The sequence below is a fragment of the Burkholderia sp. CpTa8-5 genome (assembly GCF_017815045.1).
GTDB lineage: Bacteria > Pseudomonadota > Gammaproteobacteria > Burkholderiales > Burkholderiaceae > Burkholderia > Burkholderia sola.
The window spans coordinates 1-57,671 of sequence record NZ_JAGIQD010000019.1 but is presented as its reverse complement, the minus strand read 5'-3'; the positions used below and the strand labels follow the sequence as shown (position 1 = coordinate 57,671).

Below are 57,671 nucleotides of genomic sequence, written 5' to 3'. Positions count from 1 at the left end.
ACGAAACGGCCGCGGCGCGAGGCGACGTTGCTTCGTCGCCTCGCGCCGCGTACGGGCACGTCAGTTGCCGGTCAGAATTTCCACAGGATGTTGCCGAGGATCGCGTTGTCGCGCACGCCGCTGCCGTATTGGCCGCTGTACGTGAGGCCGAGCGTCAGGCGCTTCGTGATGTTCGCGTCGATGCCGGCCTCGAGCACCGCGCTGTCGCGCGCAATCGGCACGCCCGACACCTGGAACGACGTGCCGCCGTTCGCGAACGTGAACGCCGACGACGGCCGCACGTTGCCGAACGCATGCCGCCAGCCGACCGTCCCGCGCGCGGTGAACGTGCCGCTCGCGATCGAGCCGAGCTGCGACGCCGCACGCACGCCGAGCGTCGAGAAGCCGACGTGGGTCGTCTCGCCGCCGGCGCGCAATGCGGCCGCGCCGCCGGTTTCCGTATAGCCGTCGGTATGCAGGTTCACATACGCGAGGCCCGCGAACGGTTCGATCGCGACCGGCCCGACCGGCAGCGCGTAGCCGACTTCGCCGAACACCTGCGCCGAATGCGCGTTGTAGCCGGCCGAATCGTGATCGGAGAAGCCCGCGAAGCCCGGATAGCGGTCGCTGTTGATGCGATACCACGTGTACGACGCGCCGCCGCGCACGCCGAGCGCGCCATACTGCGCGCCGCCGTACAGCGACACGTAGTAGCTGTTCACCGCCGCCGACGAACTCTGGTCGTTGTCGAGCGAGCTGTGCGTGACGCCCGCGGCCAGGCCCGCGCGCCACTTGTCGTTGAGCGCCATGTCGGCGCCGGCGATGAAGCCCGTCATGCTGCGGTTGATCGACGATGCGTTGCCGTCGCCTCCGAGCCGGCTGCGGCCGCCGAACGCCTGCCCCCAGACGACGGGCTGATAGGGCGTCCCGCCGTAGCACCCGGCGCGCGAACCGATCCGGCGTTCCGGCGGCAGCGTCGGATCGGCCACGCCGGCCGTGTTGTCGCCGCACAGCGCGGCGCCGCCCGACGACAGGGCCGCGAGCGGGCCCGATCCGGGCGCGAGGCCCTGACGGACGCGATCGGTCACCGCGTCGCGCACATAGCGGCTGTCGAGCAGCAGCATGCTCTTCAGGCTCGCCTGCAGTTCGCCGCCGAGCAGCCCGTACGCGCGGCGTGCGGTCGGCGCGTCGGTCGTCAGCACCGTGTCGTACAGCGGATTGCCGGCGCCGAGCGCGGCCACCGCGGTCGCGACCGAGCGCTGGTTCGGCGTCGTCGCGACGTCGGGCAGCGCGGTGCCGTTCTGAGCCAGTTGCAGATACACGTGACCCGGATCGTAGCTGAGGGTCGGCGTCAGGAACGCATAGTTCGCGCTCACCTGGGCGAACGCGCCCTGCACGCCCGACGACGCGCTGAGGATCGTGTACGTCGTGCCCGGCTGATAGGTGCTCTGGTTCGCGAGCACCTGCACGGTGCCGCCGTTCAGCGTCGCCGTGCCGCTCGCCGCGAGGCTGCCGCTTTGCTGCGGCGTGGCGGCGACCTGGAACGTCGAACCCGGCTGGAACGTGACGTTGCCGCCCACGTTCAGCGCCGCGCCCGGCTGCGTGGCGGCCGCCGTCGCGCCGCCCTGCACCACGAGGCCGCCGATCGTGCCGGTGCCCGTCACCGTCGCGCCGTTCTGCACGGTGACGGTCGACTGGCCGAGCGAACCGTTGACGGCAAGCGTGCCCGCGCTGACCGTGGTCGGGCCGCTCAGCGTGCTCGTGCCGGTCAGCGTCAGTTGCCCGCTGCCGGCCTGCGTCAGCGAGCCGGTGCCGGACAGCACGCTCGCGATCGTCACGTTGCCCGATTGATTGACGACCAGCGCACCGTTGTCGACGACGTCGCCGGCCACGCTGCCCGACGTGCCGCCGTTGCCGAGCTGCAGCGTGCCGCCGGCTGCGATCGTGGTGCCGCCCGTGTACGTGTTGCCGCCGGTCAGCACCTGCGTGCCGCTCGCCACCGTCACGCCGCCCGAGCCGCCGATCGTGCCGCCGAACGTGCTGCTGCCGCTGCCGTTCAGCGCCAGCGCGTTCGCACCGAGATTCACGTTCGTGCCGGCCGCGCCCGACAGCCCGCCGATCGTTTGCGCGCCGGTCGCACCGCTCACGTCGAACGTCGCGCCCGTGCCCGCGAGATTCACCGCGCCCGTCGACGCGAGGCTGCCGCCCGCGCCGAGTGCGAGCGTGCTGCCGCCGTTGATCGTCGTGCCGCCCGTGTACGTGTTCGCGCCCGTCAGCGTCTGCGTGCCCGTGCCAGCCAGCGTCACGCCGCCCGTCCCGCCGATCACGCCGCCGAACGTACCGTTGCCGCTGCCGTCCAGCGTCAGCGCATTCGCGCCGAGATTCACGTTCGTGCCGGCCGCGCCGATCAGTGCGCCGATCGTCTGCGCGCCCGATGCGCCGCTCACGTCGAACGTCGCCCCCGTGCCCGCGAGATTCACCGCGCCGGTCGATGCCAGGCTGCCGCCCGCGCCGAGCGCCAGCGTGCTGCCGCCGTTGACCGTCGTGCCGCCTGTGTACGTGTTCGCGCCCGTCAGCGTTTGCGTGCCGGTGCCAGCAAACGTCACGCCGCCCGTCCCGCCGATCGCGCCGCCGAACGTACCGTTGCCGCTGCCGTTCAGCGTCAGCGCATTCGCGCCGAGATTCACGTTCGTGCCGGCCGCGCCGCTCAGCGTCCCGAGCGTCTGCGCGGCCGTCGCGCCGCTCACGTCGAACGTCGCGCCCGCACCCGCGAGGTTCAGCGCGCTGCCCGACGCGAGGCTGCCGCCCGCGCCGAGTGCGAGCGTGCTACCACCGTTGATCGTCGTGCCGCCGGTATACGTGTTCGCGCCCGTCAGCGTCTGCGTGCCCGTGCCGGCGACGGTTACACCGCCCGTCCCGCCGATCGTGCCGCCGAACGTACCGTTGGTGCCGCCATTCAGCGTCAGCGCATTCGTGCCGAGGTCGACGTTCGTGCCGGCCGCACCGGTCAGCGTGCCGATCGTCTGCGCGCCGGTCGCGCCGCTCAGATTGAGCGTCGCACCGGCGCTGGCGAGGTCCACCGCGCCGGTCGATGCGAGGCTGCCGCCCGCGCCGACTGCGAGCGTGCCGCCGCCGCTGATCGTCGTGCCGCCCGTATACGTGTTGGCGCCCGTCAGCGTCTGCGTGCCGCTGCCGGCCAGCGTCAGGCCGCCGGTGCCGCCGATCGCGCCGCCGAACGTGCTGCTGCCGTTGCCGTTCAGCGTCAGCCCGTTGCCGCCGAGGTTCACGTTCGTGCCGGCCGCGCCGGTCAGCGTGCCGAGCGTCTGCACGGCCGTCGCGCCGCTCAAGTCGAACGTCGCCCCCGCGCCCGCGAGGTCCAGCGTGCTGCCGGACGCAAGGCTGCCGCCCGCGCCGAGCGCCAGCGTGCTGCCGGCGCCGATCGTCGTGCCGCCCGTATAGGTGTTCGCGCCGGTCAGCGTCTGCGTGCCGGTACCCGACAACGTGAGACTGCCGGTGCCGCCGATCACCCCGCCGAACGTGCCGCTGGCCGTGCCGCCGAGCGTCAGTGCGTTGCCGCCCAGGTTGACGTTGGTTCCCGCGACGCCCGACAGCGCGCCGAGCGTTTGACCGCCTGTCGCGCCGCTCAGGTCCAGTGCCGCGCCCGCGCCGGCAAGGTTCATCGTGCCGGTCGATGCCAGGCTGCCGCCCGCGCCGAGCGCCAGCGTCCCCGCGTTGATCGTCGTGCCGCCCGTATAGGTGTTCGCGCCGGTCAGCGTCGTGGTCGCCGCCCCGTCCTTCACGAGGCTGCCCGCGCCGGAAATCGCACCGCCCAGCGTGAGGCTGTTGCTGCCCCCCAGTGTCAGCGCGGCGCCCGTGCCGAGATTGACCGCATTGCCGACCGACAACGCGGCGTTCGTATCGAGCGTCGCCGCGCCGCCGACGGTCAGCGCACCGGAACCGAGCGCGCCGCCGTTGCCGAGCACGAGGCTGCCGCTATTGAGGTTCGTGCCGCCGGTGTAGACATTTGTGCCGGTCAGCGTCTGCGTGCCGGTGCCCGCCAGCGTCAAGCTGCCCGTACCGCCGATCACCCCGCCGAACGTGCCGCTGGCCGTGCCGCCGAGCGTCAATGCGTTGCCGCCCAGGTTGACGTTCGTTCCCGCGACGCCCGACAGCGCGCCGAGCGTTTGACCGCCTGTCGCGCCGCTCAGGTCCAGTGCCGCGCCCGTGCCGGCAAGGTTCATCGTGCCGGTCGATGCCAGGCTGCCGCCCGCGCCGATCGCCAGCGTCCCCGCGTTGATCGTCGTACCGCCCGTATAGGTGTTCGCGCCGGTCAGCGTCGTGGTCGCCGCCCCGTCCTTCACGAGACTCCCCGCGCCGGAAATCGCCCCGCCCAGCGTGAGGCTGTTGCTGCCCCCCAGCGTCAGCGCGGCGCCCGTGCCGAGATTGACCGCGTTGCCGACCGACAACGCGGCATTCGTATCGAGCGTCGCCGCGCCGCCGACGGTCAGCGCGCCGGAACCGAGCGCACCGCCGTTGCCGAGCACAAGGCTGCCGCTATTGAGGTTCGTGCCGCCCGAGTAGGTGCTCGCGCCATTCAGCGTCTGCGTGCCGGAGCCGGCCAGCGTCAGGCTGCCGGTGCCGCCGATCGCCCCGCTGAACGTGCCGCTCGCCGTCCCGCCCAGCGTGAGCGCGTTGCCGCCCAGCGTCACGTTCGTCCCGGCGACACCCGACAGCGCCCCGATCGACTGCGCGCCGGTCGCGCCGCTCACGTCGAGCACCGCACCCGCGCCTGCCAGGTTCACGCTGCCGGTTGCCGACAGGCTGCCGCCTCCGCCGATCGCCAGCGTGCCGGCATTGATCGTCGTGCCGCCCGTGTAGGTGTTTGCGGCGGTCAACGTCGTCGTCGCCGCGCCGTCCTTCACCAGACTGCCCGCGCCGGTGATGCCGCCGCTCAGCGTCAGCGCGTTGCTGCCGCCCAGTGTCAGCGCGGAGCCGGTAGCGAGGCCGATCGCGTTGTTGACCGACAGGCTCGCGCTCGTATCGAGCGTTGCCGCGCCGCCGACGGTCAACGCACCCGTGCCGAGCGCCGCATTGTTGCCGAGCACCAGCCCGCCTGCATTCAGCGTCGTGCCGCCGGCGTAGGTGTTCGCGCCGGACAGCGTCAAGGTCGCCGCGCCGTTCTTCACGAGACCGCCGCCACCCGCGACCACGCCACCCAGGCCGAGATCGGTGCTGCCGCCAAGCGTCAGCGTGGTGCCCGTCGCGATGTTGACGTCGTTGGCCAACGACACGTTGGCCGTCCCATCGAGCGTCGACGACCCGTTGACGTTCACCGCGCCGAGGCCGAGCGACGTATTGCTGCCGACGACGAGGTTGCCGCCGTTCAGGTTCGTGCCGCCCGTGTACGTGTTCGCGCCCGTCAGCGATTGCGTGCCGGTACCCGACAGCGTCAAGCTGCCGGACCCGCCGATCGTGCCGGCATAGGTCGCATTGACGCTGCCGCCGAGCGTCAGCGAATTGGCGCCGAGGTCCACGTTCGTGCCGGCCGCGCCGGCCAGCGCACCGATCGTCCGCCCGCCCGCCGCAGTGCTCAGGTCGAACGTTGCGCCCGCACCGGTCAGGTTGACCGTGCCGGTCGCCGACAGACTGCCGGCCCCGCTCAGCGCGAGCGTGCCGCTGTTGATGGTCGTGTCGCCCGTATACGTGTTCGCGCCGGTCAGCGTCGTGGTTGCCGCGCCATTCTTCGTGAGGCCGCCGCTTCCGCTGATCGTGCCGGTCAGCCCGAGATCGTTGCTGCCGCCGAGCGTCAGCGTCGAGCCGGTCGCGAGATTGACCGTGTTGGCGAGCGTCACGTTCGTGCTCGTGTCGAGCGACGCCGACGCGTTGACGTTCAGCACGCCGGTGCCGAGCGCCGAATTGTTGCCGACCACCAGGCCGCCGGCGTTCAGGTTCGTGCCGCCCGTGTAGCTGTTCGCGCCGGACAGCGTCAGCGTGCCGCCGTCGTTCTTCGTCAGCGCGCCGCCACCCGACACCGTGCCGGACAGCGTCAGCCCGGTCGCGCCCTGCACCGTCAGGCCGCCCACGCCGAGCGACACGTTGTTGGACACGTCGAGCCCCGCCGTGCCCGCCTGCAACGCACCGCCGCTGCCCGTGACGGTACCGGTGCCGAGCGACGCGTTGTCGTTGATGATCGCCACGCCGCCCGTCAGCGTCGCGTCCTGCGCGGTGGACGCGCCGTTGATCGTCCAGTTGCCGCTCGTGACGTCGAGGTGATTGAAGTTGATGTAGTTGTTGACCGCGATCGTGCCGTTCGCCGCGACGCCTTGCTGCAGGTTGAGCGTATTGTTGCCGCCCGCGCCGCCATCGACGACGCCGGTTGCCGCCACGCCGAGCGTGACCGGGCCGACCGTGATGTTGAACGCGCCGCCGGTGCCGCCGGCCGTATTGACCGACGAGCCCGTCACGGCATTGAACGTATTCGTGCTGTTCGCCCCCATCGACACGCCGCCGTTGATCGTGCCCGAGTTGGTGAACGTATTGCCCTGTCCCGGTGTGCCGCTCGAACCCAGCGACACGCGACCGGTGATCGTCCCGCTGTTCGTCATGTTGACCGTGCCGCCGCCGTACGCGGCGACCACCGGCGCATCGGCGCCGACGAGGGTCGCGCCGACCAGCGGGGAGGAGCCGATCGTACCCGTGTTCGTAATCGTCGACGTGCCGCCCGTACCGTTTTGAACCGACAGCGCCATGCCCGTCACGCCGCTGATCGCCACGCCGGTCGAGCCCATCATCGTGCCGTTGTTGGTCACGGTGGTGGTGCTCGCCGCCGCGTTGCCGATCACCGTACCGCTCGACAGCACGCCGAGCCCGGAGCCGAGCGCCGACGGGTCGATCGTGCCGTTGTTGGTCAGCGTGACGTTACTGCCGGTCAACGACATCGCCGTGCCGCCGACACCGAGCAACACGCCGACGCTTGCACCGGGATTGACCGTCGCGTTCACGTTGTTGGCGCTGTTCGAATAACTGGGCGCCAGCGGATTCGCGACGCCGGAACAGGTCACCGTGGTGCCCGCCGTGCTGCAGGTCGCATAGGCGGGGACAATGCCCGCGCCCGACAGCGCCAGAAACACGCCGGTGGGCAACAGCAGTCTCGGAAACGGCTCACTCGCTTTTTTCGGACGGACAGGGTTCATGCTTTCCCTCTTTATTGATTTCGGCTTTGGTATTGGTATTGCGGCCGCAACGGCGGGCACGCGGCAGAAAATCGCGGATAAAAGCGTCCTCCCCGGCAATCGCGATGCGCTGTCGGTTTATTCGTGATGATTTTTTTGATCGGCCCGGGAATGCAGCTGCGGAACTAGTCGAATGACATGATGGCGGCCCCTGGTTTCTGCAGCGACTTTCTGGTTGATTTGATTACTACGCGCTTTCGTCAGACTAGGCTATATCAAAGTCAAACCGTTTTCCAGTCGATATTTTCCCATCGGATCAATGGCCGACGATTATGTATTTTTTTTACTTTCTGACAGACGCGCAGCAATAACACGCGACACACTCTTCGCCGGCTTGCCTTGATTTTTCGCAAAGACAATAGCTGTGCCGCATCGGTGGAAACACCGATATATCGCCCTGACTCAACACACGGGGATTTTGCGGTGCAATATTTTCACCGCGATGAATGATCCATTTAGATAACCAACATCCGCCTAATAAATCGATCGGATCTGGATTATGGAACTGTCGGCGAAATTGTTTTGATTTTCAGCCTCGCAAGGCATCTGAAACGCGAATCGTTATTATTTATTCGGTGCCTGTGACACTCGCGCGGCCGGCGCGAGACGACAGGAAACCGGAGAAACAACGAAACCGCCCGCACCGGAAGCGCGCGCTTCCGGGCCGCCCCGTCACGAAAACAGGCTCATCAGATAAAGCATCGGTCGAAACGACACCGGCCGCGCATCGGGATTGATCCACAACCGCACCGCATACACCGCGTAGGCCGGCACCTCGCGCCAGCTCGAATAGACGTCGCGCCACTGGAAGCGGCGCGGATACGCGGCGGAGATGTTCGACCGCGCAATGCCGACGCGCTCGAACGCGAGGCGCGCCCGCGCGAGGTGGTAATACTGGCTGACGATCAGCACGCGCGACAGGCGATGTGCGCGCAGGTAGGCCAGCGTGTGCTGCGCGGTCGCGAGCGTGTTGTCGCCCTGGTCGTCGACGGCGATCCGGTCCGCCGGCACGCCGCGCGCGACGAGGTAGTCGCGCATGGCCGTCGCCTCGTTCAGCCCGGGCCCGTCGATCGCGCCGCTGACCAGAAACGCCGGGCAGTGCCCCGCGCGGTAACAACGCACGCCGACATCGAGCCGGGCCGCGAGCACGGGCTTCGGCGCGCCGGTTGCGTCGAGCGCGTTGCCGAAGATCACGGCGACGTCCGCCGGGTCGCTCGGCATCCGCATGCCATGGACGACGATCGCGGCGGCCGCCGCGACCCAGACGCACGCGACGACGGCCAGCACGCGGCCGGCCCGGGCCGCGAAGCCCCGTTTGGTTCGATATTTCAAGGTATTCGGTCTCTCAGGTGTCGTCGGGCGCGTCGGCCGGCCCGGCCCCGAACGGGCGCGTCACGCTAGCACGGCGCGCCCGTGCCTGTCCATGCGATGGACCGATGCCGGCCAAGCGGGCCGGCCATTGGGAGATCGAAAGAAGGTGAAGGCGTGCGCCGGGCCGTGGCCGGCAGCACCGCCCGGCTCAATCGGCCGGGCACATCGCGAGCCGCCCCATCGCCTCGCCGGCGCCGCGCACCGCGCAGGTGGCCGGCTCGTCGGCGATCCGCGCGACCAGCCCGGTCTCGTCGTACAGCAGGCGTTCGAGATCGGCGAGCAAAGCGCCGCCGCCGGTCAGCACCACGCCGCGATTCGCGATGTCGGTCACGAGTTCGGCCGGCGCGTTTTCCAGCACCGACTTCACCGCGCCGATCACCTGCTTGAGCGGTGCGGCCAGCGCGTCCGCGACGTCGTGATTGGACAGCTCGACCGAGCGCGGCAGGCCGTCGCCGATGCTGCGGCCGACGGCGCGGGTCGACGTGCGCGGCACCGCGCTGGTGGCCGAGCCGATCGTCTTCTTCACGTGCTCGGCCGTCTGTTCGCCGAGCAGCACGCCGTACAGGTTGCGGACGTGGTTGACGATCGCCGCGTCGAACTGGCTGCCGCCGACGCGGATCGCCTCGCGGTAGACGATGCCGCCGAGTGCGACGACCGCGACTTCGGTCGTGCCGCCGCCGATGTCGATGACCATCGAGCCGACCGGCTCGGTCACCGGCAAACCCGCGCCGAGCGCGGCCGCCAGCGATTCCTCGATCAGTTCGACCTCCGATACGCCGGCCGCGAACGCGGCCTCGCGGATCGCGCGGCGCTCGACGGCCGTCGCGTCGGACGGCACGCACAACGTGACCTCGACCCGGCGGCTGAAGCGCGAGCGGGTGCGCGACATGTCGATGAAGCTGCGGATCATCTGCTCGGCGGCGTGCGCGTCCGCGATCACGCCGTGCCGCATCGGCCGCACGGCTTCGAGATGCCCCGGTTCGCGGCCGAGCAGCGCCTTCGCGAGCTCGCCGACGGCCTCGAGCGTCGGCCGCGCGTCGCTCGCGCCGCCCTTGCGGAAGCAGACGACCGACGGCTGGTTCAGCACCACGCCGCGTTCGTGCGTATAGATCCGCGTACTCGCCGTTCCCGGGTCGATCGCAACGGGTTGCGCAAACAACTTTCCGAACAGCGGTGTCGACATATCAAACCTTTGTGAGGGAACGGGCCGGGACAGCCGCGCCGCACATTTTGCCGCGCGTCCATGCCGCCCCATCACGAGCTTAGCGGCAAATCGTTCCGATACTTTAGGCAATTCCGATGATTTTTTCGCGACGGAATGGCCGGATGGGGCGTTTCGGGCACGTCCGGCCACGCAACGGCCGCTCGCGTCGGGCCTGTAAAACACGGTAATCTCTCGGTCTTGCCTGCTCCCGGCAGGCCTCAGACGCACGATCACGCCAGGTATGTTCACCATGACAGCGACCGTTTCCTTCCGCTGGGCGCCGGTGCGCCCGCTCTGCACGACGCTCGTTGCCTTCTGGTGCTGCACGGTCTCCGCGCAACCGCTGCCGGCCGCCGGACCCGCCGCCGCCCAGACCGCTGCCGTCAACGCGCCGGCTGCGCCCGCGCCCGCCGCACCCGCTGCGGCGGCGCACACCTGCGCGGCCGACGGCGGCCCGGCCGGCCGGCCGTCGATCGGCCTCGTGCTGTCCGGCGGGGGCGCGCGCGGCTACGCACACCTCGGTGTCCTGAAAGTACTGGAGGACAACCGGATTCCGATCGACTGCATCGCGGGCACCAGCATGGGCGCCGTGGTCGGCGGCCTGTACGCGAGCGGGATGGCGGCCGACGAGATGCAGAAGCGGCTGTCGGAGGTCAACCTGGCGGATATCGCGTTCGACGTGACGGACCGCGCGGACCTGCCGCAAACCAGCCGCGAAGACGAACGCCTGTACATCAACGGGCTGACGCTCGGCTTCGGCAAGAAAGGCGTCAAGGCGCCGGTCGGCCTCGTACAGGGCAACCGGCTGCAGGCGCTGCTCGCGAACTGGACGGCCGCCGTGCCGACCAACCAGCCGTTCGACCAGCTGCCGATCCCGTACCGCGCGGTCGCGACCGACCTGCAGACGGGCCAGATGGTCGTGCTCGACCACGGCTCGCTGCCGCTCGCGATTCGCGCGAGCATGGCGATGCCGGGCCTGTTCGCGCCGGCCGAGATCAACGGGCGCGCGCTCGTGGACGGCGGGCTCGTCAGCAACCTGCCCGTCGACACCGCGCGGCAGATGGGCGCAAGCGTCGTGATCGCCGTCGACATCGGCTCGCAACTGCGCCCGCTCGACGCGCTCGCGTCGCCGGCCGACGTGATGCAGCAGATGGTCGGCATCCTGATCCGCCAGAACGTGACCGCGCAGCGCAAGCAGCTCGACGCGCAGGACGTGCTGCTCACGCCGGACCTCGGCGCGCTCGCGTTCACCGATTTCCAGAACGCGAAGCAGGCGATCGCCGCCGGCGAGATCGCCGCGACCGCGGCGCTGCCGAAGCTGCGGCGCTTCGCGCTCACGCCGGAACAGTACGCGGCCTACCGGTCCGCGCACGCGCAGCCGCTGCCGCCGCCGATCCGCATCACGCGCATCGACATCAAGACCAGCGGCGGCGTGCCGAAGCGCGTCGTCAGCAACGCGCTGCACGTGAAACCCGGCGACATCTACGATCCGAAGACCGTCAGCCAGGATCTGCTCGGACTCACGACGGGCGGCAACTTCGAGAGCGTCACGCAGCAGATCGTGAGCCGCGGCGACGACAACGTGCTCGAGATCGACGCGCGCGAGAAGTACTGGGGGCCCAACTTCCTGCTGTTCGGGCTCGGCATGTCGAGCAGTTCGACCGACGAGGGCGGCTTCCGCCTGCACGTCGGCTACCGGCGGCCGTGGCTCACGGAGTCGGGGCTGGAATTCCGCGCGGACACGACGATCGGCAGCGACCTGCAGTCGGCGCGCGTCGAATTGCGCCAGCCGCTGTCGACCGCGTACGGCGTGTACCTGTCGCCGTACGCGGAATACCAGCGTCGCTACGCGAACCTGTACGACGACTCCGGCGACGTGAAGATCACGCAGTACCTGATGCAGACGGCGCGCGCCGGGATCGACCTCGGCCTGCCGATCGCGCGGCTCGGCGATTTCCGCGTCGGCCTCGGTTACGTGACCGGGCACGGCTCGCCGACCTACAACCTGCCGTTCGACGACGGCAGCGGCCAGAGCCTGCTGTGGCCGAGCTTCACGTCCCAGGCGCTGGTCGCGCGGGCGCGGCTCGTCATCGATCAGCTCGACGATCCGATGTTCCCGCGCAAGGGTTATTTCGGCGAACTGCGGGTCGACCGCTCGCTGGTGTCGCGCAACGGCGGCTCGGCGCAGGAATTCGCCGACGGGATCAGCAACGCGCCTTATACCGAGATCTACGGCAAGGCGATGATCGCGCAGCAGTTCGGCCGGCACAGCGTCAGCGCGACGATCGAAGGCGGCAAGAGCATCGGCGGCACCAACCTGATCAACGCGTTCAACTTCACGCTCGGCGGCTTCCAGCATCTGTCCGCCTATGCGGCCGATCAGCTGAACGGCAACGAGCTCGCGTACGGACAGATCACGTACATGAACCAGTTGATGACGTTCAACGCGTCGCCGATCAAGGCGCTGTCGGTCGGCGCCAGCGCGGAAGTCGGCAACGTGTGGTCGAGCGGCCAGCAGATCGGCGGCGGCGCGCTCAAGCAGAGCTATACGTTCTTCACGAGCCTGTCGACCGCGTTCGGGCCCGTCTATATCGGCGTGGCGCTCGCGCCGGGCGGCCGACGCAACTTCTACCTGCAGCTCGGCCGCACCTACTGAGCCTGCGCGGATGCCGCTTCGGCGGCGTCCGTGGCGGCGTCGCGCCCTGCGCGCTCGCCGGCAGCCTGCGCCTTCACGATTACCGCGTGCCGAGCATCGCGCGACGTCGCGCTAGACCGGCCAGCTGATCTCGAACCGCGCGCCGCCGAGCTCGACCGGATCGACGACCGCGATCCGGCCGTTGTGCGCGTGGAGCACCTGCCGCGTGATCGACAGGCCGAGCCCGTAGCCGCCGGTGCGACGGTCGAGACGCACGAACGCGTCGAAGATCCGTTCGCGCTCGCTTTCGGGCACGCCCGGGCCGTCGTCCTCGACGAAGATCCCGATGTTGCCGTGCACGAGCGCGATCCCGACGACGATCCGCGCGTTCGCGTACTTGCTCGCGTTGCGCAGCAGGTTGCGCATCGCATACGACATCAGCCGCCGGTCCATCTTCACGCGCAGATCCGATCCGATCGCGACGCGGGCCTCGATCGTACGGTCCGGATACAGCAGTTGCGCGTCGTTCACCTGGTGCTCGAACCACGCGACCGGCGCGGTCATCTCGAGGTTCGACTGCAGCGAGCTGTATTCGAGCCGCGCGTACGTCAGGCTCATGTCGATCAGCTCCTCGAGCTCGGTCACGTCCTGCGCGATGCTCTCGAGCGCACCCTGGTATTCGGCCGCCGAACCGGGTTCGCGCAGCATTTCGAGTGCAAAGCGCACGCGCGCGAGCGGCGTGCGCAGTTCATGCGAGATCCCGTTCGTCAGATCGCGCTGCGCGGCGATCAGCCGCTCCATGCGCATCGCGAGCGCATTCAGCGTGCGCGCGAGCGGGCCGATGATCACGCTGTGCGATTCGCGGGCGCGCGTGTTGAAACGCCCGCCGGTGAAGTCGATCGCACGCTCGCGCACCATCACGAGATCCGACCAGACCGGCCGCATCCACCGGTACGCGGCGAGCGCGGGCGCGGTGAACACGAACGCCAGCACGATCCAGATGTCGCCCGGCAACGCGTCGAACGCGTGCCACACGACCTGCGGCGACAACACGACGCACAGCGCGAGCGCGGGCACCAGCGCGGTGAGCAATACGAGGCCGAGCAGATGCAGGTAGGTGCGCACGTACAGGCGCGACCAGCTCGGAATGCGGTCGGCGCGCGTGTCGGTCCACGCGCGGCGGAAATGCAGCCAGCGCCATTTGACGTAGCGCAGCGTCGGCAACGGCGGTGCATCGGGGTGCGAACGGGTTCGTCGAATCATCGCGGCTCCCGGCCGGCGGGCGGAATGCCCGCGCGGAACGTGACGGCGTCGCGCGAGCGCGGCGTCATTCCCACGCGTGCTTGCTGAATTGATAACCCTTGCTGCGGATCGTCTTGATCCGCTGCGGGTTGCTCGCGTCATCGCGCAGCTTGCGGCGCAGCTTCGAGATGCGCCCGTCGATCGTGCGGTCGAGGCCGTCGAATTCGACGCCGCGCAACTGCAGCATCAGATCGTCGCGGCTGACGACTTCGCCCGCATGACACACGAGCGCCCACAGCAGGTCGAATTCGGCCGACGTCAGATCGGGCGTGCTGCCGTCGGGCAGCACGACGGTGCGGTCGGTGCGGTCGATCGAGAACTTGCCGAACGCGTAGCGCTCCGGCTGCGGCGCGGTGCTCTCGGCCGCGCGCGCGGGCGCGCGGCGCAGTTGTGCCTTGATCCGCGCGAGCAGGATGCGCGGCTCGACCGGCTTGTGCACGTAGTCGTCCGCGCCGAATTCGAGGCCGAGCAGCTCGTCGAAGGGCTCGTCGCGCGCCGTCACCATGATGATCACGCCGTCGTACTGCTTGCGCGCCTCGCGGCAGATTTCGAAGCCGTCCTTGCCCGGCAGGTTCACGTCGAGGATGACGAGATCGGGACGAATGGACAGGATCGCCGGCACCGCGGCGTCACCATGCAGCACGGTGTCGACTTCATAGTCGTTCTTGCGCAGGTAGCCGGCGATCAGCGTGGACAAGCGGGTGTCGTCTTCGACGAGCAGGATGCGAAAAGACATGGGCGGCGGTCGGATCATCGAGGAAGCCGCGGGGGGCGCCGGCGGGTGCCGGACGCCGGCCCTCGGCCGAAACGTACCGCATGATACTGCGCCCGCCGCTCACCTGTTTGGCGGTCTTGAAAATAAGGGCGGGATTCCGGCCGCGCTTGACGAATCGACGCCGGGACGGTTCCATACGGGCTCGCCGGAATCCCGGCTCTGCTTCTACCCTGCCTGACGTGATGAATTACCAGACGATTCTTGAACGCATCCACACCGAACTCGCCCCCTGGATCGGCCAGGGCCGGGTCGCCGACTACATTCCCGAACTCGCGAAAGTGCCCGCCGACAAGTTCGGGATGGCCGTCGTGACGCTCGACGGAAACGTTTACACGGTCGGCGATGCGCAGGAGCGCTTCTCGATCCAGAGCATCTCGAAGCTGTTCGCGTGCACGCTCGCGTTTCAACTGCTGGGCGACGAGCTGTGGGAACGGGTCGGCCGCGAGCCGTCCGGCACCGCGTTCAATTCGCTGGTCCAGCTCGAAAGCGAGCGCGGCAAGCCGCGCAATCCGTTCATCAATGCGGGCGCGCTGGTCGTCACCGACGTGCTGTGCCGCCGCTTCGTGAAGGCCGAGACGGCGCTCGTCGAATTCGTGCGGCGGCTGATCGGCGCGAACGACATCGACTACGATTCGCGCGTCGCGACGTCGGAGTTGCAGCATGCGGAGCGCAACCGCGCGATGGCGCATTTCATGGCGAGCTTCGGCAACATGCAGATGCCGCCTGATACGGTGATCGACGCGTATTGCCGGCAGTGTGCGATCGAGATGAATTGCGTCGAGCTGGCCAGCGCCGCGCTGTTTCTTGCGAACGGCGGTGTCGCGCCGGCGACAGGCGAGCGGATCGTCGATTCGAGTTCCGCGAAGCGGCTGTCGGCGCTGATGCTGACCTGCGGGACCTATGATGCGGCCGGTGATTTCGTGTATCGGGTGGGGCTGCCGGCGAAGAGCGGCGTCGGCGGCGGGATCGTCGCGGTGCTGCCGGGGGAGATGGCCGTGTGCGTGTGGGCGCCGGGGTTGGATGCGAACGGGAACTCGTTGGCGGGGACACTGGCGCTGGAGTGGTTGACGACTTATTCGGGAAGGTCGATTTTTTGAGGCGTCTCAGTGGCGCACCCGGTCGTCCGGACACCTCGAATGAACATCTTTGCTTGGCGCTACGACCACCCGCTACAAGGATCCAGCGTGATGCAGGTCAAGAACGGAAATCACGTCGCTTCGACCGGCCGTACCCGGCGCGGATTCTTTCGCCCCGTGACGGTCATGGCGGCATTGAGTTTGTGCCTCCCGTTTGGCGGCGCACATGGGCAGCCGGCAGACGCCCCGCCCAACAGCACGGGGGCGTCGCAGGTCGAATCTCGAACCGAGGCAAGCCTGACCGTCACGCAAGCGCTGCAAGGCATGCTGGCGCTGATACGGGTCAGCAATCAGGTTACCGACATGACGCCCGACGCGATGCACCGCAGCTTTGGTGTGCAGACCAAAGCGACCGCCAAAGACAGCTTCGGCTACGGCCAGCGCTTGCCTGGCAACTGGGCGTTCGGTATCGAAAGGTTCGTGGTCCCGGGAAGGGGGACACAGGTGGAACTGGGCTTCGATCCGATTCCCGGAATGCAGGCTGCGCCGCTGACGGCATGCGAGCCGAACTTCGCGCAATTCACGGCAGCACTGGAATCCTTGGGGTTCAATCATCGTACTCGGTACGGCGAACACGGCCGCCGGATCTCCGAGATCTTCTGGCGTCAGGAGATCTCTGTGGAGGTAGCCCCCTATAGAGCATTCAGCGATAACGGTGAGCCATTGGGTCCGGCTTGCGTAAGAACGGTACGGGTGCGATAGATCGCCGTCACCGCGCGATGCAATTACGGCAAGCGTATGGACGAAACGCCGTGATCCTCTGCTGTCAAACACGCAGGAAATCGCTCGACTCGTGGATACCCCGAACCCAATCCGGCGAAGATTTCGCGACGCGTGGGCACGCCGGCGCCGACGTGATTGACGACGTATCGAACGACCAATTTTCCGACATTTCGCAGCGGTGACTGGAGAACGCAACGCATGAATCGGGACAACGCATCAGAAGTCACAACGTCAGCCCCCGCGCGCGCGGGCAGCAATTCCTCCTCGCCGATCCCGCCCATCGCGCCATCCAAAACCGCGCTGCTCGTCATGCACTACCAGACCGACATCCTCGGCCTCTTCCCGTCGGTCGCGCCTGAATTGCTCTCGAATACGCGCCGTCTCTGCGCTGCGGCACGCGCTGCCGGCGTCGGCGTCTGGTTCGCGAATCTGAGGTTCAGCCCCGGCTATCCGGAGGTCAGCCCGCTCAACAAGAACGGCCAGGGCATCAAGCAACTCGGCCTGTTCATCGACGATGCCCCGTGCCCTGAACTCGCCAGGCGGCCCGACGAACCGCTGATCCTGGCCCACCGCGCGAGCGTATTCTTCGGCACCGATCTGCAGGCGCGGCTCATCGCACAAGGTGTCGATACGCTGATCATGGTCGGCATCGCGTCGACCGGCGTGATGCTGTCGTCGATAGCCCACGCGAGCGACGCCGATTTCCGCCTCTACACGGTCAAGGATTGTTGCTACGACCCGGACCCGATCGTCCACGAGCATCTGTTCGCCACCGCGTTCGAATCGCGCACGACGGTGCTGTCGCTGGCGGATGCGCTGCGGCTGCTGGCGTGACAACGGACTCGTCGCACCGCCGTTCGAAACCATGCATCCGACGGCGGGCCTACCGGGTCGCCGCCCCAATCCCCGCCAAAATCAGATCGATGCCGGCCAGGAACTGCGCACGCTCGTCGTGCGCGGCCAGTTGCCCGGCCACCTTGCGCACGAACGGATACTGCGCCGGTTCGAGCTGCGCCCACCGCTCGGCCACGACCGCGACGACCTCCGACTGCCCCGTCTCGCGCGGATGCAGCCGCGCACCCGCGGCGTACTGGCCGGCCAGCCCGAAGATGTAATGCATCAGCGCCGACGCCGCGTTGAATTGCGCGGGCTCGGGCACGCCCAGCGCCTGAAGCTGCCCGCCGACGCGCTCCAGGATCCGCAGCACCGCCTGCTGCCACGGCGCCCGGAACAACTGCGCACCGACCCACGGATGCGCGCTGAACGCGTCGAACAGGCGCAGCGCGATGCGCCGGAGCGCTTGCGCCGCATCGCCGTCACGCTGCGTCGGCACGTCCGTCAGCGCAGCCGCGATCACGTGATCCGCGGCCGCCGCGAGCAGATCGTGCTTGTCGGCGACGTGCCAGTAGATCGCGCCGCTTCCGGTCGCCAGATGTGCGGCGAGCGCGCGAAACGTCAGCGCGCCCTCGCCGGCATGGTCGAGGATTCCGATCGCGGCCTCGACGATCCGCTCTTTCGACAGCGCGTCCGCGCGCCGCTCGGTCCGTTTGCTGGTTTTCATGCGCGCTAGCTTGACACATCTGGAACAGCGTTCCAATATCGCGCCGATGGAACAACGTTCCACCAGTTTCCTGACGCATGCGCAATGCCGGCGCGTACCGCCCTCTCGATCACACCGGGCTGCCTTGGCCCGAAACCGAGCCACCGATGAATCTGCCCGTTACCCATGATGTCGTGATTGCCGGAGCCGGCCCTGTCGGCCTGTTTCTCGCCTGCGAGCTGCGCCTCGCCGGTGCATCCGTGCTGGTGGTCGAGCAGGCGGACGATCCGGAATCCCCGCTGAAGCATCTCCCGTTCGGCATGCGCGGCCTGTCCGCGCCGACGATCGACGCGCTCTACCGCCGCGACCTGCTCGACGGCATCGCGCTGCCGGGCCGCGCCACGGACACCGCGCACTGGATGCAGCAAGCGCGTCGTCCGGCCGGTCATTTCGCCGGCATCCAGTTCTTCCACGACGACATCGACGCGTCACAGTGGCCGTACCATCTGCCCGGCCCGGCCGGCACGCACATGGCGACCGACATCGCGCGGATCGAATCCATGCTGACCGCCCGTGCGCACGCAACGGGCGTCGAGATTCGGCGCGGTCTGGCCGTCGAGGGCTTCGATCAGTCGGACGAGGGCGTCACGCTGCACGGAGGCGGCGAGACATTCCACGCACGCTGGCTCGTCGGCTGCGACGGCGGCCGCAGCGCGGTCCGCAAGGCCGGCGGCTTCGCGTTCGCCGGCACCGACGCCGAATTCACCGGCTACTCGATCGAAGCCGAGTTCGCCGATCCGGGCGCGCTGCTGCCGGGCCGTCACTACACGCCGGCCGGCATGTACACGTACACGCCACCCGGGACCGTCGCGCTCGTCGAGTTCGACGGCGGCACGTTCCACCGGAGCGGCCCGGTGACGCTCGAGCACGCGCAGGCCGTGCTGCGCCGCGTGTCCGGCGTCGGCGTCACGGTGACCGCGCTCCGGCTCGCCGCCACGTGGACCGATCGCGCGTACCAGGCATCGACGTACCGCGACGGCCGCGTGCTGCTCGCGGGCGATGCCGCGCACATCCACTCGCCGCTCGGCGGCCAGGGGCTCAATCTCGGGCTCGGCGATGCGATGAATCTCGGCTGGAAGCTGGCCGCGACGATCCGCGGCGACGCACCGGCCGGGCTGCTCGACAGCTACACGGACGAACGGCATCCGGTGGGCGCGCGCGTGCTCGACTGGTCGCGTGCGCAGGTCGCGCTGATGCGGCCCTCGCCGGGTTCGCGCGCGCTCGCGGCGATCATGCGCGATCTCGTCGACACGCGCGACGGCGCGACGTACTTCGCCGAACGCCTGTGGGGCGTATCGCTCGCGTACGATCCCGGCAGCGGCCATCCGCTGGTGGGCCGTAGCGTTCCGGACTTCGAACTGGCCGACGGCACGCGGCTCGGCGAACACGTCAGGCACGGCAAGGGCGTGCTGCTGGACTTCGATGCGGATCGGCCGCTTCAGGCCGTGGCAGGCCGCTGGCGCGACCGCCTCGCCTATATCGCGAGCGACGCGAAGGACCGGCTCGGATTGCGTGCGATGCTCGTGCGTCCGGACGGTTTCGTCGCGTGGGCCTGCGATGACGATGCGGACGTGGACATCGACGCCGCCACGCAGGCGGTCACGCGATGGTTCGGCGCGCCTTGCGCGGCACATTGAGCGCAGCCGCCCAACGCAGGAAGCGGATGTGTGTCGCCGAGCGCCAAACGTGCATGGGCGCCAGCAACGGCGCGCCCGACATCCTCGAATGCCCACCGCCCGCGACGTGCGCGATATCGCGCACGCCGGCCGCGCCCCTCACTTCGCGATCAACACCCCCGACGTCGGGCACGTACCCTGCGTATTGCCGTCCGTCACGAGCGACGCGGCGCTCGGAAACTGCGCGGTCGCATTCGTCTTCACCGCGATCCATGCTTCGGTGAAGTAGCTCACGCCGTTCGTCTTCGTGCATTTCAGCGACACCGCGCTGCGCGTGTTGCTGCCGAATGCGCCCTCGAACGCCGACAGCAACTGGTTACGCGTGACCGTCTTGCCCGCGTTCGCCTGCAGGAATGCGTTGAACGACGTGTTGCCCAACCGGCTGATCATGCCCGACGCCTGGTTCCAGTACGCATCGGGCGTCGCCGAATTCGAACAGGTGCCGTGCTTGAACCACTCGTGCTTGTCGAGACACGATGCGACGCCAGGCATGTATGTCGACAGCGTATTGCGCGTTGCGCTGCTGATCGGGTACGCGTCCATGCTGCACCACTGGTGCGCGTTGTCGAGGTCGATGTCGTTCTGCGGCACGCCGCAGTAGAACGGCTGGTTGCCGTCGTAGCGGTTCGGCCACAGCCCGTGCAGCGACAGGCTCGTCGCCGCATACGAGCCGGCGAGGTTCGTGCATTCCGGTGTGTCGTGCGACGCGCAGAAGCCGGGCTCCCACGACGCGGCGAGCAACAGGTAGTCGTAGCTGGTCTGCGCGGCGGCGTGCAGTGAAACGGAAGCGACGGCGAGTGCGGCAGCGGCGCGGGCGAGCGTCTCGAGCATGGCGTGTTTCCTCGGAAAAGGCTTGCGGTCGCGGGATGCGCCGCAAGATTGTCGAATGTCTGCCCGCGATTGTTGCTGCCGCAACATGGCACGAATGTGAAGGTGCACGAAAGAATGCGCGGTTCGCTCAGGTGCCGAGCTGCGTGCACGCGCGCGCCGACGCTTCGGGGCCCTCGAGCGAGAGAATCTGCCACACGCCGACGCTGACGCGCCGGCGCGCCGCCATCGACGGATCGGCCAGCAACGCCTCGACACGCTGCGCGGCGTCGGGCGCCTTCTGCTTCAGCGCCGCGTGGTGCCGCGCCCGCGCCGCCGGCTCCGGTTCGTACACGTCGCACAGACGCACCATGCCGGCGAGGCCGGCCAGCGTATCGTCCTTGTCGATCGCGGCCGGCTCGACGGGCGCGAGCCCGTCGCGCTCCGCCGGCGGCAGCTTGTTGCGCGCGCCTTCGTCGATCGCCGTGGCGGAAGCCGGCGGCAGGCCGCCGATCGCTGCGACGATCCGGCTGCCGGCGGCGATCATGTCGCCCTGGCACGCGATCTTTTCGGCGGCCGCGACGTTCGAGCAGAACGACACCGACATCCGGTACACGTCGTTGCTCATGCGCGGCACTTCGTCCGTGTCTGCCTGCGCGAGGCCGGCACTCGCCAGCGCCAGCCCTAGCACCAGCGTCAGCGCGGCGGGAGTCTGGATGCGCAACGCTCTCGTCTCGTTCATCGTTGTCGTCCGTGGGTTTTTATCGCGGGCAATCTCGCCGGGCCGCACGGTGGCGCCCCTTGTGATGCCGGGCCCTCATCCGGCGCCACGCGTTCACTTCATCGACGCCGCCTCCGATCCGCCGGGCGACAGCGCCGCACTGTCCTGCTCGCGCCACGCGCGGCGCGACGCCATGATCGCGCTCACCGCCGAGCGTGCGACCTTCCACCACGCGAACGGACGCGGATCGGCGAGCATGCTGAGCGCGCGCGCATAGTCGAGCGTGAGCCCCGGCGTCCACGCCATCGTCACCGCGCGCTTGCGGATCTGGGCGGCCACCCACAGCTCGGGCGTGAGCAGCAGCCGCACGAACGCGCCCCACCCGGCCCGCGCGCCCTTCAGCCGCCACACGGCGCCGTCGAGCGCGGCCTCGAGCGCATTCGACACGGTGCTCGAGCAGTTGCGGTGCGTGAGGTTGTACGTCGTGTTCTGCCGGTACGACGACCAGAACGCATCGAGCTTGGACGGATCGTAGTTGCGGATACGCACGCGCACGGTCGACGGGCACCACGCTTTCGACTCGGTCGCGTAGTCGGGCTGGAACAGGCCGGGCACGTCGTTCTCGCGCGTTGCGCGCAGGATGCGCGTGAATTCGTCCGGAGAGCGATCGATTTCGACGCCCGGATACAGGCTGATGTAGATGCCCTCCGGCGATTCCAGCGCCGCATGCCCGGTCGAGATCACGCCGTTGACGTCCACCGCCGCGATATAGCGGTCGATCAGCGGATAGCGCTGCGCCTCGGCCTTCGACGTGCCGGTCGGTGTCCATACGTGCACGGTGAGCGCCCGCTCGCCGTCGGCCGGCGGGCCGTCCCATTCGGATTGCGCGAACTGCGGCAGGCCCTGCGCATCGTCGAGATCCGGCGCGAGCGCCGGCGCGGGCGACGTCGCGAACGCCGGGTTGCGCGTCAGCCGCCGCACGCGTGCGGCGAGGCTCAGCAGGTGCATGCCGCCGAACATCAGCAGCAGGCCCAGGCAGTACGGCACGGTGCCCGCGTAGTGCGTCGGGTACGGCTGGAAGAAGAAGATCGCCAGCAGGATCTCGACGACGCCCCACGAAAACGCGACGTGCCAGCGGCGATAGCGCACCATCCATGCGGATGTGCACTGCAGCAGCCCGTCGACGAGAAACAGCGTGCCGAAGATCATCGACAGCAGGAAATGGCCGTGATGATGGCCGGCAAACACGAGCCCCGCGGCCACCACGACCGCGATGCCCTTCACGTAGCGCAGGATGCGCTGCCCGCCGACCCCGCTGCCGGCCACCGCGAGCGTCGCGAGCCCTTCGATCAGGAACAGCCACGCGAACAGCTCGATCGGGAAATGCAGCGCGCCGTCGAGCGCGTCGACGAAAATGCCGACGCCCGCGACGACCCACAGCCAGCCGAGCACGGTCAGCCCGCGCCAGCGGGTCCGCAGATATTCGATGCCCAGCAGCAGCAACACCAGTCGTACCATCGCGCCCTCGTATCTTTTTCGGGACACGCGCGGCCTCGCGCGCCCTGTCGTGTCGACCGCGCATCGGGCGACGCGCCGGCCGGAAGACGGTCATCGTTGCCGGCGCATCATGTCGTCGACATGATCGATGGCGGCCGGCACGCGCCGCTCTGGCCGAATAATAAGATATGGCGGGATAGGTTGAAAGCGTCGCGGAAACGTTGTCGATGGCGCGGATGCGCACGGCGGCCCGCTGCCACAGCGGATTTCCGGTTCGACAACGTGCGGTGGATACGCGAGAATCCGGCTTCCGAGGGCGAAAGCCACTGAACTGAACCGAACCGCCCAGACGGGACAACAAGAAATGAGCCTATCCATCACGCGCCGGCGCCTGCTGGCCGCCGGCGTCGCCGCGAGCAGCGTTGCGCTGTCGGGGTGTTTCACGCCGAAGCTGTACAAGAACGACGCGTACAGCGAACACGTATCCGCGTTCATGATGACCGAAGACGGCAAGAAACTGGTCGTCCTCGGCACGCGCTACCATTACATCTTCGATCTGCCGGCCCGCTTGCGGCCCGTCCTGCTGTCCGGCTACCGCAAATCGGTACGCACGACGTTCGCGGACTTTCATGCGAGCGGCGGCAGCGTCACCGGGCATTACCGGATCGTGCTGCCGAAAGACGCATCGGACGACGATCGACGGGCCGCCTCCGCCGACGGCTTCGTCAGCGAGCCGGCCGGCCTCGTGCTCGAAGGCGACATCGACGGCAAGCGCTACTCGACGGAAGGCTTCGTCCAGAAGGACAACGCGGCCGCGCAACCCTTCAACCGCCCGTACTCGGTCTACATCGTGGAATCGCCGTCCGTCGTCGGCATGGGTCTGCGGATTCTCGCGACGCCGATCACGGTGGCCGCCGACGGCGTACTCGTGCTGGGCGGCATCGTGCTCGTGCCGTTCGCGGCCATCGCGATCCAGGCAAGCGGCGGCATCCGGATCATGTAACGGTGCGGTAACCACGCGCCTGGCACGACCGCAACAGGAGCATTGCCATGACCGCCTCACCGCTTCATTCGTTCTCGCTCGGCCCGCCACTGAAGCGCTGGCGCGCGCTGCACCGCGTGAAGCAAAGTCACGCGGCCGAACTGTTCGGCGTCGCGCAATCGACGATTTCGCGCTGGGAGGCGGGCCTCCAGCAGATGTCGCCCGACGAGCGCGCGACGGCCGAACGGCTGCTCGCCGCGCGCATCGATTCGGCGGGCGACCGCGCGCTCGCGCGGCTGATCGCCGGCAGCACGGGCCGCATGCATCTCGTCTGCGATCTCACGCACCGGCTGCTGGCCAGTTCGCCGGCGCGCGCGGCCGAATTCTCGCAGCCGCTTTCGATGCTGCTCGGCACGTCGCTGTGGCGCTACGCGACGCCGGAAATCGTCCGCATGGAAGCCGCGCTCGACCCGCTCGGCTGGCACGATCGCGCGGGGCCGCCGAGCGTCGAGTTCGATACCGGCGCGAATGCGTCGCGCGTCGTGCCGATTCGCGGCAGCCGCTGCCGGTGGACGCGGATGACGCTGTCGGACGGCTCGGCCGTGCGGCTCGTGGAAACGCTCGACGCCGGCTGACGCGCCGCGCATATTTCATGCGTGGACGCAGCGTGGCCGGCCCGCTTACGCTTGGTGGCTCATCGCAAAGACGCCGACCATGAATCCCGACACGATCCACGCACGGCTCGATTTCGTGCGCGAAGCCGAACGCCTGAAGAACGTGCTGCGCAGTGGCTACACATCCGCCGGACGCGCGGAAAGCACGGCCGAGCACAGCTGGCGGCTGGGCCTGATGGCGTTCGTGTTCGCCGACGCGTTGCCCGGCGTCGACACGGTGAAGCTGCTGAAGCTGTGCGTCGTCCACGACCTCGGCGAGGCGCTGCACGGCGACATCCCCGCGATCGAGCAGGCCGCGCACCCCGACAAGAGCGCACACGAACGCGACGATCTGCTGACGCTGACCGCGTCGCTCGACCGCACGCTGCGCGACGAGATCGTCGCGCTGTGGGACGAATACGAGGCGGCCGCGTCGCCGGAAGCCCGCGCGGCGAAGGCGCTCGACAAGCTCGAAACGATCCTGCAGCACAACCAGGGCAGCAATCCGCCCGATTTCGACTACGCGTTCAACCTCGGCTACGGCCGGCGCTACACCGACGCCGCACCGCTGTTCAGCGCGATCCGCGAGATCGTCGACGCCGACACGCAGCGCAGGATCGACACGGGCGGACGCCGCGCGTAAGCGTGCGGCACGGCGCTAGCGCGAGGCATCCTGTTGTCGTACCCGTCGCCGACTGTTCGGTACATCCGTAGTCACTAGCGGCGCGCGAACCCCTCCACCCGGAAGCCATGTTCGACTGACACGACTGGCAAAGCCGCCGCGCGTCGCATTCGGCACCAGCACGGACGGGCTACATATCTGCCCGCCTTCCCTACCATACACCCCTACGCGAACGCCATCTGTTCGATGCCTTCGCCTCCTCCGGGCAGTCCGCCCGCTGCTTTTACCGGACCGGACACAACATCCACGCCATTCCCCAACGGCACTCCAATTTCCTGCCCCGGATAAGCGAAACCCCTTGGCCCTGCCGCTCGCGAGAATTCCGAGTCAACTCGGATTGCAATTGGCAAACGCCAGCCAGTCCGATTTGGCAAATTTAACAAAAATGACAATCGGCAACAATTTGATTATCTCAAAAAATAAATCCTTGAAAAACCACCGATCGAAAAATTAATCTATCAAACATAGGAATACTAAATTGAAATCGGCAAATAAATCTCAAAAACATACCCGTTGTATCAAGCAGTCATTGTCTTTCCTCAACCCGCCACAAAGGAGGTTTCGATGCATTCCAAGCAACGCTTCTTCACTCGAAAGGCCACCAGGTCGGCTGCAGTCACCTTTGGCATCGTCATTGCCTTGCTTCATCCTGGCAGTGCTGCAGCCGATGGGCTTGCGAGCAAAATCCTCGAGGGCCCGAACACTTCCAATCAACGAGCATTCACAAGTTGCTCTGTTTTCTACACAATGTGCATTCAGCGATACGGCAGCAGACCCGGTGGCACGGCTGGCATGACACGATGCGCAGATTGCTTGAATAACTGCAATCGCTCGAATGGATGGTGGCCGATGATCAGCGGTTGTGCCGTATAACGACAGTGATGTGCTTCGTCGCGAGTAGTTATGTCGATGGCGGTCAACCGAGCCAAAATCCACCGTTCGCTCGCGACGAGGTTGAAATTTCTACCCGAAATCAAGGCATACCAATGCTCCGAAACAACGATTACCAAAATTTGATCCACGCATCATTCTCGGACATCACGTCCAACGTCATCGCATCCGCAATTTCGGAAGGGCAGTTGATGGGGTCACATGTTCTTATTGGCGGAAACTGGCACCTCGGCCCTCTCAAAGAACGCAACATCTCGACACTGTCGGCGTGGTTTTCCGATATTTTTGGATATATCCCAAACGACTTGACTATCGACACCCCAATCATCCCCACCCACGAGTCGATCAAAATATGCGCATGGGTAAATCCCTTATCATCAATCGAATACGCGAATTTCATACACTGGATAAGTCATGATACTCCACACGATTTCCTGTTGATTTCGGTCTCGGAAAAGTGCATCCATTCGGCTGCGGAGAATTTCTTCGATCTCGCCGAGCTTCTCGGCAATGCAGTTGAAATAAAATCGAACGATGTCAGTCCCTATATCACAGAATGGGGTTCCCTTGTTGAGGAAAATGCCGATTTCAGAATGATCAACGAAATTGGAAAAATTCAATCATTCCGATCTACAGATTTCGATGAATACATCATCAATTCCATGACCAGGAAGTGGGAGCCCACGCCGATAGTAGTATTGCGCATAATAGAAACAATCCACTCGGAAGGACATGATTTTCCGGGAGACATTTTTCTCTATCATCGACTCGAGAAATTCTTCTTGAATGGCATCATCGAGAAACAAGCTGAAGTCAGCATCACGCAAACACAGATACGAATTGCAAGTTCCTGACATCGCCATTCCTCAGATGTGAAAATTTCATCTTCCACACGTCATGCCGAATAATCTAAAGCTCCTCCTGACATCACTATTTACAATTGCGCTCGCAACAGCGCACACCGAAGCAGCTGCCGCCGATGTAGAAGCGAACTTGCAACGAAAATTGCAAGCCAAGCTCCCCGAACTGAAGGTAGAGCACGTTGTCCCGTCAAAAATCGACGGACTGTATGAGGTCACTGCAAATTCCCAAATTTTCTACAGCAATTCATCGGCATCGCACATTATTATCGGCAGCCTGTTCGACACCAACAGCCAGGAAAACATAACAGAAACACAACTCAACAAGATTAACAGCATAAACATCAATGACCTTCCATTTCAATACGCCATCAAACATAAAAATGGAACCGGAGAGCGCGTGATTGCTACATTCTTCGATCCGAACTGCTCGTTTTGCAAGAAAATGAGTCCCGAGCTAGGCAAGGTTCCCAACGCAACCGTATACATTTTTCTGTATCCAATTCTTTCTACCGACTCCATCATCAAATCCGAAGTCATTCTGTGCGCCGACAACCGACTCCAAGCATGGAAGCAATGGGTCGAAAGAGGGAAAACCACCGTCCCCCGCAAGCGTTGCCAGTCCATCATCACGAAAGAACTCCTTTCACTGGGAAAGAAGCTCAACATCAAGGGAACACCCACCACGTTCCTGCCTTCCGGGGAAAGAGTCACGGGATTTATTTCCGGGAAAGACTTGGCTGACAAGATTGATCGCAATAACCACGTTGAGCCTAGAACCCCATCCCGCCCCTGAAGTTTGAAGGGTCATTCCGCGATCACGGTAGCGTGGATTGAGCCCGGATGACGATCCTCTCCGTACCCTTGTATTGACCTGCCATTCCATGAATTGAAACACCGACAGAGCTCGGCAGCCCCCGTAGAACTGCCGGCACAATTCAGCACAATTCCTACACGAATTCACGAAATTACCTCAATTATCATGGCCGCCTGACCCGAACCTGCACCGCCGCGCGGTATCCATCCGACTCCTGTATCGATCTGCACTGCATGCCACGATTGCAGGACCACCCTGATTGGCCGCCCACGCCGCCGACGCCCGACTCATCCATGCCGTATGTATTCTCATGAATAAGAAGATCCGCCGCCGGCTCACCGTGCTGGCCATCAGCGGTGCCGCCATTGCCACTGCTGTTGTAGCAATAACGATAGCCACACCAAACAAGCACCCGCAATACCTGTCCGCGCCCGTCACGCGCGGCGATCTCGAGAACGCGGTGCTCGCGACCGGCGCGCTGCAGGCGTTCAGGCAGGTCGACGTCGGCGCGCAGGTGTCGGGGCAGTTGAAGACGCTGAAGGTCAAGCTCGGCGACAAGGTCACGAAAGGCCAGTGGCTTGCCGAGATCGATCCCGTGATCTCGGAAAACGCGCTGCGCCAGGCGCGCGCCAGCGAAGAAAGCCTGCGCGCGCAGCAGCAATCGGCGGCCGCGCAGCTGACGCAGGCCGAACTCGCATTCCGCCGCCAGCAGGCGATGCTGCCCGACGACGCGACGTCGCGCGAATCGTTCGAGGCCGCGAAGGCGACGCTCGACGTGCAGCGAGCCACCGTTGCGTCGCTCGCCGCGCAGATCCGTTCGGCGCGCATCCAGATCGAGACCGCGCAGGCCAACCTCGGCTACACGCGCATCGTCGCGCCGATCGACGGCCAGGTCGTCGCGATCGTCACGCAGGAAGGCCAGACCGTGATCGCGCAGCAGCAGGCGCCGGTGATCCTGAAGCTCGCGAATCTCGACACGATGACCGTGAAGGCGCAGGTGTCGGAAGCCGACGTGATTCGCGTGAGCGCCGGCCAGACCGCGTATTTCACGAGCCTCGGCGAACCGGACAAGCGGCACTACGGCAAGCTGCGCGCGATCGAACCGGCGCCGCAGAACTACGCCGACGCGCAAAGCCCGCTCGGCGGCGGCGGCGCGAAGCCGAACGCCGCGGTGTTCTACAACGCGCTGTTCGACGTGCCGAATCCCGAGCACCGGCTGCGCATCGCGATGACCGCGCAGGTCAACATCGTGCTCGGCGACGCGCGCAACGCGCTGATCATTCCGGCCGCCGCGCTCGGCGAGAAGCGCAAGGACGGCACCGTCGCGGTACGCGTGCTGCGCGCCGACGGCAGCACGGAAACGCGCCATGTCCGCATCGGCATCAACAACAACGTGCGCGTCGAAGTGCTGGCCGGCCTGAAGGACGGCGAGCGCGTGGTGATCGGCGAAGCATCGGCGGACGAACGCGTACCGCTGTCGGACGTGGTGTAACGATGCGCCAGCCCCTGCTCAAACTCGCTGCCGTCACGCGTCGCTTTCCGGCTGGCGACAAGGACGTCGTCGTGCTGAACAACGTCAACCTGTCGATCGATGCGGGCGAGATCGTCGCGATCGTCGGCGCGTCGGGGTCCGGCAAGTCGACGCTGATGAACATCCTCGGCTGCCTCGATCATCCGAGCGAAGGCACGTACACGGTCGGCGGACGCGACACGCACATGCTCGACAGCGACGAGCTCGCGCAGCTGCGCCGCGAGCACTTCGGCTTCGTGTTCCAGCGCTATCACCTGCTGCCGCACGTCGACGCGGTCGCGAACCTCGAAATGCCGGCGATCTATGCGGGCACCCCGCGCGCCGAGCGGCACGCCCGCGCCCGCGCGCTGCTCGCGCGCCTCGGCCTCGCGGATCGCGCGCATCACCGGCCCGGGCAACTGTCCGGCGGCCAGCAGCAGCGCGTGAGCATCGCGCGCGCACTGATGAACGGCGGCCAGGTGATCCTCGCGGACGAACCGACCGGCGCGCTCGACACGAAAAGCGGCCAGGACGTGGTCCGCATCCTGCACGAGCTGAACGCGCTCGGCCATACGATCGTGATCGTCACGCACGACAAGGCCGTGGCGCGCCATGCGCGGCGCATCATCGAGATCAGCGACGGCGAGATCGTCGCCGACCGGCCGAACCGCCACTACGCGGAAGCGCTCGCGGAATCTAGCGTCGGCGCGGACGCAACGGCAGCGACGCCCGAAACGGTAACCGACACGCCGCCCGCCAGCGCTGACACCGACATCGCCCCGCGCACCCGCCGCTTCGCCGCCGGCACCGGCCGCTTCGCCGAAGCGTGCCGGATGGCGTGGATCGCGCTCGTATCGCACCGGCTGCGCACGCTGCTGACGATGCTCGGCATCATCATCGGCATTACGTCGGTCGTGTCGATCGTCGCGGTCGGCGAAGGCGCGAAGCGCTACATGCTCGAAGAGATCGGCAGCATCGGCACCAATACGATCAGCCTCTATCCGGGTACCGACTGGGGCGACAGCCGCGCGGACACGATCCAGACGCTCGTGCCCGCCGACGTCGCCGCGCTCGCCGAGCAGCCGTACGTCGACAGCGCGACGCCCGAAACGTCGCGCACGCTGCTGCTGCGCTACCGCAACGTCGACGTCCACGCGCTCGTGAGCGGCGTCGGCGACAGCTACTTCCAGACGCGCGGGATGCGTTTCGCGCTCGGCGTCCCGTTCGACGACGATGCGGTGCGCCGCCAGGCGCAGGTCGCGGTGATCGACCAGAACACGCGCCGCAAGCTGTTCGGCGCGACGCGCAATCCGGTCGGCGAGGCGATCCTGGTCGACAACGTGCCGTGCGTGGTGATCGGCGTGACCGCCGACAAGAAAAGCGCATTCGGCAGCGTGAAGAGCCTGAACGTATGGGTGCCGTACACGACCGCGAGCGGGCGCCTGTTCGGCCAGCGCCATCTCGACAGCATCACCGTGCGCGTGCGCGACGGGCAGCCGAGCGCCGCGGCCGAGAAAAGCCTCGAGAAGCTGATGATCCAGCGCCACGGCCGCAAGGATTTCTTCACGTACAACATGGACAGCGTGGTCAAGACCGTCGAGAAAACCGGCCAGTCGCTGACGTTGCTGCTGTCGCTGATCGCGGTGATCTCGCTCGTGGTCGGCGGGATCGGCGTGATGAACATCATGCTGGTGTCGGTCACCGAGCGCACGCGCGAGATCGGCATCCGGATGGCGGTCGGCGCGCGCCAGTCCGACATCCTGCAGCAGTTCCTCGTCGAGGCCGTGCTCGTATGCCTGCTCGGCGGCACGATCGGCATCGCGCTGTCGTTCGGGCTCGGCGCGCTGTTCTCGATGTTCGTCGCGCAGTGGAAGATGGTGTTCTCGGTCGGCGCGATCGTGACCGCGTTCGTGTGCTCGACGCTCACCGGTGTGATTTTCGGGTTCATGCCCGCGCGCAACGCGTCGCGGCTCGATCCGATCGATGCGCTCGCGCGCGACTGACGAAACATGGCCCTCACGCATTCCTCCCCGCTTCACCGTCTCGGCGCATTCGCGTGCGCGGCCGCGCTGCTCGCCGGCTGCGCGGGCGCGCGCCACGATCCGCTGCCGGCCGTCGCGATGCCGGCGAACTGGGCCGCGCCAGTCGCGTCCGACGCGCCGGCCGCCACGCGCGACTGGTGGCGCAGTTTCGGCGATCCGCAACTCGACGCGTTGATCGACGACGCGCTGCGCGCCAACAGCGACCTCGCGATCGCGGCGATCCGCGTGTATCGCGCGCAGTTGCAGGCCGGGCTCGCCGATACGAACCTGACGCCCAACGTGACGCTCGGCGCGAACGGCGCCGTGTCGCGTACGCTCGATACGCATCGGATGAGCCGCTCGAGCGGCGTCAATGGTTCGCTCAGCTACGAAATCGACCTGTGGGGCCGGCTGGCCGCGCTGCGCGATGCCGCGCACTGGGAAGCCGACGCGACGGCCGCCGATCTCGAGGCCGCGCGGCTGTCGCTGATCGGCACGACCGCGGCGCTGTACTGGCAGATCGGCTATCTGAACCGGCAGATCGCGCTCGGCGACGCGAACATCGCGTATGCGGAACGCACGCTCGCGCTGGTCCGGTCGCGGCACACGGCTGGCGCCGTGTCGGGGCTCGACCTCGCGCAGGCCGAACAGAGCCTCGCCGCGCAGCGCGCCGCGCAAACGCAGCTGATCCAGCAGCGCACCGAGAACCGCCACGCGCTCGCGATCCTGTTCGACCGGCCGCCGCAGCAGCGCGCGGCCGAACCGGCGGCGCTGCCCGACGCGGCACCGCCCGACGTGGCGGCCGGCTTGCCGGCCAGCCTGCTCGGCCGGCGCCCCGACCTGCGGGCGGCGGAATTCCGGTTGCGCGAGTCGCTCGCGCAGGTCGATGCGACGCGCACGAGCTTCTATCCGACCTTCACGCTGACCGGCAGCGCCGGCACGACGAGCACGAGCCTCGAGCGCGTGCTGACGAACCCGGTCGGCACGCTCGGGCTCGGCCTCGCGCTGCCGTTCATCCAGTGGAACACGATGCAGTTGCAGATCAGGGTGTCGAAGTCGCAGTACGAGGAGGCGGTGGTCGGGTTTCGCCAGCGGCTCTACACGGCGCTCGCGGAAGTGGAGAACGCGCTGTCGGCGCGCGTGCAGCTCGAACGCGAAGCCGAACAGCGCGCGCTGTCGCTCGCGCAGGCGCAGCGCGCCGAACGGCTGGCCGCCGCGCGCTTCGTGGCCGGCGCGACCGCCGTGCAGCCGTGGCTCGACCAGCAGCAGGTGCTGAGGAGTGCGCAAAGCGCCGACGAACTGACACGCCTGAACCGGCTCAACAACCAGATGAAGCTGTACCGCGCGCTCGGCGGCGGGACTTCCTGACCGGCCGTCACACACCACACGCCACACGTCACGCGCCAAGCGCCGGCCGCGTCACTCGCACACGGTCGCCCCGCGCCGCGCCGGCGCGAACGCCACCGCGCTCGCGGTCGCGAGCACGGCCACGCCCGCCGCGCCATACACCATCACCCAGCCGAAGCCATGCACGAGCGCCGCGTGCAGCGCCGCGCCGCTCGGGTCGGCCTGCGCGAGCGCCGGCGCAAGCGCCTGCAGCCCGTCGGTGCGGCCCGATGCGATCTGCTGCGCGAGCCGGCGCAGCGCCGCGTCGCCAATCGCGCCCGCCGGGCCGCCCTTCAGGCTCGCGACGATCCCCGCCACCAGCACGAAGCCCATTGTCGCGATGTTCAGCGCGAGCGAGATCATCCGCGCGCTCATGTCGATACCCGACGCCATCCCGGCCCGCGCACTCGGCACCGCGCCCGTCGTCGTGTTGGTAACCGGCGTGTTGGTCAAGCCGAGCCCGACGCCGGCGATCACGCAGCCCGGCAGCATCGTCAGCCAGCTCGCGTGATCGGCCGCGCTGCCGAGCCGCATCAGCACGAAGCCGGCCGCGATCGTGAACAGGCCGGCGGGAATCACGACGCCCGGCCCGTAGCGCAGCGCGAGCCGTTCCCCGACCGGCGGCACGATCAGCGTCGGCAGCGTGTACGCGAGCAACGCGAGGCCAGCCGTCACGCTGTCGTAGCCGAGCGCGACCTGGAACCAGATCGGCAAGTAGATCATGAACGGCCAGAAGCTGAAGTTCATCCCCATCGAGCCGAAGATCGCGCCGGTGAACGCGCGGATCCGAAACACCGAGAAGTCGAACATCGGCCGCGCGCTGGCGCGCTCCGCGATGACGAAACCGGCCAGCGCGAGCATGGTCGCACCGAGCACGCCGAGGCCGGCCGCGCTCGTGAGCCCGAGTTCGGCGCTTTGAGTGATGTAAAACGCAAGGCCGAGCACCGCGAGCGACAGCGTGACGATGCCCGCGACGTCGAGCGTGCCCGCATGCGGATCGCGCGATTCCCGCACCGCGCCGCCGATCAGCACGAGCGCGACGGCCGCGAGCGGCGCATGGACGAGGAACACCCACGGCCAGCTCGCGAGCGCGACGATCGCGCCGCCGACGATCGGCCCGAACCCGAGCCCGATGCCGAACACGATCCCCCAGATCCCGAACGCGCGGCCGCGCTCGCGCCCTTCGCGAAACTGGTGCGACAGCACGGCGATCTGGCAGATCAGCATCGCGCCGCCGCTCGCGCCCTGCAGCAGCCGGCCCGCGACGAGCACCGGCACGTTCGGCGCGAGCCCGCACAGCAGTGACGTCGCGCCGAACAGCACGGTGCCGATTACGTACACGCGCTTGCGGCCGAACCGGTCCGCGAGCGTGCCGGCCGCCATCAGCACGGTCGTACACGCGATCGTGTACGCGTTCATGATCCACTGCATGCCGTTGAAATCGCCATGCAGCACGTGTTCGAGCGTCGGCAGGATCACCGGCACGCTCGATATCTCGAGGCCGAACATCAGCGACGTGAGACAGACGGCCGCGAGCGCGACCGCATTCCTGCGGGAGTCGGATAGCGTCATGCGTATTGCGCGGCGGCCCGGCGACAGGCCGCGCGCCTCCAGGTCAGTAGGATTCGCCGCGTGCGGCCGGCAACGCACGCTGAGCGGGAATCGGTACTATAGTGAGAATTCATCTCCCCATTGACGCACGCATTTCCATGCACTGGGGAATATCAGGACCCAATCGACGCAACACCTCACCCACGATGACCGACAGACTCGACGGCGTCACGACCTTCGTCCAGGTCGTGGAATCGGGCAGCTTCGCGCTGGCCGCGGAGCGGCTCGACATGACGCGCTCGGCGGTCGGCAAGGCGATCGCGCGGCTCGAGAAGCGGCTCGGCGCACGGCTGCTGCAGCGCACGACGCGCAGCCAGAGCTTGACCGACGACGGCCAGGCGTACTACGACCGCTGCGTGCGCGCGCTGGCGGAGCTGGAAGCGGCGGAAGCCGATCTCGACTGCGGCCGCCACGAGGCGCGCGGCAAGCTACGATTGAGCGTGCCGCTCGCGTTCGGGCACCACTGCGTGACGCCGATCGTGCTCGACCTCGCGCGCCAATATCCGCATCTGCGGATCGACGTGTCGATCACCGACCGCTTCGTCGATCTCGTCGAGGAAGGAATCGATCTCGCGGTCCGGATCGGCACGCTCGCGGACAGCACGAGCCTCGCGGTGCGGCGGCTCGGCACGCAATACGGCAGCCTCGGCGCGGCGCCGTCGTATCTCGCGCGCTACGGGACACCGAAGACGCTCGACGACCTGAAGCACCACCGGACGATCGCGTATTCGCGTTCGGGCGTGGTGCAGCCGTGGGATTTGCGCGCGCCGGACGGCTCGACAGTGCGGATCGACATGCCGCATCAACTGAGTTTCGACGACGTGCAGGCGATCGCCGCGGCCGGTGCGTCGGGGTTCGGGATCGCGTGGGTGCCGAGCTGGCTGCTCGACCATTACGTGAAGCGCGGAGAGATGGTGGTCGTGCTCGATCGCTGCTTCGTCTGCGAAGGCGACATTCACGCGATCTGGCCGAAGACGCGCTACCTGCCGCGCAAGACGCGCTGCGTGATCGACGCGCTCGCGCAGGCGATTCCGCCGATGATCGAACGCCCGGACGACGCGCGCTGAGATGAGTGGAAGCCGACGCGCCGTGCGGCGCGTCGGGCCCTCACGCAGCGATCACGCCGCGCCGAGATCGGCGAGCGGATGCGCGAACAGCTTCCACGGCGACGTCAGGAAATGCCGCACGCGTTCGGCGCGCAGCTCGACGAGCGACGCGGGCGCCCAGCGCGGCTTGCGATCCTTGTCGACGAGATGCGCGCGCACGCCTTCGCAGAAATCGCCTTCCTCGATCGCCCGCGCGACGATGCCGAGCTCCATCCGGAACGATTCCGCGAGCGTCATCTGCCGGCCGCGCAGCAATGCCTCGCGCGTCACGGCGAGCATCGTCGGCGAATGGCTCGCGAGCGCATCGAGCGTCGCCTGCAGCCATTGGCGGTGCTCGCGCGCGAGTTCGTCGCGCGCCAGATCCTGCGTGAGCGTCGCGACGATCCGCTCGACGGTCGAACGCTTGTCGAAGTGGCGGACGATCCACGGCATCTGGCTGTCGAGCGCCGCATGCGGCACCACGTTGCACGGCGGCTCGAACACCTTGCGCAGCAACGGCAGCGCGTCGCCGTCCCACTTGACGCTTTCGATCCGCGTCTCGAACGTGTCGAGCCACGCGGACGGCACGCACAGGTCCGCGAGCTTCGCGCTCAGCGCGTCGGCGCCCGACAGCATCGCGCCGGTCAGCCCCACGTACAGTTCGAGTTCGACCGGCATGCGCGACAGGAAATGCGTCGCGCCCACGTCGGGCACGAGGCCGATGCGCGTTTCCGGCATCGCGATCTTGCTGCGCTCGGTCGCGACGCGCAGCGCCGCGCCCTGCGCGAGGCCCATGCCGCCGCCCATCGTCACGCCGTCCATCAGCGCGACCACCGGCTTCGGGAACGTGTGGATCGCGTAGTCGAGCCGGTATTCGTCGACGAAGAACGGCAGCCAGGTTTCGCGCTGCGCGACCATCCTGTACAACGCACGCACGTCGCCGCCCGCGCAGAAGCCCTTCTCGCCCGCGCCGCGCAGCACGACCGCGACGATCTGGTCGTCGTGGCGGCAGCGCTCGAACAGCGCCGCGAGTTCGCCGATCATCGCGTACGACAGCGCGTTGAGCGCGGCCGGCCGGTTCAGCGTGATCAGCGCCACGCGGTTCACCACGCGAAACAACACCTCGGGCGCTTGCTCCGCGAATGCGTCGTGATTCGTCACCGGCGTGCTCATCGTTGCGGCTCTCCATCGGTATGCCATTGCGGCGCGCGCTTGCCCAGGAACGCCGCCACGCCTTCGCGCGGATCGGCCGTGTCGAACAGGTCGACGAAGCGTTCGCGCTCGACCGCGAGCGCCGCGCTGCGCGGCACGCCGCGACGCGCGAGGCCGATCAGATCCTTGCTGTAGGCGACCGCATGCGGGCTTTGCCGCGCGACGTTGCGCGCCAGCGCGAGCGCCGCATCGCGCGCCGCGCCGCTTTCCACCACGTCCTCGACGAGGCCGATCCGCAGCGCGGTGGCCGCATCGACGCGCGCGCCGGTCAGGATGATCTTCTTCGCCCAGCCTTCGCCGACGAGCCAGGGCAGCGTCTGCGTGCCAAGCCCGCACGGCAGCAGGCCAACCGACGGCTCGGGCAGCGCCATCTGCGCATGCGTTTCGGCGATCCGCAGATCGCACGCGAGCGCGCATTCGAGGCCGCCGCCCATCGCATAGCCGTTGATCGCCGCGATCGTCACGACGCGCGCGTCGTGCAGCGCCTCGAACGCCGCGCCGAAGCGCGCCGCCATCGCGCGCGCGACCGCGCGATCGCCGTCGGCGAACGTGTTGAGGTCGGCGCCCGCGCTGAAGAACTTCGGGCCGTCGCCGGTGATCACCAGCGCGCGCACGTGCGGGTTCGCATTCAGTTCGGCAACGGTCTGCTGCAATTGCTGCAGCCCGTCGGCTGTAAAGGCGTTCGCGGGCGGACGCTTGAGCGTCGCGCACGCGATCGCGCCGTCGTCGACGAAGTCGAGTTCGATCATGAGGCGTCCTTCTTCGTGACCGGTTGGTACAGGCGGATCACCGCCGAGAAATCGAGCTGGCCGTCGCCGCGGCTGCTCATCGTCTGGTACAGCTGCTGCGCGAGCGCACCGAGATAGACGGGCTGGCGCGCCTGCTTCGCCGCATCGTTCGCGAGGCCGAGATCCTTCAGCATCAGGTCGGTGCCGAAGCCGCCCGTGTAGCCGCGCGACGACGGCGCGGTGTCGATCACGCCCGGATACGGGTTGTAGGTATCCGAACTCCAGCAGCGGCCCGTCGACGTGTTGACGATGCCGGCCAGCACCTTCGGGTCGATGCCGAGCGCGACGCCGAGCGACATCGCCTCCGACACCGCCGCCATCGAGATGCCGAGCACGAGGTTGTTGCAGACCTTCGCGACCTGCCCCATTCCCGTCGCGCCGCAGTGGACGATGTTCTTGCCCATCCCGGCGAGCACCGGCTTCACGCGCTCGAAGTCCGCGTCGCTGCCGCCGACCATGAAGGTCAAGGTGCCGGCCGCCGCGCCGCCGGTGCCGCCCGACACCGGCGCATCGACGAACGCGCCGCCGTGCTCGCGCACCAGCGCGCCGAACGCCTGCGCGCTCGCCGGATCGATCGTGCTCGAATCGATCACGGTCGCGCCCGCGCCGAGGCCGGCCAGCACGCCGTTCTCGCCGGCGAGCACCGAGCGCACGTGCGGCGCGGCCGGCAGCATCGTGATCACGAACGTCGCACCCGATGCCGCATCGCGCGGCGACGCGGCCACTTGCGCGCCGGCGTCCTGCAATGCGCGCAACGCGTCGGCGCTCAGGTCGAACGCATGCACGTCATGGCCGGCTTTCAGCAGGTTCAGCGCCATCGGCGCGCCCATGTGGCCGAGGCCGATAAATCCGATTTTCATGTTCGTTTCCTTTGCCGCTCAATGCAGCCGGATCGTCGTGTTCACCGGGCCGGCCGTCGTGTCGTCGTCGAACCAGCGCGCGGTGACCGTCTTCGTCTGCGTGTAGAACTGCACGACCTGCTTGCCGTACGGGCCCAGATCGCCGAGCTTCGAGCCGCGCGAACCGGTGAAGCTGAAGAACGGCACGGGCACCGGGATCGGGATGTTGATGCCGACCTGGCCGACGTCGATCTCGCTCTGGAACTTGCGTGCGGCCGCGCCGCTCTGCGTGAAGATGCCCACGCCGTTGCCCATCGGGTTCGCGTTGACCAGCGCGATCGCGTCGTCGAGCGTGTCGACCTCCATCACGACCAGCACCGGCCCGAAGATTTCATGCGTGTAGATCGACATGTCGGTTTTCACGCCGGAAAAGATCGTCGGGCCGATGAAGTTGCCGTCCTCGAAGCCCGCGACCTTCACGTCGCGGCCGTCGAGTTCGAGCGTCGCGCCTTCCTTGATACCCATGTCGATCAGCGACAGAATCCGCGCCTTCGCGCCGCGCGATACGACCGGCCCGACGTCGGTGCCCGCTTCCGAGCCCGCGTTGACCTTCAGCGTCCTCGCCTTCGCGACGAGATCGGGCAGCCATTCGCGCGCGCTGCCGACGAGCACCGCGACGGACGTCGCCATGCAGCGCTGGCCGGCCGCGCCGAAGCCCGCGCCGACCAGCGCGTTGATCGCCTGCTCGCGGTTCGCGTCGGGCAGCACGATCGCGTGGTTCTTCGCGCCCATCATCGACTGCACGCGCTTGCCGTGCTGGCTGCCGAGGTTGTACACGTGGGTGCCGACGGCCGTCGATCCGACGAACGAGATCGCCTTCACGAGCGGATGCGTGCAGATCGCGTCGACGACTTCCTTGCCGCCGTGCACGACGTTCAGCACACCCTTCGGTACGCCGGCCTCGAGCGCGAGCTCGACGAGTTCCATCGTCGACATCGGGTCCTGCTCGGACGGCTTCAGCACGAACGTGTTGCCGCACACGATCGCCATCGGGAACATCCACAGCGGAATCATCGCGGGGAAATTGAACGGCGTGATGCCGGCGCACACGCCGATGGGCTGGCGCAGCGTGTAGGTGTCGACGCCGCCCGCGACGTTCTCCGCGAATTCGCCGAGCTGCAGCGTGCCGATCGAACACGCGTGCTCGACCACCTCGAGGCCGCGGAAGATGTCGCCTTCGGCATCGGGAAGCGTCTTGCCCTGCTCGGCCGTCAGCGTCTTCGCGATGCGCTGCTGGTTCGCGCGCACCCGATCCTGGAACTTCAGCATGATGCGCATGCGTGCGGAAATCGGCGTGTTCTTCCACGTCGCATACGCGGCGTGCGCGGCCCGCACCGCCGCGTCGACTTCCGCGACGGTCGCGAACGGCACGCGCGCGAGTACCTGCTGCGTCGCCGGGTTGACGACGTCGCGCCACTCGTGGGTGGCGGACTCGACGAAAGCGCCGTCGATCAGCAGCTTGACCGTCGGCACGTCTTGCCCCGTACGGGGCGTCGGATTCGCGTTCATCAGTGCACTCTCCTTGCAGTGAGCCGCGTGGCGTCAGGCGACACGCGGCCGGTTCGGTTCAGTCAGGCTGCGGGCGGCGCGCCCTGAAATGCGACGCGCTCGGCCCGTTTCCGGTCATTTCAGTTCGTTGGCGAAATCTTCTTCCCAGTATTCGCCGGGCATGCGCGCGGTTGCATCGTCGCCGCGCTCGATCTCGCGGCGGCGCAGCTCGACGCGGCGGATCTTCCCCGAGATCGTCTTCGGCAGCTCCGCGAATTGCAGCCGGCGGATGCGCTTGTACGGCGCGAGCTTCTCGCGCGAGAAACGGAAAATCTCCAGCGCGAGCGCGGGGCTTTCTTCATAGCCCTGGCGCAGCGTGATGAACGTCTTCGGCACCGACAGCCGCACCGGGTCCGGGCTCGGCACGACGGCCGCCTCGGCGATCGCCGGGTGCTCGATCAGCACGCTTTCGAGTTCGAACGGGCTCAGCCGGTAGTCGGACGACTTGAACACGTCGTCCGCGCGGCCGATGTACACGTAATAGCCGTCGTCGCGACGCATCGCGATGTCCGACGTGCGGTAGTGGCCGTCGCGCATCGCGTGGGCCGTCGCGTCGGGATTGTTCGCATAGCCAGTCATCAGCCCGACCGGGCGCGTGACGCCGTCGCCGATCGGCAGCGCGACTTCGCCTTCGGTCACCGGCGCGCCGTCCGGGTCGAGCAGCGCGATCCGGTAGCCGGGCAGCGGCCGGCCCATCGAGCCCGCGACCACCGGCTGGCCCGGCGAGTTGCCGATCAGGCAGGTCGTCTCGGTCTGGCCGTAGCCGTCGCGAATCGAGATGTTCCATGCCTTCTTCACGCGCTCGATGATCTCGGGATTCAGCGGCTCGCCCGCACCGACGATCTCGCGCAGCTTCACGTCGAACGACGCGAGCGGCTGCTGCACCAGCATGCGCCACACGGTCGGCGGCGCGCATAGCGTCGTCACCCGGTATTTGACGAGCGCATCGAGCACGACCTTCGGCTCGAAGCGCGCATAGTTGAACGCGAACACGCACGCCTGCGCATTCCACGGCGCGAAGAAGCAGCTCCACGCGTGCTTCGCCCAGCCCGGCGAGCTGATGTTCCAGTGGATGTCGCCCGGCTGCAGGCCGACCCAGTACATCGTCGACAGATGGCCGACCGGGTAGGTGCGGTGCGTGTGCTCGACGAGCTTCGGCTTCGACGTCGTGCCCGACGTGAAGTACAGCAGCATCGGATCGTTCGCGTGCGTGACGGCGTCCGGCTTGAATTCGGCGCTCGCCGCATAGCCGTCGTTCATCGCGAGCCAGCCCGCGCGCGGCGCGCCGGCGACGATCTTCTGCTTCAGGCCGAGGCCGGCCTGCTCGAACTTCGCGGTTTCGTTTTCGTCGACGATCGCGTAGGTCGCGCCGCCGATCTGCACGCGATCGCGCACGTCGTCGGGCGACAGTTGCGTGGTGGCGGGCAGCACGATCGCGCCGAGCTTCATCGCGGCCAGCATCGCGTCCCACAGCTCGACCCGGTTCGGCAGCATCAGCAGAATGCGATCGCCGCGCACGACGCCGATCGAACGCAGCCAGTTCGCGATCCGCGACGAACGCTCGGACATTTGCGCGAACGAGTACGGATCGCCGGTGCCGGTCGCCGCGTCGACGATCCACAGCGCGGGCTGGTCGTTGCCGCGCGCCATCGGGTCGAAGTAGTCGAGCGCCCAGTTGAACGCATCGAGCACCGGCCATGCGAAATCGCGGTACGCGGTGTCGTAGTCGGTGCGATGGCGCAGCAGGAAGTCGCGTGCGTCCAGGAATGCCTGTACCGTCATGTGTCGTCTCCGTCCAGTCTCCATGCCCAGCGGTCAACCGGCGCAGGTGCCGCGGCACCTGAACCGTTCCGTGTTGCACGGCGCACGGTCACGTCGTTGCGTGCCGCGTTCGCCGCGCTGCCCTCGTGCCTGCGTCGTGCGCCTGCTCGTTCGATTGCGTGATGCCGGATCGGAGCGCCGCGGCTCAAAGCTGCCGCGCGATCACCATCCGCTGCACTTCGCTGGTGCCTTCGTAAATCTGCGTGATACGTGCGTCGCGATAGTGACGCTCGACTTCGTAATCGACCAGGTAGCCGTAGCCGCCATGAATCTGGATCGCATCCGAGCAGACGCGCTCGGCCATCTCGGACGCGAACAGCTTCGCCTGCGACGCTTCCGACAGGCACGGCAGCCCGGCCGTGCGCAGTTTCGCCGCGTGATGCACGAGCAGGCGCGCGGCGTTGATCTGCACGGCCATGTCGGCGAGCTTCTGCTGGATCGCCTGGTGCTCGGCGATCGGTTTGCCGAACTGCACGCGCTCGCCCGCATAGCGGCGCGCCTTGTCGAACGCGGCGCGCGCGATGCCGAGCGCCTGCGCGGCGATGCCGATGCGCCCGCCCTCGAGGTTCGACAGCGCGATCTTCAGCCCTTCGCCGCGATTGCCGAGCAGGTTTTCTTCCGGAATCGCGCAGTTTTCGAACGTGATCGGGCACGTGTCCGACGCGCGGATGCCCATCTTCTTCTCGGGCTTGCCGACGATGAAGCCCGGCGTGTCGGTCGGCACCAGGAACGCGGAAATGCCGCGCTTGCCGGCTTCCGGGTCCGTCATGGCAAAAACGATCGCGACACCCGCGCGCTGGCCGTTGGTCACGAACTGCTTCGCGCCGTTCAGCACCCACTTGCCGTCGCGCAGTTCGGCCCGCGTGCGCAGGTTGTTCGCCTCGGAACCGGCATGCGGCTCGGTCAGGCAGAATGCGCCGATCACGCGGCCGGCCGCCATGTCGGCCAGCCAGCGATCCTTCTGGGCAGGCGTGCCGAAGCCGAGGATCGGCCCGCAGCCGACCGAGTTGTGCACGCTCATCATCGTCGCGCACGCGGCGTCGCCGGCCGCGACTTCCTCCATCGCGAGCGCGTAGGCAACGTAGTCCGTATACGAGCCGCCCAGTTCCTGCGGCACGATCATCCCGAGCAGGCCGAGCTCGCCGAGCTGCGCGACAATCGCGTCGGGCAGGTGCGCGTCGTGGTCCCACTGCGCGGCGTTCGGCGCCAGCCTCTCGGTGGCGAAAGCACGCGCGGCGTCGCGGATCATCCGCTGGTCTTCGGTGTAAAGCTCGTCCATGGTGCTGCTGTCTCCCGCGGCCGCCGGGCGCGACCGTCCTTGCGTTTCGATGCAACAAGTGTAGGCAAGCGCGCGCGACTGTTCGATGCTCGCGTCGCTCATTTACACTGAGCGTTTTTGCCACACCGGCGACACCGATGAAGCAGGAAGACAAGGGAACCGTCGCGATCAGCCTCGTCGCGTACAGCGTCGCGCTGGCCACGCGGCGCGGCGTCGCGGCCGAGCCGCTGCTCGCGCAGGCCGGCATCGCGCCGGCGCTGCTCGCGCAGCCGCGCGCCCGCGTGTCCGCGCAGCAATACGGCGCACTGTGGAACGCGATCGCACGCACGCTCGACGACGAGTTTTTCGGGCAGGATCGCCACCCGATGCGCAGCGGCAGCTTCATCGCGATGAGCCAGGCCGCGCTGTCCGCGCGCGACGGGCTGCACGCGATGGCGCGCGCCGTGAACTTCATGCACTGCGTGCTCGACGACCTGCATGCGGAACTCGACGCGAATCCGCAGCGCGTGCGGCTGCGTTTCGTGCACCGCAACAACGGCGCGACGCCCGCGATGTTCACGTACGCGACCTATTTCATCATCGTGTACGGGCTCACCTGCTGGCTGATCGGCCGGCGCATTCCGCTGCTGCATGCGAGCTTCCGCTGCGACACGCCGCCCGCCGACCACGAATACCCGTCGATGTTCTGCGACGACATGCGGTTCAACGAGCCCGATTCGTATGTCGATTTCGATCCCGAATTCGCGACGCTGCCGGTCGTGCAGAACGCGAAGACGCTGAAAACGTTTCTGCGCAACGCGCCGGCCAGCTTCATCGTCAAGTACCGCAACCCGAACGCGCTCGCGCAGCGCGTGCGCGCGGTGCTGCGCGGGATGCCGCCCGCCGCGTGGCCCTGCGCGGGCGGGATGGCCGCGCGGCTGCACGTGGCCGAGGCCACGCTGCGCCGCAAGCTGCACCAGGAAGGCCACGCGTACCAGTCGATCAAGGACACGCTGCGGCGCGATCTCGCGTTCGAGGCGCTGGCCGACCCGGCCCGCACGATTGCCGACGTCGCGGCCGCGACCGGGTTCGCGGAGCCGAGCGCGTTCTACCGCGCGTTCCGTAAATGGAGCGGGCGCAGCCCGGCCGACTATCGCGACGAAGTGCTCGCGCGCGGCGGCGGCGCAAGCTGACGCCGGCCGGTGCGGCCGCACCTTCGCGCTTTCGGCCGAAACCGCCTAATCTTCAAGCATCGGGCCCACGCCCTTTTCGCGAGCCGGACGGCACGCGGCCGTGCACCGCCCGGACGCCCCGATGCGTTTTCACCGTCATGAGCCGCCGCCGGCGCCTGCCGCGCCGGCCGGCCGCTCCCGTCACCCGCTGTCCGCGCGGGTCGCGCGCGCCGCGCTGTTCGCGGCGCTGCTCGTCGTATGCGCCGCGGTCGCCGCGCCGCCATCGGCCGACGCGCCCGCCGCGCATCCGGTCGTCGTGATTCCCGTCAACGGCGCGATCGGCCCGGCCAGCGCCGATTTCATCGTGCGTTCGCTCGACCGCGCGGCCCGCGAGCGCGCGCCGCTCGCGATCCTCCAGCTCGACACGCCCGGCGGCCTCGATACGTCGATGCGGCAGATCATCAAGGCCATCCTCGGCTCGCCAGTGCCGGTCGCCGCGTTCGTCGCGCCGGGCGGTGCGCGGGCGGCGAGCGCGGGCACCTACATCGTCTATGCGAGCCACTTCGCGGCGATGGCGCCGGGCACCAACCTCGGCGCGGCGTCGCCCGTGCAGTTCGGCATCGGCGGCGCCGCGCCGCCGGGTGCGAATCCCGCCGCGCCGCGACCGACCGGTGCATCGGGCGCGTCCGGTGTGTCGGACGCGGCTGCCGTGCTGCCGACTGATACGCAATCGACCGAGATCCGCAAGGCGATCCAGGACGCTTCCGCATACATCCGCGGCCTCGCGCAATTGCGCGGACGCAATGCCGAATGGGCCGAGCGCGCGGTGCGCGAGGCCGTGAGCCTGTCGGCGAACGAAGCGCGCGCGCAGCACGTCGTCGACCTGATCGCGCAGGACCCGGCCGACCTCGCGCGCCAGCTCGACGGCCGCACGGTGACGACGACCGCCGGCACGCTGCATCTCGCGAGCGCGCACGCGCCGCTCGTCGTGCTCGCGCCCGACTGGCGCAGCCGCTTCCTGGCGATCATCGCCGATCCGAACGTCGCGCTGATCCTGCTGACGATCGGCATCTACGGGCTCTTCTTCGAATTCGCGAACCCGGGCTTCGTGCTGCCGGGCGTCGCCGGCACGATCTGCCTGCTGGTCGGCCTGTTCGCGATGCAGTTGCTGCCGGTCAGCTATGCGGGCCTCGGCCTCGTATTGCTCGGGCTCGGCTGCCTCGTCGCCGAGGCGTTCCTGCCGACCTTCGGCGTGCTCGGGTTCGGTGGAATCGTCGCGTTCACGATCGGCGCACTGATGCTGATCGATACCGACGTGCCCGGCTACGGGATTCCGTGGCCCGTGATCGCGAGCCTCGCGCTCGGCGGCGCGCTGCTCGTCGCGGGCGTGTCGAGCGTCGCGCTGCGCGCGCGGCGCCGCCCGGTCGTGACCGGCGCCGAGGCGATGCTCGGCAGCATCGGCGAAGTGCTCGACGACGGCCTGCAGCCGGACCAGCCGCAGGGCGCGGCCGGCACGCCACCGTCGGCCGCCGGCTGGGCGCGCGTGCACGGCGAGCGCTGGCGCGTGGCGAGCAGCACGCCGCTGGCAGCCGGCTGCCGCGTGCGCGTGACCGGCCGCCACGGGCTGACGCTGACGGTCGCGCCGCTCTACGACGTGCCCGGCCCCGCCCATCCCCAGGGAGAACCTTCATGATCGGTTACACGTTCGGCTTCAGCAGCGTCCTGGTCGTCTTCGTCGTGGTGCTCGTCGCGTCGTCGATCCGCATCTTTCGCGAGTACGAGCGCGGTGTCGTGTTCATGCTCGGCCGGTTCTGGAAGGTGAAGGGGCCGGGGCTCGTGCTGATCATCCCGATCGTCCAGCAGGTCGTGCGGATCGACCTGCGCACCGTCGTGTTCGACGTGCCGGCGCAGGACGTGATCACGCGCGACAACGTGTCGGTGAAGGTCAATGCGGTCGTGTATTTCCGCGTCGTCGATCCCGAAAAGGCCGTGATCCAGGTCGCGCGCTTCTTCGAGGCGACGAGCCAGCTCGCGCAGACGACGCTGCGCGCGGTGCTCGGCAAGCACGAACTCGACGCGCTGCTCGCCGAGCGCGAACAACTGAACGCCGACATCCAGAAGACGCTCGACGCGCAGACCGATGCGTGGGGGATCAAGGTGTCGACGGTCGAGATCAAGCACGTCGACCTGAACGAGACGATGATCCGCGCGATCGCGCGGCAGGCCGAAGCCGAGCGCGAGCGGCGCGCGAAGGTGATTCATGCGGAAGGCGAATTGCAGGCGTCGGAGAAGCTGCTGCAGGCCGCGCAACGGCTCGCGCTGCAGCCGCAGGCGATGCAGCTGCGCTATCTGCAGACGCTGACGACGATCGCGGCGGACAAGAATTCGACGATCGTGTTTCCGCTGCCGGTCGATCTGCTGGGCGCGTTGCTGGATCGGTTGGGGACGAAGCGCGAGCCTTGAGACGCGCGTGTGCCGGCCCGCACGACGCCGCGGGCCGATACCGATAAGCGCGGGCGCGTGGGCTGCGCCGCCCCGCCCGCGTCAGGCCAGCAGCTTGCGTTCGGCCTTGCCGTACTTGATCGACTTCTCGTCCGGGATCATCAGCCCCGTGTGCTCGTCGCGGCCCTGCAGCAGGAAGCGCGCGTCCGGGTTGCCGATCTGTTCGGCCGCGAGCTTGCTGTCCGCGCCGATCTCGCCCTTCTTCATCCGGTTGACGATCACGCCGGCCGCGGTGTCCTTGAAATCGCGCAGCATCCACGCGTCGCCGTCGCTGTCGCCGAACACCAGCAGCGGGCCGTAGCCCTTCTTCGACGCGAGCACGTTGCGAATGCCCACCGTCTTGCCCGGCCCCCAGTTGAAATGCCAGCCGGCCGGATAGGTGCTCGTGTACTTGCCGTCCTGCATGTCGAGACGCAGGCCGATCACGTTCTCGGGCGGCACGCCGTAGCCGTAGTTCGGATTGCCGGCGAATACGCGCACGACGTCGTCGAGCGACGCGGTGCTCACGTACACGTCGATGCCGTTCGCACGCAGCGTATGCATCACCGCGCGGATTTCCTCGTGAATGCGGATGCCGTGGAAATGCGTATCGGCCACCACGCCTGCCTTGCCCGGCAGCGCTTTCGGGCTTTCGTAGCGGACCTTGCGCAGCGCGTCGCCGATCCCGTAGTTGTTCGACGCTTCCGCCATCGCCTGCAATTCAGCGGTCGTCATGTTCTTGTAGAAGTAGATGATCCACTTGTAGCCGACTTCGAGCGGGTGCGTGTCGCAGATCGCGTCGTACATGAAGTACAGCTTCGCGCGGAAATCCTTGAACGGATCGGTCTCGCGAATCTCGTCGAGGCTCTTGTCGCCGCCGAGGCCCTTGTAATTCGCATGGAGCCAGCGGTAGTCGGACTCCACGTCGGCGGCGAGGTCCTCCATCGTCACCGGCTTGCCGTCGACGGTCGTGTAGTCCTTCATGAACGCGCCCTTCGGCACGTCCTTCCACATCACGGCGACGAACTCGTCCGGCGTCAGCTTGTACTGCAGATGGTTGATCTGGTACATCAGCAGCGCTTCTTCGCAGTCGTTCATGATGCACGTGTTGTCCCAGTCGAACACCGCATACGGGCGGCGCTTGGCGTCGTAGCGCGCGCTCTTGACGCCATGCCGGTCGAGCACCGCCTGCAGGCGCGCGGCGTTGAACGGCGACCAGCGGCCCGGGTCCAGCGCGTCCGGCGCGGTGGCGCTCTTCGCGCCGGCGATGCCGGCCTTGAGCATCAGCGGCGTCGCGGCGGTCGCCGCGGCAAGGGTGTTCATGAACCGGCGGCGTTGCATGGTCTCTCTCCGTGGAAATGTCGAATCGGCTCGGTCGCTGCCCCGCGCGACGCGCGGCACACCGGCCTCGCGAAGCCGAAAAGGCTTCGAATCGGGGCGGATGATGTGACGAAATTATTTCGGCAATTTGACAGCGTCGTGCCGCGACGCGACGGGGAGTTGATCCGGCGCGACATGCCGGGCGGGCGCCGGAGCCTCGCGGGGGGCTCCCGGCCGGCTCCCCCGCCTAGGACGCGTGAGCACGCACCAACCCTCCGGCCCCGACCGCCGCAAACCTAGAGCTTCCCCTCCATTTCGACCGTTCATTAGGAGAAGCCCTCATCCCCAAGGGCTGGCGTATGAGACCAAACCGGCTATGATTGTTACATCGAACAATGGCACATTAAGTGCTGACTGAATAATCCGCTCGGGATCATCGGCGGAGGCGTTCCGGATCAGCGCCCCAGCCTCGCACTGGACCCGCGTCGCGCCGAGACGCAAACGCGGGCCGACACATGGAGACGCATCATGACCGCCCACCATCCGCTGCCGGAAGTCCACCTCGACGAACTGCCGCAATTCCGCGCGGTTCAGCAGCTTGCCTACCGCTGCGTCGAGACCGTCGGCGCGATGCTCTATCCGGGCATCACCGAAAAGGAAGCCGCGCGCCTGCTGACCGAATGGCTGCAGGATCACGGCGTGCACGACTGGCTGCACAAGCCGTTCGCATGGTTCGGCGACCGCACCGCGTTCGACGGCTTCTCCGGCCTCAAGCACATGGGCGGCTTCAATCTCGCGTTCTTCCCGAGCAACCGCCAGCTCGAAACCGACATGCCGGTAATCCTCGACGTCGCGCCGGTGCTCGACGGCATCGTCGCCGACGTCGGCTACGCGCACTGTCTCGGCCGCAACCCGATCCTCGAGCAGTTGCAGGACGACCTGATGGACCATCGCGACCTGATCGTGCGGCTCGTGAAGGCGCGCCGGCCAATGGCGGAAGTCGCACAGGAAGTCGACGCGCTGTGCCGCCGCCAGGGCGTCGAGCCGCGCCACAAGGCCTATCCGTTCAAAGTGCTCGCGCATCGCGTCGCGAAGATCCACAAGCTGTCGAAGCCGCGCTTCGTCGCGCGCTTCGGGCTGAATGCGACGCGCAACCTGCTGCTCGACCAGGGCCGCGCGGCGAAACGGCAGGGCTGGTCGCCGCTGTGGTCGATCGACCGCCGCTCCGAGCATGCGCCGGTGCCGGGCCTGTGGGCCGTCGAGCCGCATCTCGGCTTCGCCGGCGCCGGCGCGAAATTCGAGGAACTGCTCGTGATCACCGACGACGACGCGTACTGGCTCGACGACGACCTGCCGCACGTGCGCCGCTGGCAGCGCCGCCAGGCTGAACGCACGCAGGCCGCGGCGAACGTTCCGGCCGCCGCCTGACGCGCCCGCACCTCTCCCTCGACTCCCTGAACGACGGACTCACGATGCAGCCTCTTTCCGACGAAGCGCCGCTGGCCCTGTTCGAATCGGTTCACGGCGAAACGGCGGTCGCCTCCGGCGACCTGACGCTCGCGGTCCGGACCTGGGGCGACCCGGCCCGCTCGCCGGTCGTGCTCGTGCACGGCTATCCCGACGACAGCAGCGTCTGGCAGCACGTCGCGCCGCTGCTCGCGCGCCGACACTACGTGATCGCGTACGACGTGCGCGGCGCGGGCCTGTCCGGCGTGCCGACGCGCACGGCCGACTACCATCTCGCGAAGCTGACCGACGATTTCGTCGCGGTGATCGATGCGCTCTGCCCCGGGCGGGCCGTGCACCTGGTCGCACACGACTGGGGGTCGATCCAGGGCTGGGAATTCGTCACCGATCCGCGCCTGGCCGGCCGTATCGCGTCGTATACGTCGTGCTCGGGGCCGTGCCTCGACCACGTCGGCTTCTGGCTGCGCGAACGCGTGCTGCACCCGACGCCCGCATCGCTCGCCAGGCTCGGCGGCCAGCTCGTGCGCTCGTGGTACGTGTATCTGTTCCACCTGCCGTTTCTTCCCGAACTCGGCTGGCGGCTGTGGCTGGGCCGCGCGTGGCCGGGCCTGCTGCGCCGGCTCGAGAAAACGCCTGCCGCGCCGCGCCCGACCCAGGCCGACGACGGCGCGCGCGGCGTGCGCCTGTATCGCGCGAACTTCATCCGCTGCCTGTTCGCGCCGCGCGAACGCTATGCGCACGCACCGGTGCAGACGATCGTGCCGCTCGGCGACAAATACGTGAGCCCCGCGCTGTCCGAAAACCTGTCGCGCTGGGTGCCGCAGTACTACCGCCGCGAAGTCGCGGCCGGCCACTGGCTGCCGCTCGCCGATCCCGCGCGCTTCGCGGATCTCGCCGGGCAATTGATCGACGCGGTCGAATCCGGCAACGAACCGCCCGCGCTCGCGAACGCGCGCCGCCGCGCCACCAGCGGGCGCTTCGGCGGCAAGGTCGCGGTCGTCACCGGCGCGGGCAGCGGGATCGGCCGCTGCGCGGCGCTGGCCTTCGCCCGCGAAGGCGCGACGGTCGTCGCATGCGACATCGATTTCGCGAGCGCCGAACGCACCGCGCTGCTCATCGGGCTGACCGGCGCGCACGCGCATGCGAAGCGCGTCGACGTCGGGTCCGCCGACGAAATGGAAACGCTCGCGGCATGGGTCGGCAGCGAACTCGGCGGCGCGGACGTCGTGATCAACAACGCGGGCATCGGCATGGCCGGCGGCATCCTCGACACGAGCACGCGGCACTGGGAGCGCATCCTGCACGTGAATCTGTGGGGCGTGATCCACGGCTCGCGGTTGTTCGCGCAGCAGATGGCCGCGCGCGGCACCGGCGGGCACATCGTCAATACCGCATCGGCCGCCGCGTTCGGGCCGTCGCGCGACCTGCCCGCGTATGCGACGACGAAGGCCGCGGTGCTGATGCTCAGCGAATGCATGCGCGCGGAGCTCGCGGACAAAGGCATCGGCGTGACGGCCGTGTGCCCCGGTTTCGCGGAGACGGGAATCATGGCGTCGACGCACTACGCGGGCGCCGACGCGCAGGACGAAGCGCGGCTGCGCAAGCGCGCGACCAGGCTGTACCAGATGCGCGGCCTGAAACCCGAAACCGTCGCGCAGGCGATGGTCGACGGCGTGCTGCGCAACCGCCCCGTCGTCGCGGTCGGCGGCGAAGCGCACGCGCTGCGCTTCGTCGGCCGCTTCATGCCGTGGCTGGGCCGGATGATCGCGCGCATCAGCATGGCATCGCATTGACGGCGCACGACGCCGCACAAGGACAGGGGGACAACATGACCGATACCGCCGACTATCACAAGATCAAGGCCCGGCACGTGAAGTTCGACTTCAGCGACACGCCGGTCACCTGGGTGCCGAACGATCCGGGCAGCACGCACATCATCAACACGCTGAACCTGCTGTTCCCGGAAGGCGAGCTGTGGTTCTGCCGCGTGTACAACAAGGCGCTGCCGCTGATCGCCGATGCACGCCTGCGCGACGAAGCCGAAGGCTTCCTGCGGCAGGAAGCCGTGCATTCGCGCTCGCACGGCGGCGTACTGAAGCACTACTACGACCGCCACGGCATCGACACGAAGCCGTTCACGCAGAAGCTCAACCGGCTGTTCACGCGCGTGCTCGGCGAAGCCCCGCTCGGGCTGAAGATCGGCCATACGCGCTTCTGGCTGCGGCAACAACTCGCGGTGATCGCGTCGCTCGAGCATTTCTTCGGCTATCTCGGTAACTGGGTGCTGAACGCGCACGGGCTCGACGAAGGCCGTGCGGACCCGACGATGGTCGACCTGCTGCGCTGGCACGGTGCCGAGGAAGTCGAGCACCGCACCGTCGCGTTCGACATCTACCGGCACCTGAGCGGCACCTATCCGGAGCGCTGCGTGCACATGGCGTTCGTGATCCTGCTGCTGCTCTACTACATCACGACCGGGGCGAAATTCATGTACCGGCGCGACCCGGACGCCGGCCGCTACCCGGGCTTCGTGCTCGCGTGGTGGCAGGGTTCGCGGCGCGGGCACCTGCCGTCGTTCTGGAAGGTGATCGGCGCGGCGCTGCGCTATTTCAAGCCGGGCTATACGCCGCACCGCGAAGGCTCGACCGAGCAGGCGCTCGCGTACCTCGCGCGCTCGCCGGCCGCGCAGGCGGCCGCGCACGGCGGCAACTGGGGCACGACGAAAGGCGCATAAGCGGGCTTCCGGCCGGTTCGGGGGCGGCGCCCGCCGAAATGCGTACAATCGCGGCTTCAATTTCCCGGAGGTGCCGCGATGGCCATGAAGAAAACCGATCTCGAAAAGAACAAGGCGCTCAAGCTGACGCATGCGATGAAACAGTCGAGCTCCGCGCGTTTCGGCAAGGGCGCCGACGAAGCGGCCAAGCTGGACCGTCGCGCGCAGCGCAAGCTCGACCAGGAACAGGGCCTCGTGCCGTTCGCGTGCAAGCTCAACGCCGAGCTGGTCGAACAACTGAAGGCCCGCGCGGCCACGCACCCGGCAGGGATGACGGGCCTGCTGTCCGAGCTGCTCGTGAACGGCCTCGCGCAACGCGACGCGTAACCCGCGCCCGCATCGAAAACTGTCGTTGACGCCGCCGCTGCGCGGCGACACGCTCGCTCGCGTGCCGGTGTTCGCGCTCATCGCCATCGCGCTCCATCGCCGGGCACATGCATGAATCGGCGCGTCATCGGTGGCGCTGGTGCGTGAGCGCGCCGATCAGTACCGCCGCCCCTCGCACAAGGCCTCGCCGGAAACGGCCGAGGCTTTTTTTCGAGCTTGCGCGCCAGCGGGAACAAGGGACCGAAAGCACTCGCGTATTGAGATTCTTTTCAGGAAGTTGGTCGCATCGATGCCGCGTGGACACAATACGAATCCCGAACGCCTTGTGTCACCCCAAAAGGCGTTCCCACCCATCGAAACCGGAGATTATCTGATGAACGCATCCCGAGTGATACTTGCTCTCGCCGCAGCATTCGCCGTCAGCGGCAACGCCGTGGCCTGCGACGATCCTGACCACGACGCGCCCGCTGCCCAGCAACAGACCAGCGACCAGGCGAGCACGGAGGAAGCAGCCAGCCGCTGAGCGCCGCGCGCGTTGCCCGAGCAAGCCGGCACGATGCCCGGTCGCCCGGGCATCGCCGACTCGTTCACGGCATGCACTGAACCGGGCTCGCACTCGTTTGTCATCTGGTGTGCGGACCTTCCACATTATTCGCATACCGTATCAATATGACCAAACGAACACTGCTCCAGTTGACCGTGCTTGCGAGCCTGCTCGCAAGCCTCCCCTCCATCCTGAACGCGGCGCCCGCACCGGCAAGTCACGGCGCGCCTGCGGCGTCTTCCGGCGCGATCGCGCTGCCCTCCGGCACCCGCATTGCGGAGCGCGACACCGGCCGGGTTCTCGCGTCGATGGCGCGCGACCACGCGATCAAGACGGTTCGCGGCAACGGCAAGCGCACGCTCTATGTCTTCTCCGATCCGGATTGTTCCCATTGCAAAAGACTGGAGCGCACGCTTGAACGGATCGACAACGTCACCATTCAAACCTTCCTCTATCCGCTCGAGGGACTCCATCCGCAGGCCGCCGTGCATGCGCGTGGCGTCTGGTGCGCGAATGACCGGAATGCGGCGTGGAAAGCGTGGATGATCGACAACGCGCAACCTGCCGCCGGCACGTGTGCCGCACCGCTCGCGCAGATCCGCTCGCTCGGCCTTGCGTTGGGCCTGCGCGGCACGCCGACGCTGTTCAACGCGAACGGCCGCATGATGTCCGGTGCGGTTTCCGCACCCGCCATCGAAACGTTGCTGAACGACTGAACCTGCTCGAAGAAATGCGCGCATCAGGTGCTGACGGCGAGACGCGGGCCGGTGCTCCGAGGAGTGGAATCGAGGTCGGGGCGTTGCGCCGCCTGCGAGATCGCCCACGGGTCGATGCCTTGCTTTTGCACCTCCTCGAGAAATGACACCCGTGTGCGCCAGTAATCCGCCTGTAATTTCGCATCGATGACGGGCCTGCTGTCCGAGCTGCTCGTGAACGGCCTTGCACAACGCGACGCGTAACCGCCACGTATCTCGAAATTGCCGTTGACAGCGCCGCGCTGCCACGACACACTCGTTCGCATGCCTATGCTCAAGCCCAACGCCATCGCGCATAAAACACGAGTGAACGCCCATGCGTGGCGATCACCGGGGGCGCTTGTGCGTTAGCATCGAGATTCAGTTGCGCATGTCACGAGGCCTCGCCGGAAACGGATGAGGCCTTTTGTTTTGGTGCGCGTCATCCCGCCCGGCTCAACGGATGGAGATGACGATGGACCAAGCAAGCCGGCTGGTTGTTTGTCGCGATCGGTGCCGCACCGACGCAATCGCATTGCCGAGCGTCGAGCTGCATTTCACGGTCGCGCCGCGCAGGACGCTGGCGTGGCGTGCCCGGCACGACGCCGAGATCCGTGTGCACGATGCGACGCTGTGGATCACGCGGCTGGGCAGCGTCGACGATTACTGGATTCGAACCGGCGACGTGCTGCGCGTGCAGCGCGGCGATCGCATCTGGATCAGCACCGACGACGAGCGGCCCGCCGCAGCCTCGATCACGACCGTGTACGTGATGAAGCGCGACGCGTGGCTTGCGCGCGCGCTCGCGCAGTTGCGCATCATGCTGGGCGAACGATGTCGATGATGTCCCGAGCGACGCATCGTGCATCGCTGCGCGCTCGATCCGCGCGCGCAGCGACCTCGTGAAACGCAGCACGTGCGCGGCAACGTATCGCCCGCGCCTCTCCCGAAAATAGTCGTTGACAACACTGCGGCCCGACAACAAAATCGATCGCATGCCTACGTTCAAGCTCATCGCCGTCGCGATTCATTGCTCGATGAACATTCGAAAGAATGATTCACGGGAGGCGCTTGTGCGTTAGCAATCGAGCAGTACCGCATGTCACACAAGGCCTCGCCGGAAACGGATGAGGCCTTTTTGTTCTGGTGCGCGTCATCCGTCCGGCTCACTGAATGGAGAAGACGATGGACCAGGCAAGCCAGCTGTTTGATCGTCCCGATCGGCGCCGCACCGGCACGATCGCACTACCGACTGTCGTGATCCGTTTCGCGATCGCGCCGCGCACGACGATGACCTGGCGCGCGCCGCAGGATGCGGAGCTCCGCGCGCATGGCGCGGCGCTGTGGGTCACGCGCCCGCCGAGCGTCGACGACGACTGGGTGCGGCCCGGCGACGTGCTGCGCATCGCGCGCGGCGAGCGCATCTGGATCGGCACCGACGCCGACCGATCGGCCGAAGCGACGATCACGACCGCGTACGTGCGCCGCGGCGAGCGCTTCAGGCGCGCGCTCGCGCAAGTGCAACGTTTGCTCGTCGGGATAGGGAGAAGCAGCGGATGAGCGACGTGCCGTCAAGCACGCGAGACGCGGAACGGCCGCGACCGGAAACGGACGCACCCGCGGCGCAGCACGCCGCAGGTGCGCATCGAATGCCGCGGCACACCAGTGCGTGCCGCGAGCGATCGCACGCCGTGCGCAACGACCGGATGCAGTGTGCGCATCAGGTGCTGGCGGCGAGGCGCGGGCCCGTGCTCCGTGGAGTGGAATCGAGGTCGGGACGTTGCGCTGCCTGCGAGGTCACCCACGGATCGATGCCCTGCTTCTGCACCTCTTCGAGGAATGACACTCGTGTACGCCAGTAATCCGCTTGTAATTTCGCATCGATGACGCGCTGTTCGGCTGCGAACAGTTCCATGCGCGCCGTCACGAGCATCGATGCAGCGGTTTTTTCCGGCGTGGGGGCGTGTCGCATCGCCCAACGGCTGATCCAGTTCAACATGCTGACCTCCGTGATTTACGGACGAACCCGCATCGGGCAATCGCAATCTGCCGCGCCTGACCGGCCGTGCCTGCCCAAACGCGCAACGGCCTTGACCGCCATTCACCGCCTGGCCTGCACGGACTGCGACTCCCCCGCGTCGGCAATTACCGGCCGGCGTGTGCATGCGCGGTGTATCTATCCTAGAAAGACTTGCCGGTTTATGCGATGGGGTCTTGCAATCTTTTACACAGAAACCACAGTCGCGCCCGCATCGCGAAATGACAGTTGCGGACGGGACGGCTTCGGCGCAGGATAGCCCGATATCTGCAGCCGCCTGGGCTGATGAATGGCAGCTGCCGGGCATTCGTACCGGCCGCGCGCACGTGCGGGCGCGCGGTTTCAGCCGCAAGCCGTCGCACACTCGCCATGCGCGACGCGGCCGCCGTGCCGTTGCGCACGCATCGGCCGGTTTTCCGCATTCCTCCTGCTTCCGCTTCCTTCGTTTCGCCCGTTTCCGCCATTTCTGCCGGTCCGCGCCGCGCGAACCGGTAAAATGCGCGCCTTCGTCGCGCGGCCGGGCTGCCAGGCCGTTCGCGCGCAGGCAACCGATCGTGCCCTCCAACTATATCGTCCGAGCTATCCGCGCTATTACAATCCGCCGATAGCCGGGCAATAGTGGCTGGTTACATTAAGCCCGCCGCGCGCTGCCTGTAGAACAATTCGGCACAACAATCAACACGATCCGACCGGAGAAACGCCTTCATGGAATCCATCAAGCGGTATTTCGGCTTCGCTGAAGCCGGCACCGACTTCCGCACCGAGATACTCGCGGGCGTCACCACGTTCCTGACGATGGCCTACATCATCTTCGTCAATCCCGCGATCCTCGGCGATGCCGGCATGCCGAAGGAATCCGTGTTCGTCGCGACCTGCCTCGTCGCGGCGCTGGCGTCGATCATCATGGGGCTGTACGCGAACTACCCGATCGCATGCGCGCCCGGCATGGGCCTGAACGCGTATTTCGCGTACACGGTCGTCAAGGGGATGGGCTTCACGTGGCAGGCCGCGCTCGGCGCGGTGTTCATCTCCGGCTGCCTGTTCCTGCTCGTCACGCTGTTCCGCGTGCGCGAGGCGATCGTCAACGGCATTCCGAAATCGCTGCGGATCTCGATCACCGCCGGTATCGGCCTGTTCCTCGGCATCATCTCGCTGAAGACGTCGGGCGTGATCGTCGGCAACCCGGCCACGCTCGTCACGCTCGGCGATCTGCACAAGCCCACGACGATCCTCGCGATCGTCGGCTTCTTCACGATCGTCACGCTCGACCACCTGCGCGTGCGCGGCGCGATCCTGATCGGCATCATCGGCGTCACGGTGCTGTCGTTCTTCTTCGGCGACAACCAGTTCCACGGCGTGTTCTCCGCGCCGCCGTCGATCGATGCAACGCTGTTCAAGCTCGACATCGGCGCCGCGCTGTCGACCGGCATCATCAACGTGATCCTCGTGTTCTTCCTCGTCGAGCTGTTCGATGCGACGGGTACGCTGATGGGCGTCGCGAACCGCGCGGGCCTGCTCGTCGAGGGCAAGATGAACCGCCTGAACAAGGCGCTGCTCGCCGACAGCACGGCAATCGTCGCGGGCTCGGTGCTCGGCACGTCGTCGACCACCGCGTATATCGAAAGCGCGTCGGGCGTGCAGGCCGGCGGCCGCACGGGCGTGACGGCGATCACCGTCGCGGTGCTGTTCCTCGCGTGCCTGTTCATCGCCCCGCTCGCCGGCGTCGTGCCGGCCTACGCAACGGCGCCGGCGCTGCTGTACGTGTCGTGCCTGATGCTGCGCGAGATGGTCGAAGTACCGTGGGACGATGCGACGGAAGCCGTGCCGGCCGCGCTGACCGCGCTGCTGATGCCGTTCACGTACTCGATCGCGAACGGCGTCGCGTTCGGCTTCATCGCATACGGCGGCCTCAAGCTGCTGACGGGCCAGGCGCGCACGGTCAAGCCGATCGTGTGGATCATCGCGGCCGTGTTCCTGTTCCGCTTCTTCTATCTCGGCAGCGAGTAAGCGAAGCGCATCGCAGCGCGGCATGATGAAAAAACGCCACCTCCGGGTGTAATGCCGTTCAGTTAAGGTTCTTTCTGAGGAACCGGACAGCATAACGAGCAGGACGGGACTTGACGGCCCGATCGC

General features: G+C 67.5%; 46 protein-coding genes. 27 read left to right on the top strand and 19 right to left on the bottom strand.

The window, feature by feature from the left end:
• Positions 1–71: 71 nt before the first annotated feature.
• Entirely contained in the window at positions 72–7,172 is a 7,101-nt protein-coding gene (locus J8I35_RS24885) for an autotransporter-associated beta strand repeat-containing protein (RefSeq protein WP_245170409.1), read from the bottom strand.
• Here J8I35_RS24885 and J8I35_RS34870 point away from each other — a divergent pair.
• Positions 7,171–7,299 carry a hypothetical protein gene (locus J8I35_RS34870; RefSeq protein ID WP_260429568.1) on the top strand — a complete coding sequence of 43 codons (129 nt, stop codon included), beginning with the start codon at positions 7,171–7,173 and terminating at the stop codon, positions 7,297–7,299. The genes J8I35_RS24885 and J8I35_RS34870 overlap by 2 nt on opposite strands.
• Positions 7,300–7,883: 584 nt before the next feature.
• Here the strand turns inward: J8I35_RS34870 and J8I35_RS24880 are convergent.
• Both J8I35_RS24880 and J8I35_RS24875 read right to left on the bottom strand, forming a co-directional pair.
• Complete coding sequence (locus J8I35_RS24880; RefSeq protein ID WP_209927455.1) at positions 7,884–8,543, bottom strand: YdcF family protein; 660 nt, start codon at positions 8,541–8,543, stop codon at positions 7,884–7,886.
• A gap of 187 nt (positions 8,544–8,730) precedes the next feature.
• Positions 8,731–9,765 carry a rod shape-determining protein gene (locus J8I35_RS24875; RefSeq protein ID WP_050018222.1) on the bottom strand — a complete coding sequence of 345 codons (1,035 nt, stop codon included), beginning with the start codon at positions 9,763–9,765 and terminating at the stop codon, positions 8,731–8,733.
• A gap of 271 nt (positions 9,766–10,036) precedes the next feature.
• Here J8I35_RS24875 and J8I35_RS24870 point away from each other — a divergent pair, with 271 nt between their 5' ends.
• Positions 10,037–12,442, top strand: a complete 2,406-nt coding sequence (locus J8I35_RS24870) for a patatin-like phospholipase family protein (protein WP_209927453.1) — start codon at positions 10,037–10,039, stop codon at positions 12,440–12,442.
• Positions 12,443–12,553: 111 nt separating this feature from the next.
• On the opposite strand, the gene J8I35_RS24865 is transcribed toward J8I35_RS24870, so the two are convergent.
• Both J8I35_RS24865 and J8I35_RS24860 read right to left on the bottom strand, forming a co-directional pair.
• On the bottom strand, positions 12,554–13,684 hold the full coding sequence (locus J8I35_RS24865) for an ATP-binding protein (RefSeq protein WP_050018221.1): 1,131 nt from the start codon (positions 13,682–13,684) through the stop codon (positions 12,554–12,556).
• Positions 13,685–13,748: 64 nt separating this feature from the next.
• Positions 13,749–14,459, bottom strand: coding sequence for a response regulator (locus tag J8I35_RS24860; protein WP_006498855.1), 711 nt, complete (start codon positions 14,457–14,459; stop codon positions 13,749–13,751).
• A 221-nt stretch (positions 14,460–14,680) separates the two neighbouring features.
• Here J8I35_RS24860 and J8I35_RS24855 point away from each other — a divergent pair, with 221 nt between their 5' ends.
• From J8I35_RS24855 to J8I35_RS24845, 3 genes are all read left to right on the top strand, one after another.
• Positions 14,681–15,595, top strand: a complete 915-nt coding sequence (locus tag J8I35_RS24855; RefSeq protein ID WP_209927519.1) for a glutaminase — start codon at positions 14,681–14,683, stop codon at positions 15,593–15,595.
• 39 nt (positions 15,596–15,634) lie between these two features.
• Positions 15,635–16,336 (top strand): hypothetical protein, encoded by a 702-nt coding sequence (locus J8I35_RS24850; RefSeq protein ID WP_239468990.1) that lies wholly within the window; start codon positions 15,635–15,637, stop codon positions 16,334–16,336.
• 219 nt (positions 16,337–16,555) lie between these two features.
• The gene (locus J8I35_RS24845; protein ID WP_209927451.1) at positions 16,556–17,191 is read left to right on the top strand and encodes an isochorismatase family cysteine hydrolase; all 636 of its coding nucleotides are present in this window, start codon (positions 16,556–16,558) and stop codon (positions 17,189–17,191) included.
• Between the two features lie 49 nt (positions 17,192–17,240).
• Here the strand turns inward: J8I35_RS24845 and J8I35_RS24840 are convergent, their stop codons facing one another.
• A complete protein-coding gene (locus J8I35_RS24840) occupies positions 17,241–17,918 on the bottom strand; it encodes a TetR/AcrR family transcriptional regulator C-terminal domain-containing protein (RefSeq protein WP_209927449.1) in 678 nt (225 codons plus the stop codon).
• A gap of 146 nt (positions 17,919–18,064) precedes the next feature.
• Here J8I35_RS24840 and J8I35_RS24835 point away from each other — a divergent pair, with 146 nt between their 5' ends.
• Complete coding sequence (locus J8I35_RS24835; RefSeq protein WP_209927447.1) at positions 18,065–19,594, top strand: FAD-dependent monooxygenase; 1,530 nt, start codon at positions 18,065–18,067, stop codon at positions 19,592–19,594.
• A 138-nt stretch (positions 19,595–19,732) separates the two neighbouring features.
• On the opposite strand, the gene J8I35_RS24830 is transcribed toward J8I35_RS24835, so the two are convergent.
• The 3 genes from J8I35_RS24830 to J8I35_RS24820 all read right to left on the bottom strand — a co-directional run bounded on the left by J8I35_RS24830 (position 19,733) and on the right by J8I35_RS24820 (position 22,679).
• Positions 19,733–20,464, bottom strand: a complete 732-nt coding sequence (locus J8I35_RS24830; RefSeq protein WP_050012407.1) for a ribonuclease T2 — start codon at positions 20,462–20,464, stop codon at positions 19,733–19,735.
• A gap of 127 nt (positions 20,465–20,591) precedes the next feature.
• Positions 20,592–21,182, bottom strand: coding sequence for a hypothetical protein (locus J8I35_RS24825; RefSeq protein ID WP_209927445.1), 591 nt, complete (start codon positions 21,180–21,182; stop codon positions 20,592–20,594).
• Between the two features lie 93 nt (positions 21,183–21,275).
• Positions 21,276–22,679, bottom strand: a complete 1,404-nt coding sequence (locus J8I35_RS24820; protein ID WP_209927443.1) for a DUF308 domain-containing protein — start codon at positions 22,677–22,679, stop codon at positions 21,276–21,278.
• Between the two features lie 343 nt (positions 22,680–23,022).
• Here J8I35_RS24820 and J8I35_RS24815 point away from each other — a divergent pair, with 343 nt between their 5' ends.
• The 8 genes from J8I35_RS24815 to J8I35_RS24780 all read left to right on the top strand — a co-directional run bounded on the left by J8I35_RS24815 (position 23,023) and on the right by J8I35_RS24780 (position 32,442).
• A complete protein-coding gene (locus J8I35_RS24815) occupies positions 23,023–23,661 on the top strand; it encodes a hypothetical protein (protein ID WP_209927441.1) in 639 nt (212 codons plus the stop codon).
• A gap of 47 nt (positions 23,662–23,708) precedes the next feature.
• Positions 23,709–24,275, top strand: coding sequence for a helix-turn-helix transcriptional regulator (locus J8I35_RS24810; RefSeq protein WP_209927439.1), 567 nt, complete (start codon positions 23,709–23,711; stop codon positions 24,273–24,275).
• Positions 24,276–24,354: 79 nt separating this feature from the next.
• The gene (locus J8I35_RS24805) at positions 24,355–24,936 is read left to right on the top strand and encodes an HD domain-containing protein (protein ID WP_209927437.1); all 582 of its coding nucleotides are present in this window, start codon (positions 24,355–24,357) and stop codon (positions 24,934–24,936) included.
• An 881-nt stretch (positions 24,937–25,817) separates the two neighbouring features.
• Positions 25,818–26,720: a DUF3658 domain-containing protein gene (locus J8I35_RS24800; protein WP_260429479.1), complete on the top strand. Its 903-nt coding sequence runs from the start codon at positions 25,818–25,820 to the stop codon at positions 26,718–26,720.
• Positions 26,721–26,763: 43 nt separating this feature from the next.
• Positions 26,764–27,522: a DsbC family protein gene (locus J8I35_RS24795; RefSeq protein WP_209927436.1), complete on the top strand. Its 759-nt coding sequence runs from the start codon at positions 26,764–26,766 to the stop codon at positions 27,520–27,522.
• Between the two features lie 331 nt (positions 27,523–27,853).
• On the top strand, positions 27,854–29,035 hold the full coding sequence (gene macA, locus J8I35_RS24790) for a macrolide transporter subunit MacA (protein WP_050012400.1): 1,182 nt from the start codon (positions 27,854–27,856) through the stop codon (positions 29,033–29,035).
• A 2-nt stretch (positions 29,036–29,037) separates the two neighbouring features.
• A complete protein-coding gene (locus J8I35_RS24785; protein WP_209927435.1) occupies positions 29,038–31,056 on the top strand; it encodes a MacB family efflux pump subunit in 2,019 nt (672 codons plus the stop codon).
• 6 nt (positions 31,057–31,062) lie between these two features.
• Complete coding sequence (locus J8I35_RS24780; protein ID WP_124594991.1) at positions 31,063–32,442, top strand: efflux transporter outer membrane subunit; 1,380 nt, start codon at positions 31,063–31,065, stop codon at positions 32,440–32,442.
• 51 nt (positions 32,443–32,493) lie between these two features.
• On the opposite strand, the gene J8I35_RS24775 is transcribed toward J8I35_RS24780, so the two are convergent.
• The gene (locus J8I35_RS24775; RefSeq protein ID WP_209927434.1) at positions 32,494–34,032 is read right to left on the bottom strand and encodes an MFS transporter; all 1,539 of its coding nucleotides are present in this window, start codon (positions 34,030–34,032) and stop codon (positions 32,494–32,496) included.
• 185 nt (positions 34,033–34,217) lie between these two features.
• Between J8I35_RS24775 and J8I35_RS24770 the strand changes: the two genes are divergently transcribed.
• Complete coding sequence (locus tag J8I35_RS24770; RefSeq protein WP_089489592.1) at positions 34,218–35,138, top strand: LysR family transcriptional regulator; 921 nt, start codon at positions 34,218–34,220, stop codon at positions 35,136–35,138.
• A gap of 51 nt (positions 35,139–35,189) precedes the next feature.
• On the opposite strand, the gene J8I35_RS24765 is transcribed toward J8I35_RS24770, so the two are convergent.
• From J8I35_RS24765 to J8I35_RS24740, 6 genes are all read right to left on the bottom strand, one after another.
• Positions 35,190–36,329, bottom strand: coding sequence for an enoyl-CoA hydratase/isomerase family protein (locus J8I35_RS24765; protein WP_209927433.1), 1,140 nt, complete (start codon positions 36,327–36,329; stop codon positions 35,190–35,192).
• Positions 36,326–37,117 (bottom strand): enoyl-CoA hydratase, encoded by a 792-nt coding sequence (locus J8I35_RS24760; protein WP_209927432.1) that lies wholly within the window; start codon positions 37,115–37,117, stop codon positions 36,326–36,328. Before J8I35_RS24760 ends, J8I35_RS24765 begins: the two co-directional genes overlap by 4 nt.
• Positions 37,114–38,016 (bottom strand): 3-hydroxyisobutyrate dehydrogenase, encoded by a 903-nt coding sequence (mmsB, locus tag J8I35_RS24755; RefSeq protein ID WP_050012393.1) that lies wholly within the window; start codon positions 38,014–38,016, stop codon positions 37,114–37,116. Before mmsB ends, J8I35_RS24760 begins: the two co-directional genes overlap by 4 nt.
• 18 nt (positions 38,017–38,034) lie before the next feature.
• Entirely contained in the window at positions 38,035–39,564 is a 1,530-nt protein-coding gene (locus J8I35_RS24750; protein ID WP_124631604.1) for a CoA-acylating methylmalonate-semialdehyde dehydrogenase, read from the bottom strand.
• 114 nt (positions 39,565–39,678) lie between these two features.
• Positions 39,679–41,385: an AMP-binding protein gene (locus J8I35_RS24745; RefSeq protein WP_209927431.1), complete on the bottom strand. Its 1,707-nt coding sequence runs from the start codon at positions 41,383–41,385 to the stop codon at positions 39,679–39,681.
• A 184-nt stretch (positions 41,386–41,569) separates the two neighbouring features.
• Positions 41,570–42,703, bottom strand: coding sequence for an acyl-CoA dehydrogenase family protein (locus J8I35_RS24740; RefSeq protein WP_126368935.1), 1,134 nt, complete (start codon positions 42,701–42,703; stop codon positions 41,570–41,572).
• Positions 42,704–42,840: 137 nt separating this feature from the next.
• On the opposite strand from J8I35_RS24740, the gene J8I35_RS24735 reads away from it, so the two are divergent.
• From J8I35_RS24735 to J8I35_RS24725, 3 genes are all read left to right on the top strand, one after another.
• On the top strand, positions 42,841–43,875 hold the full coding sequence (locus J8I35_RS24735; protein WP_209927430.1) for an AraC family transcriptional regulator: 1,035 nt from the start codon (positions 42,841–42,843) through the stop codon (positions 43,873–43,875).
• Between the two features lie 121 nt (positions 43,876–43,996).
• Positions 43,997–45,547, top strand: coding sequence for a nodulation protein NfeD (locus tag J8I35_RS24730; protein WP_209927429.1), 1,551 nt, complete (start codon positions 43,997–43,999; stop codon positions 45,545–45,547).
• The gene (locus J8I35_RS24725; RefSeq protein WP_050012388.1) at positions 45,544–46,317 is read left to right on the top strand and encodes a slipin family protein; all 774 of its coding nucleotides are present in this window, start codon (positions 45,544–45,546) and stop codon (positions 46,315–46,317) included. Before J8I35_RS24730 ends, J8I35_RS24725 begins: the two co-directional genes overlap by 4 nt.
• 81 nt (positions 46,318–46,398) lie before the next feature.
• Here J8I35_RS24725 and J8I35_RS24720 read toward each other — a convergent pair whose 3' ends face one another.
• Positions 46,399–47,676 carry a haloacid dehalogenase-like hydrolase gene (locus tag J8I35_RS24720; protein ID WP_124594984.1) on the bottom strand — a complete coding sequence of 426 codons (1,278 nt, stop codon included), beginning with the start codon at positions 47,674–47,676 and terminating at the stop codon, positions 46,399–46,401.
• A gap of 507 nt (positions 47,677–48,183) precedes the next feature.
• On the opposite strand from J8I35_RS24720, the gene J8I35_RS24715 reads away from it, so the two are divergent.
• The 6 genes from J8I35_RS24715 to J8I35_RS24690 all read left to right on the top strand — a co-directional run bounded on the left by J8I35_RS24715 (position 48,184) and on the right by J8I35_RS24690 (position 53,482).
• The gene (locus tag J8I35_RS24715; protein ID WP_209927428.1) at positions 48,184–49,083 is read left to right on the top strand and encodes a M24 family metallopeptidase; all 900 of its coding nucleotides are present in this window, start codon (positions 48,184–48,186) and stop codon (positions 49,081–49,083) included.
• Positions 49,084–49,127: 44 nt separating this feature from the next.
• The gene (locus tag J8I35_RS24710) at positions 49,128–50,915 is read left to right on the top strand and encodes an SDR family oxidoreductase (RefSeq protein WP_124594983.1); all 1,788 of its coding nucleotides are present in this window, start codon (positions 49,128–49,130) and stop codon (positions 50,913–50,915) included.
• A gap of 35 nt (positions 50,916–50,950) precedes the next feature.
• Positions 50,951–51,856 carry a metal-dependent hydrolase gene (locus tag J8I35_RS24705; protein ID WP_209927427.1) on the top strand — a complete coding sequence of 302 codons (906 nt, stop codon included), beginning with the start codon at positions 50,951–50,953 and terminating at the stop codon, positions 51,854–51,856.
• Positions 51,857–51,934: 78 nt separating this feature from the next.
• Positions 51,935–52,222: a hypothetical protein gene (locus J8I35_RS24700; protein ID WP_050012383.1), complete on the top strand. Its 288-nt coding sequence runs from the start codon at positions 51,935–51,937 to the stop codon at positions 52,220–52,222.
• Between the two features lie 373 nt (positions 52,223–52,595).
• Positions 52,596–52,745 carry a hypothetical protein gene (locus tag J8I35_RS24695; RefSeq protein WP_160300503.1) on the top strand — a complete coding sequence of 50 codons (150 nt, stop codon included), beginning with the start codon at positions 52,596–52,598 and terminating at the stop codon, positions 52,743–52,745.
• 146 nt (positions 52,746–52,891) lie between these two features.
• The gene (locus J8I35_RS24690) at positions 52,892–53,482 is read left to right on the top strand and encodes a DsbC family protein (RefSeq protein WP_209927426.1); all 591 of its coding nucleotides are present in this window, start codon (positions 52,892–52,894) and stop codon (positions 53,480–53,482) included.
• A 23-nt stretch (positions 53,483–53,505) separates the two neighbouring features.
• Here the strand turns inward: J8I35_RS24690 and J8I35_RS24685 are convergent, their stop codons facing one another.
• Positions 53,506–53,787, bottom strand: coding sequence for a hypothetical protein (locus tag J8I35_RS24685; RefSeq protein ID WP_209927528.1), 282 nt, complete (start codon positions 53,785–53,787; stop codon positions 53,506–53,508).
• A gap of 188 nt (positions 53,788–53,975) precedes the next feature.
• Between J8I35_RS24685 and J8I35_RS24680 the strand changes: the two genes are divergently transcribed.
• Both J8I35_RS24680 and J8I35_RS24675 read left to right on the top strand, forming a co-directional pair.
• Complete coding sequence (locus J8I35_RS24680; protein WP_209927425.1) at positions 53,976–54,344, top strand: DUF2917 domain-containing protein; 369 nt, start codon at positions 53,976–53,978, stop codon at positions 54,342–54,344.
• A 341-nt stretch (positions 54,345–54,685) separates the two neighbouring features.
• Positions 54,686–55,060, top strand: a complete 375-nt coding sequence (locus J8I35_RS24675; RefSeq protein WP_050012379.1) for a DUF2917 domain-containing protein — start codon at positions 54,686–54,688, stop codon at positions 55,058–55,060.
• 160 nt (positions 55,061–55,220) lie between these two features.
• Here J8I35_RS24675 and J8I35_RS24670 read toward each other — a convergent pair whose 3' ends face one another.
• Entirely contained in the window at positions 55,221–55,499 is a 279-nt protein-coding gene (locus J8I35_RS24670) for a hypothetical protein (protein WP_006480752.1), read from the bottom strand.
• 744 nt (positions 55,500–56,243) lie between these two features.
• On the opposite strand from J8I35_RS24670, the gene J8I35_RS24665 reads away from it, so the two are divergent.
• On the top strand, positions 56,244–57,545 hold the full coding sequence (locus J8I35_RS24665; protein WP_050012378.1) for an NCS2 family permease: 1,302 nt from the start codon (positions 56,244–56,246) through the stop codon (positions 57,543–57,545).
• The last annotated feature ends 126 nt before the right edge of the window (positions 57,546–57,671 follow it).

Bases quoted from the DNA above. Each gene is read 5' to 3' on its own strand.
- J8I35_RS24830 (WP_050012407.1), bottom strand. From the start codon at position 20,464: ATGCTCGAGACGCTCGCCCGCGCCGCTGCCGCACTCGCCGTCGCTTCC.
- J8I35_RS24840 (WP_209927449.1), bottom strand. From the start codon at position 17,918: ATGAAAACCAGCAAACGGACCGAGCGGCGCGCGGACGCGCTGTCGAAA.
- J8I35_RS24665 (WP_050012378.1), top strand. From the start codon at position 56,244: ATGGAATCCATCAAGCGGTATTTCGGCTTCGCTGAAGCCGGCACCGAC.
- J8I35_RS24770 (WP_089489592.1), top strand. From the start codon at position 34,218: ATGACCGACAGACTCGACGGCGTCACGACCTTCGTCCAGGTCGTGGAA.
- J8I35_RS24725 (WP_050012388.1), top strand. From the start codon at position 45,544: ATGATCGGTTACACGTTCGGCTTCAGCAGCGTCCTGGTCGTCTTCGTC.
- J8I35_RS24690 (WP_209927426.1), top strand. From the start codon at position 52,892: ATGACCAAACGAACACTGCTCCAGTTGACCGTGCTTGCGAGCCTGCTC.
- J8I35_RS24865 (WP_050018221.1), bottom strand. From the start codon at position 13,684: ATGATTCGACGAACCCGTTCGCACCCCGATGCACCGCCGTTGCCGACG.
- J8I35_RS24675 (WP_050012379.1), top strand. From the start codon at position 54,686: ATGGACCAGGCAAGCCAGCTGTTTGATCGTCCCGATCGGCGCCGCACC.
- J8I35_RS24705 (WP_209927427.1), top strand. From the start codon at position 50,951: ATGACCGATACCGCCGACTATCACAAGATCAAGGCCCGGCACGTGAAG.
- J8I35_RS24750 (WP_124631604.1), bottom strand. From the start codon at position 39,564: ATGAACGCGAATCCGACGCCCCGTACGGGGCAAGACGTGCCGACGGTC.
- J8I35_RS24820 (WP_209927443.1), bottom strand. From the start codon at position 22,679: ATGGTACGACTGGTGTTGCTGCTGCTGGGCATCGAATATCTGCGGACC.
- J8I35_RS24695 (WP_160300503.1), top strand. From the start codon at position 52,596: ATGAACGCATCCCGAGTGATACTTGCTCTCGCCGCAGCATTCGCCGTC.
- J8I35_RS24730 (WP_209927429.1), top strand. From the start codon at position 43,997: ATGCGTTTTCACCGTCATGAGCCGCCGCCGGCGCCTGCCGCGCCGGCC.
- J8I35_RS24775 (WP_209927434.1), bottom strand. From the start codon at position 34,032: ATGACGCTATCCGACTCCCGCAGGAATGCGGTCGCGCTCGCGGCCGTC.
- J8I35_RS24740 (WP_126368935.1), bottom strand. From the start codon at position 42,703: ATGGACGAGCTTTACACCGAAGACCAGCGGATGATCCGCGACGCCGCG.
- J8I35_RS24835 (WP_209927447.1), top strand. From the start codon at position 18,065: ATGAATCTGCCCGTTACCCATGATGTCGTGATTGCCGGAGCCGGCCCT.
- J8I35_RS24780 (WP_124594991.1), top strand. From the start codon at position 31,063: ATGGCCCTCACGCATTCCTCCCCGCTTCACCGTCTCGGCGCATTCGCG.
- J8I35_RS24745 (WP_209927431.1), bottom strand. From the start codon at position 41,385: ATGACGGTACAGGCATTCCTGGACGCACGCGACTTCCTGCTGCGCCAT.
- J8I35_RS24870 (WP_209927453.1), top strand. From the start codon at position 10,037: ATGACAGCGACCGTTTCCTTCCGCTGGGCGCCGGTGCGCCCGCTCTGC.
- J8I35_RS24685 (WP_209927528.1), bottom strand. From the start codon at position 53,787: ATGCGAACGAGTGTGTCGTGGCAGCGCGGCGCTGTCAACGGCAATTTC.
- J8I35_RS24735 (WP_209927430.1), top strand. From the start codon at position 42,841: ATGAAGCAGGAAGACAAGGGAACCGTCGCGATCAGCCTCGTCGCGTAC.
- J8I35_RS24720 (WP_124594984.1), bottom strand. From the start codon at position 47,676: ATGCAACGCCGCCGGTTCATGAACACCCTTGCCGCGGCGACCGCCGCG.
- J8I35_RS24805 (WP_209927437.1), top strand. From the start codon at position 24,355: ATGAATCCCGACACGATCCACGCACGGCTCGATTTCGTGCGCGAAGCC.
- J8I35_RS34870 (WP_260429568.1), top strand. From the start codon at position 7,171: ATGCTTTCCCTCTTTATTGATTTCGGCTTTGGTATTGGTATTGCGGCC.
- J8I35_RS24825 (WP_209927445.1), bottom strand. From the start codon at position 21,182: ATGAACGAGACGAGAGCGTTGCGCATCCAGACTCCCGCCGCGCTGACG.
- J8I35_RS24795 (WP_209927436.1), top strand. From the start codon at position 26,764: ATGCCGAATAATCTAAAGCTCCTCCTGACATCACTATTTACAATTGCG.
- mmsB (WP_050012393.1), bottom strand. From the start codon at position 38,016: ATGAAAATCGGATTTATCGGCCTCGGCCACATGGGCGCGCCGATGGCG.
- J8I35_RS24875 (WP_050018222.1), bottom strand. From the start codon at position 9,765: ATGTCGACACCGCTGTTCGGAAAGTTGTTTGCGCAACCCGTTGCGATC.
- J8I35_RS24785 (WP_209927435.1), top strand. From the start codon at position 29,038: ATGCGCCAGCCCCTGCTCAAACTCGCTGCCGTCACGCGTCGCTTTCCG.
- J8I35_RS24710 (WP_124594983.1), top strand. From the start codon at position 49,128: ATGCAGCCTCTTTCCGACGAAGCGCCGCTGGCCCTGTTCGAATCGGTT.
- J8I35_RS24855 (WP_209927519.1), top strand. From the start codon at position 14,681: ATGAATTACCAGACGATTCTTGAACGCATCCACACCGAACTCGCCCCC.
- J8I35_RS24815 (WP_209927441.1), top strand. From the start codon at position 23,023: ATGAGCCTATCCATCACGCGCCGGCGCCTGCTGGCCGCCGGCGTCGCC.
- J8I35_RS24860 (WP_006498855.1), bottom strand. From the start codon at position 14,459: ATGTCTTTTCGCATCCTGCTCGTCGAAGACGACACCCGCTTGTCCACG.
- J8I35_RS24845 (WP_209927451.1), top strand. From the start codon at position 16,556: ATGAATCGGGACAACGCATCAGAAGTCACAACGTCAGCCCCCGCGCGC.
- J8I35_RS24765 (WP_209927433.1), bottom strand. From the start codon at position 36,329: ATGAGCACGCCGGTGACGAATCACGACGCATTCGCGGAGCAAGCGCCC.
- J8I35_RS24700 (WP_050012383.1), top strand. From the start codon at position 51,935: ATGGCCATGAAGAAAACCGATCTCGAAAAGAACAAGGCGCTCAAGCTG.
- J8I35_RS24810 (WP_209927439.1), top strand. From the start codon at position 23,709: ATGACCGCCTCACCGCTTCATTCGTTCTCGCTCGGCCCGCCACTGAAG.
- J8I35_RS24850 (WP_239468990.1), top strand. From the start codon at position 15,635: ATGAACATCTTTGCTTGGCGCTACGACCACCCGCTACAAGGATCCAGC.
- macA (WP_050012400.1), top strand. From the start codon at position 27,854: ATGAATAAGAAGATCCGCCGCCGGCTCACCGTGCTGGCCATCAGCGGT.
- J8I35_RS24715 (WP_209927428.1), top strand. From the start codon at position 48,184: ATGACCGCCCACCATCCGCTGCCGGAAGTCCACCTCGACGAACTGCCG.
- J8I35_RS24680 (WP_209927425.1), top strand. From the start codon at position 53,976: ATGGACCAAGCAAGCCGGCTGGTTGTTTGTCGCGATCGGTGCCGCACC.
- J8I35_RS24760 (WP_209927432.1), bottom strand. From the start codon at position 37,117: ATGATCGAACTCGACTTCGTCGACGACGGCGCGATCGCGTGCGCGACG.
- J8I35_RS24670 (WP_006480752.1), bottom strand. From the start codon at position 55,499: ATGTTGAACTGGATCAGCCGTTGGGCGATGCGACACGCCCCCACGCCG.
- J8I35_RS24885 (WP_245170409.1), bottom strand. From the start codon at position 7,172: ATGAACCCTGTCCGTCCGAAAAAAGCGAGTGAGCCGTTTCCGAGACTG.